Source organism: Polyangium sorediatum, from assembly GCF_029946465.1.
GTDB classification, from domain to species: Bacteria; Myxococcota_A; Polyangia; order Polyangiales; family Polyangiaceae; genus Polyangium; species Polyangium fumosum.
This window is the reverse complement of record NZ_JARZHI010000047.1, coordinates 1-57,671: the sequence shown is the minus strand read 5'-3', so window position 1 is coordinate 57,671 and position 57,671 is coordinate 1. Positions and strand designations below refer to the sequence as shown.

The window sequence follows — 57,671 nt, the reverse complement described above, 5'->3', positions numbered from 1 at the left end:
CGGCGAGCGCGGCGTGGACCTCGGCCGAGAGCTCCTGCGCGCGCGGCGTCGGTTGCATGCCGCCCTCGGCGCGCACGAAGAGCTCGTCGCCGAAGAGATCCCGCAGGCGCGCGAGGTTGTGGCTCATGGCCGATTGGCTGAGCCCGAGCCGCGCCGCCGCCCGTGTCACGTGGCGCTCCGTCAAGAGAGCATCAAAGGCCACGAGCAGGTTGAGGTCGAGCCGCGCGAGATGCGTGTGATCGATGATCGTCATGCGCTCTATCGGTTGGATTCATCCGAGCGGAGGGCCTACGTCAAGCCCCTCGACACATGTCGGAGGTGCTCTCGATGAAGAATGCAGCGGAGAGGTGGCGCCTGCGGGCCGGGGCGCTCACGTTTGGGGGGCTCGTGATGGTCGCAGGTTGTGGGGCGGCGCGGCCTCCGGAGCCGAGCGAAACGGGGGGGGACGCACAGGGAGAGCACGCCCTCCCCGAGGCGGGGCGCCTGCCGCCGGCCCGGCAGATCCACGTGAAGACGCCGGACGGGCTCTCGATCGCCGTGCAGGAATGGGGGCATCCCGAGGGGCCCGAGGTCCTTTTCGTTCACGGCCTCTCGCAGAGCCACCTCGCGTGGGCTCCGCAGATCCAGAGCCGCCTCGCGGACGATTTCCGGATCATCACGTACGACCTGCGTGGCCACGGCGTGTCGGACAAGCCGATCGAGGCGAAGTATTATGAGGAGGACCGACGTTGGGGGGACGAGCTCCGGGCCGTGATCGAGGGCGCGGGCTTGAAACGCCCTGTCGTCGTTGGATGGTCGCTCGGCGGGGTGGTGATCCTCGATTATTTGCGGGCGTATGGAGACGCGGCGCTCGGCGGCGTCGTGTTCGTGGACGCGGTGACGCGCCTCGATCGCGCGCTGCTCGGCGAGATGCCACCCCTCACGTCCGAGGACCTGCCCACGCGGCTCGGGGCCATGCGGCAATTCCTCCGCGATTGCTTCGTCGTGCCGCCGCCGCCGGCTGCATTCGAGACGATGCTCGCGTACAACGCCATGGTGCCCGCCTCTGTGCAGGCCGCCGTCGGGCACATTCCGCTCGATGGCGCCGACGAGGCGCTGCGGGCGCTCTCGGTCCCTGCGCTCGTGATTCATGGAGCGGAGGATCGGCACGCCAAGGTCGCGATGGCGACGCGCACGGCGTCACTCGTCCGCGGCGCGAGGCTCTCGCTCTACGAAGGCGTGGGGCACGCGCCTTTCTACGAGGCCCGGGAGCGGTTCAACGCCGAGCTTGCAAACTTCTTGCGGGAGGTGAATGGGGCGGCGCCGGGCCCAATGCCGCGTCCCTAGATTCCCCTTGTCATACGACCTATGGATCGATATTCCCACCTCTCCACGGGAACTGCTTGCCTGGAGAATGAGAATCGATGAAACACTCGATGGGAATCGGGATGGTGTTTGCCGCCGCGCTGCTCGCCGCGTGCGGCGAAGGAGGGAACGTCGGCACGGGCGGGGGCGGCGCGGCGTCGTCCTCGGCGACGGGGGGCGAGGGCGGGGGCGGCTCGTCCTCGTCCTCGGCGAGCGGTGGCGGCGGCCCTGTGCCCGCGCCCGGCTGGGCCACGGAGCTGCCCGCGGGCGGCGGCTGGACCGAGCTCGCGGACTCCGAGCCCTTCGAGGCGTGGGCCGCCGAAAACCTCGTGCCGAAGACCGGGTACGTCGGCTCGGGGCCCATCGGGGCCGTGCGCGACGCGTACTGCAATCCGGTGTTCGATCACGCGGGCAAGGCGTTTTACCTCTTCGGCGGGGGCCATCACGACGGCAGCGTCAACGCCGTCTTCAAGCTCGACGCGGCGACGCTGAAGTACAGCATCGTCGTGCCGCCGACGCCGCCCTCCGCGTATCCACCGGCCTACACCGCGCCGAACTCCCCCATCGTGTATCCCTCCGGCGCGACGAACGGGTTTTTCCAGACCGCGGCGACGCTGACGGACGCCGCCGACCTGCCCTACGCGGCGCCCTTCGCCGCGCCCCAGTCGAGCCATACCTATTCCGCGATGAGCTTCGCCAACGGCAAGGTGATCCTGCACTACGGCCCCGTGCGCGACGCCGACGTGGGGAGCGGGACGTGGAGCTACCTCGACAAGGACACGTACGGGCCGCAGCTCGTCAAGTTCAACCCCAACTACCACGAGGTCGTGCTCCAAGCGGGCACGCGGACGGCCAACGACCCGGCAACTGGCAAGGCGTGGACGACGCTCATCGCCGGGGATGCCGGATTGAATTGGCGCAACGGCGTGCTCGAGATCGACCCCGCCACGCACACGATCGAGAACGTGGTGGACGCGAAGTGGGGGGTGTTCGGCGACTCCTCGATCGTGATCGGCGGGCCGTACGTCTATGTCTTCAGCCCGACCAAAGCCGACGGCACCGCGACCGCCACGCGTGGCTGGCGCATCGACAAGGCGACACGCGCGGTCGAGCACCTGACGCTCGAAGGCGATCTGCCGAGCTGGCCCGAATTCGCCCAGAAGCAAGAGGGCATTCCGGTCTTCTACGACGGGGCGAAGCTGAATTTCTGGAACTACAGCGTCGACGCGGATCGTGATGCGTTCTTCCGCGTCGATCTCGAGCCCAAGAGCGGCGCCGGCACCGAGGCGGAGCCCTATGTGCTGTCGTCCACGCGAAAGGCGCTCCCGCCCTCGGGGATGCCCTCGCCCGCGCTGACGTACGAGCTGACCTACATCGCGGAATGGGGCGTCGTGTTGTTCCTGCCGCAGGCCAGCGCCAAGCTCTGGGCCATCAAGCTCTGAGAGGGCATTCCTCGGATCGTTTGCCGAGGAGCTGCGCGCGCATGTTTTCAAGCATCGTGCCGAGTCGCAAGGCCGCGGCTTCGACGGCTGCGCGATCCGGCGGCTCGGGCCTCTCGAATGCGTCGCGCACCGTGGCGGCCAGGATGTCCGCTTGCCGCTCCAGCGTGGGCCCCTCGTGCGACGGGAGCTTCGACAGCAAAAAGGAACCCGCCAGGATGGCCTCGATGGCGTGGGCCTGATCGGGGAGCGGGCGATCCACGCGGATCAGCCCGTGATCCCGAAAGACCTGCAACATCCGGGTGAGGTGGTCCGCGAGCCCGAGGACGCGGGCCAAGGACGGCGCCGATCGGTCCGGCGCGAGCGCGCCCAGGATATCGGCTTCCTCTCCGAAAATGGCCCGCGCAAGCGGGCGCCCCGTGTGGAGCAGGAACATCGAGCGAAACATCCGGTGCGGCAGCACCATCCTCGGCTCCACGCGAATCTCGTGGATCTGCGCGTCGAGCATGGCGGCGACCTCGCGGCGCAAAAGCTCCATGAAGAGCGCCTCTTTGGACTTCCAGTGGAGGTAGATGGTGCCTTTCCCTACACGAGCACGACGCGCGATGTCGTCGATCGTGACCCGCTTGTAGCCCCACCCGAGGAGGAGCTCCTGGGCCACCACGAGGATCCGCTCGCCGCGCCCTCGGTGCTGCTCGTCATCCTGCGCCGCCATCGCGCCGCACTCTACAGCGACCCAAGGCCGAGGACCAACACCGACCGGTACTGGATGACCAACTTTCCAAACCGGTCATGGGGTACTGGACAGCACGCCTGGGATCTCCTAGTCTCGCGATCGTCACGCTTCCGTAACGAGATCGTCACCGAGGAGCGAGGGCGCTCCCTCGAACGAGAACGAGCGGGCCCGGCTCCCCAGGCAATCGCTTCCATCAGGACGAGGTGAAGGCAATGAAGGTCCATCCGATGTTCGCCGACGTCAGGTTCGAACCACCCGGCCCCGGCCCGTGGGAGCTCGAAAAGTCGCATTTCTCGCGCCCTGCGACGCGGTTCGGCGCGGACGCCCTGAAGGAGGGCATGCCGATCGGGTTCGCCAAGGGAATGGAGCGATACGGGCTTCCCATGAAAGGGATGAGCCTGGTCATGGTGAATGGCTTCGCCTACGGCCAGATGCAGCCTCTCGGCGTCCCGGCGGGCGTCGCGAGCCTGGGCAGCGGGCCGCCGCCGAAGCCCGTGATGTGGCTCCTTTTCCGCCTGCATCCCCAGATTCGAGCGCGGTTCAAGCGATGCGAGCAGGTGTTCGAATCGAAGCTCTGGCGCGCGGATCTCGGGCACTGGGACAGGGTCGACAAACCACGCGCCATCGAGAAACACCTGGCCCTCCAGGCGATCGATCCGGCCTCGCTCGACCTCGGCGCGCTCCGGGAACACCTGAAGCGCACGCGGACGCACATGGCGGAGATGATCACGCTCCACCACGAATACAACTTCACGGTCATGCTGCCGACGGGCGATTACATCGCGCACGTCCGCGAATGGACGGGCGTGAGCTCGGGCGAGGCGCTCGCGCTCTTGCGAGGCACGTCGCCGCTCGCCCGCGGCATCGCCATCGACGAGCTCGAAGCGCTGGCGAAGGCGCTCCGAGCAAGCGAGGAGGGGCGCCGGGTGCTCACGCGGCAGGGCGATGCGCAGGCCACGCTCGACGCGCTCGTGGCGATGCCGGGGGAGGTCGGGACGGCGGCGCGTGCGTACCTGGATCTCGTGCGGTGCCGGTCGATCGGATACGACATCTCGGACAAGACCGCGGGCGAGCTGCCGGACATGCTCGTCCGGGCGATTCGAGCGACGGTCGAGGAGAACCGTGCGGACGACGCGCTCGCCACGCGTGACGCGAAGGAGCGGGAGATCCGCGCGCGCGTGCCGGCTGCACACCGGTCGCATTTCGACGAGCTGCTCGGCGAGGCGCGGCGCGTGAACCGGCTGCGCGACGAGCGAGGCATTTACGGCGATAGCTGGGGGACCGGGCTCGCGCGCAGGGCCGTGCTCGAAGTGGGGCGCCGGCTCGCCTCTGCCGGGAAGATCGAGGATCCCGAGCGCGCCACGGACCTCACGATCGACGAGATGGTCGCGCTCCTCGAAGGCCGCTCGGGCCCTTCTGCGGCGGAGCTCTCCAAGCGCGCGCTTTATCGAGCGACGATGACCCTCGACCACGCGCCGCCGTGGTTGAATGCGCCGCCCGGCGAACCACCGCCCCTCGACGTTTTCCCGGCCGCGGCGCGCCGCGCGATGAAGGCCATGAACGTGCTCATGGACGACATGACCGCGGAGCACACGAACACGAGCAAATCGCCCGAACCCGAAATCAAGAACGCCGCCGCGCGCGTCCAGGGCCTCACCATCAATGCGGGCGTGTACGAAGGAACGGCGCGTGTCGTCCTCGATCCTGCGGATTTCGGGCGAATCCAGAAAGGCGACGTGCTCGTGACGCGGTCGACGTCCGCCTATTTCAACGTCGTGCTCCCGCTGCTCGGCGCGATCGTGACCGATCGGGGAGGGCAGCTCTCCCATGCGGCGATCGTGGCGCGCGAATACGGCATCCCCGGGATCGTCGGCACGAAGGCGGCGACGGCGACGATCCCCGACGGCGCGCGCGTGCGCGTGGACGGGGAAACCGGCGAAGTGACCATCCTCGCCGCGGCGCCCCTGGCCTCGCTCGCGCCGGAGGTGGCGTTGTGATCGCCGCGCTCGACGCACACCTCCCGGAGGCCGAGTTCGGCGGAAAGGCCGCGCAGCTCGGGCAAGCGCATCGAAGCGGCCTGCCCGTGCCGCCGGCGTTCGCGCTCTCGTCCGACTTCGTGGATCACGTCGTCGCGGGGGACGAAGCGCGGCTCGGCCGGCTCTTCGACGCGTTCGCGACGCTCGCCGGGCCCGTGGCGGTCCGGTCCTCCGGGATCGGCGAGGACGGCGCCTCGGCGAGTTTTGCCGGGCAACACGCGACGGTCTTGAACGTGCGCAGCCCGCACCAGTTGCGAGGCGCGCTCGCGACCGTGCACGGCTCGGCACGCACGGCGTCGGCGCTCGCCTATCGACGCAAGCTCGGGCTCCCGCCGGAGCCTCGGATGGGCGTCGTCGTGCAGCGGCTCGTCCTCGCCGAATGCGCGGGCGTGCTCTTCACCCGCCACCCGACGACGGGCGCCGACGAGCGCGTCATCGAGGCGACCTGGGGCCTCGGCGAGGCGGTCGTCGCGGGGATCGTCACGCCGGACCATTATCGTGTGGCCCGCGGCGGGCGTGTCCTCGAAAAGAGGCCCGGCGAGAAGGACTGCGCGATTGTGTGGAGCGAGGACGGCGGCACGGCCGAGGTCCCCGTCCCGGCGCATCGGGTCGAAGCCTTTTGCCTTGACGACGCGCGCCTCGCGGCGCTCGACGCGCTGGCCTCGGCGTGTGAAGCGGCCTTCGGCGGGACGCAGGATCTCGAATGGGCGTTCGCCGAGGATCGCCTGTATCTGCTCCAGAGGAGAGCGATCACCCGTGGCTGAACAAGGGCCTCGTGTGCCCACACGCTTGCTCGTCGCGATTGCCTTGTCGGCCTCGCTCGCGCCGCTCAACTCCACGATGGTCGCCGTCGCGCTGCCGGAAATGTCGCGCGACCTCGGCGCCGAGTCGAGCGTGCTCCGGCAGGGGCTCGTGACGAGTTATCTGCTCACGAACATCGTCCTGCAGAGCCCGGGCGGCAAGCTCGGCGATCGGCTCGGATACCGGCGGGCGCTCGCGATGGGCCAGATCCTCTTCGCGCTCGGCGCCACGCTCGCCTACGTCTGGCCCCTCCTCCCGGGGCTCACGGCGGCGCGTATTCTCATGGCCGCGGGCGGCGCGATCCTCGCCCCGAGCGCGTTCGCCATGCTGCGCACCGAGCTTCCGCCGGAGGTGCGCGCCCGCGCGTTCGGCGCGATGGGCGCCATGATGGGGCTCTCGGCGGGCCTCGGCCCGAAGGTCGGGGCGCTGCTCGTGACGCATTTCGGGTGGACGTCCATTTTCCTCGCGAACGTCCCGGTCCTCCTCCTCTCCGCCGCGCTCGTGCATCTCGGCGCGCCCGCGGCCTCGCCGCCGAAAGAGGCCGCGCCGCGACCCCGCTTCGACGTGCTCGGCTCCGTGCTCCTCGGGGCCTCGCTGCTCGGGCTCGTGATCGGCCTCGAAAACAAGGATCTCCGGTGGGCTGCCGCGCTCGGCGTGGTCGGGCTCGTTCCTTTTGCGTGGTGGGAGCAGCGCGCCGCGGATCCCATCATCGATTTCTCGTTGTTCAAGCGCCGCAGCTTCGTCGCGGGCAGCTTGCTCATCGCCATCCAGAACTTCGCCATGTACTCGATGCTGTTCGAGCTTCCGCAGGTCGCGGGGCGGCTCTTCGGCGCGGGACCACGCGACGTCGGCAATACGCTGGTGACGATGATGGCCATGATGATCGTCGCGTCCCCCCTCGCCGGGCGCGCGTCCGAGCGCTTCGGGGCGCGCGCCGTGGCGCTCGCCGGATCTGCGCTTGCGCTCGTGGGAATGACGCTGCTCGTGTTCCTCCCTTGGAATGCCGTGACGGACGCGGTGCCTGCGCTCGGCTTGCTCGGCCTGGGCCTCGGCCTCACGTCGGCGCCCTCGCAAGCCTCCTCGATCAGCGACGTGCCCCGGGAAAAAAGCGGAATGGCGGCGGGCCTCACCTCCACCATGCGTTACCTCGGCGGCATTGCCGGCTTGACCGTGCTCGGCTTCGTCCTCACGGAGAGCCCGGTCCCCGAGATCGCCCGGCGCGAGCACGCGACCTCGATCGTGATTTTCTGCGCATCCCTCGTCGTGACCCTCGGCTGCGCGGCGCTCCTCCCGGGCCGCCTCCCGCCGCCCGTGCCCGCAGCATCGCGCTGAGCCCGCCTCGCGCGCAGAATCCCCCATACATCCCGGTGTATGCGATGCTTGCAGGACATGCGTCGCGCGCCCAAGCACCCCCCTCCGCACGTTCTCACGCTGGACGAGTTCGGTGCCGGGGGCTTGCCCTTGCGTGTCCTTCGCCTCTCCGGGCCCAAACCCACGCCGCTGCCCGGGCCGATGATCTCGACCTTCTTCACGGTGTTCGTGCTGACGGCGGGGAGGGGGCGAGGCCGTCATCTGGAGGAGGTCGATCTCCATGCCGGGGATATCCACATCGTCCCCGCGGGCGTGGCGCACCAGCCCCTCGAGGTCGTCGACCTGGATGGATGGATCTTGGGCTTTGATCCGACGCTGCTGAGCTCTCCGCATCGGCTGCCAGGACGACCCCGCATCGGGGGAGATGCGAAGGCGGCGCCGGTGCGCAGCATCTTTCTCCGGGGATTGCTCCGGCTGCGACCCGGGCCACCTCGGCGGCAACGGATCGAGCGCGTGGTGGCCGAGCTGGAGGCCGAGCTGCGAGAGGCCCAGTGGGGCGCGGAGAACGCCGCGCTCGCATGGTTTGCCCTCCTGATCACGGAGTTCATGCGCGAACTTTCGGAGCACGCGCCGCTCGCGCCGCCCATGCTCAGCGGGCTCGTGCAGGAGGCGCTCCGCTTCATCGAAGCGCACTGCCTGGAGCCTCTCTCGCTGCAGGACGTCGCGGCGGCGCTCGGGCGCACGCCTTCGCACGTGGCCAACATCATCCGCCGGGAGACCGGGCTGACCGTGGGGGACTGGCTGCGCGAGCATCGCATGGCCGAGGCCCGGCGGCGGCTCCTGGAGACGGACGCGAGCATCGAGACCATCGCGGACCAGGTGGGGTATGCCGACGTCACCCATTTCATCCGCACCTTCCGGCGCGCCCAGGGAATGACCCCCCGGGCCTTTCGCGAGCGGCGCCGCCGCGAAGACGCCTGAAGCGCACCTCCTGCCGACCCCAATCCAGGCCGATTTCCGCCCCAACCCGCGCTCTGCCGGCCGGCGCCGTCCATCGCTAATGTCAAAGAATCATGACGACATCAGCGACATCTGGGCGCCGCGTTTTGATCGTTGGACTTGGCATCGCCGGCATCGCCACGGCCCTCCGGCTGCACAGGGCCGGCTGGGAGCCCGTGATCCTCGAGCGGGCACCGGCGCGCCGCAAAGGCGGCTACTTCATTGGCCTCTTCGGCACGGGCCAGGCGTCCGCCAAGCGGCTCGGCGTGCTCGAGGCCATGGGCAGCCGCCAGCACCCGCAATCATTGACGTACGAGGTGGACCGGTCCAATCGTCGTCGCAAGGGCATGAACTTCGCCGACGTGCCCGGCGGGCCGCGCATGCTGCTGCGCGGCGACGTCGAGAATGGCTTGTTCTCCGCGCTGCCGGAGGGGGTGGAGATCCGCTTCTCGACGGTCCCCACCCGGATGGAGCAGGTCGATCGCGGCGTCGACGTCACGACGACCCACACGACGACTGGCGCGACCGTGACCGAGCGCTTCGACCTCGTGGTAGGCGCCGACGGAATGCGCTCGACCGTGCGAAAGCTCGTCTTCGGCCCGGACGAGGACTTCCTTTACCCGCTGAAGTACATGATCGGTGCGGCCATCTTGAGCAAACCCGTCAGCGGCTACCATCTGCACGACGGGCTGGTCCTGGCCGAGGCCGGGCGATCGGTATGGATCTTCCCCTTCGCAAACCACAACCCCGGCGTGCTGTTCTCCTACCGCGTGGACGACGTCGATGCGCAGTTCCGAAGGCCTCGCATCGAGTCGATTCGCAAGGCGTACGGTCCGGAGCCGGCAGGGCCCTTGCTGAACGAGCTCTTCGACGATTTCGCGGCCGCGGACGAGTATCTCTTCGACTCGGTCAACCAGGTTCGCATGAATCGCTGGCACAAGGGGCGGGTCGTGCTGGTCGGCGACGCGGCGTGGTGCTTGACGCTGTATTCAGGGATGGGCGCTTCGACCGGCCTGGCCGGAAGTGAGCTCTTGGGCAACATGCTGGAGACGTACCCCGACGACGTGGGACGCGCGCTCGTCGCCTGGGAGGAGAAGCTTCGCCCGTTCATCACGAGCCTGCAGGCCCACGGGCTGAAAATGAGGGCGTTCTTCACCCCGTCCGGGGAAGCTCAACGGATCCTGCGCGCGGCGTTCCTCCGCCTCGCCGGCTCGCCCGTCACGCGCCCGATCTTCGAAAGACTGACCCTCAAGGATCAACTGACGATGCGCGACATCGTCGTGCAGTAGGTCTAGAGATCCACCCGCTTGCGGTTGTCCGAGGACACGCGGTCGATGAGCTTGTTGTTCGGATCGAAGCCGGCTTCATAAGGCTCCGCGTCGACCACGACGGTCACCTGCTCGTGCTGCTTCGTCACGTGGTGCCGCTCCAGGTACAGCACCTCCTCGTCCGCCTCCTTGCCTGATTTGCCGCGCGCGAACACGCCGACCTCGATCCAGTCGTCGAGCTCGCCCGGCGTCTCCTTGCCCGTGCCGTCGGCGTAACGCTTGTCCGCGAACAGGTCGAGCTTCACCTCGTACTTGCCGTCGTCGCGCTTGCGTGCGGTCGCTGCCTCGACCCGGTTGTCATAGAAGCAGATCTTCTCGAACAGATCGGTGATCAGCGCCTCGTGCGCTGGGCCGGCCTCGGCGCGGATGTACGCCAGAAGCTCGGCCGACGTCGTGTACGGCGGCTGCTGGTACCCTTTGTCTTGCAAGAATTTCTTCAGCGCGCGGTTCAGCGCGGCCTCGCCGATCTCCTCGCGCAGGCGGTAGAACACCAGCGATCCCTTCTGGTAGTGGATGTATTGCTGGTTCTCCACCCGGTAGAGCGGCAGCTCCTCGACCCGCTCGCCGCCGCGGCCGGCGAGGTACTTGTCGAGCTCGTCCTTGAGGAAACGGCGCATCTTGGGGCGGCCGTATTCCTGCTCCATCACCATCAACGCCGAGTACTGCGAAAGCGACTCCGACAGCACGGTCGCCCCTTGCACGTTGGCGCCGATCACCTGGTGCGCCCACCACTGGTGCGCGATCTCGTGCGCGGTCACGTAAAACACGTAATCGACGGCGTTCGCGTCGCGCAGGTCGGCGATGAAGCCGATCGACTCCGAATAGGGGATGGTGTTGGCGAAGCTCTGGGCGAAGCTCGCGTACCCCGGAAACTCGATGATCCGCACCTGGCGGTGCTGGTAGGGCGTGAAGTTGGCCTCGTAATAGGCCAGCGACTTCTGCACCGCCTCGATCATGCGATCGACGTTGTACGGATGCTTCGGGTCGTAATAGATCTCGATCGGGATCTGCCCGGGCGTGCCTTCCTTGTAGAACGCCTTCTTCACCTGCCAGCGCGCCGACAGGAAGGCGTAGAAGTTCAGCATCGGCCGGTCCATGGCGTAGCTGAAGCAGCGACGGCCGTCGCGCTGGAACTCCTCCTTCAGGTAGCCCGGCGCGAGCGCGGTCTGATCCGGCGCGGTGCAAATGGTGGTCTTGAAGTCGAGCCAATCGGCGTCGTCGTCGACATAGGTGCTCGCGCGCGCCGCCTGGTCTTCGAGCTTCGGCATGCGGGTGGGCTCGCCGAGCCCGCGCTTGCGGCGGTCGTTCCGGTCGTCGATCTGCACGCGCTCGTCGTAGCCGAGCTGCGGGAACATGCGGTTGTTGAAGAAGCTCCCGTTCTCGACGATCTGCGTCTGCGCGAGCTCGTTCGTGATGCCTCTCGGGTGGTAATCGAGCTGGAAGCGCACCTCGCGCTCCTCGCCCGGCTGCATCGGCCGCGCGAGACGATAGATGCGGTAGCCCAGCGGGGCATCGTGTTTCACGAGCTCGGCGCCGCCGAAATCGATGGATACGAGCGCCTTGTCGTTGGTGACGTTGATGTGCACCTCCTCGATCGGCGCGGCGTGGGGGTTGTGCACGCGGTAGATCCCGTCGATGCGCACCACCTGCGTCTCGGGACGTAGGTCGATCTGCGTGGACGAGGCCCGGATCCTCGGCTGCGGCAGATGCTTGTAGCGGCCGTATTCGTTTTCGTACCGCGCCGCGAGGTCGAGGTTCTGCTCCGGCGAGCGATAATCGTTGCGGATGTTCGTGTTCCAGAACAGGAAGCCGCCCACGGCCACGAACGAGAGCAGGCCGAGCCCGAAGGCCACGCCGAGCCGGCCGCGCAGCCGCTGCCGCGCCACCACGAAGCGCTCGCGCCGGCTGTTGATGCTGCCGCGCACCCAGAATGCCACCGACAGGAGCAGCAGCGAGAGCAGGAGCAGGCCCCAGTACCCCTGGAACCAGAGCTGCGCCGACAGGAAATGGCCATAGCCGTTCATGTCCGAGTACGGCGCGTTCGGCCAGCTCCCGAAGTTGTAGAGGTGATGGGTGAAGTCCAGCAGGCCGAGCGCGGTCTGCAGGGCGAGCACCAGGATCAGCAGCGCATACCCGACGAACTTGTTGTTGCAGAACACCTGCAGCGTCAATGCCAGGCCGCCCATCAGCACGTACACGCCGGCGTCGAGCGTGAGCGTCTTCAGGTACAGGAGCGGTTCGAGCTGCGTATACCCCTTGGCGAGCTGGATCAGCATCGCGGCGATCGCGCCGATCGCCTGGAAGGTGGCGATCACCGCCAGGAGCGCCCCGAACTTCGCGAGGAGCGGCACCCAGCTCGGCACGGGCATCGCGTCGGTGACCTCGTGCATCTTGGCGCCGCGCTCCTTCCACACGAGCTCGCCGGCGTAAAACAGCACGATGATCACCAGCAGGAAGCTGTAGCTGCCCTGCAGCGCGGACAGCATCTGCGAGGTCACCGGGTGAATCGGCGTCTCGTACATGGTGTGGCGGAGCAGCGCGCTCGGGATGAAATTGGCGATTCCGAACGCGAGCATCACCAGGAACGGCACGCTTCGAAACACGCCCACGGTGTCGAAGCGCAATTGACGCAGAAACTGCCGCCCCACCGTGGAGGTCGTGAAGACGGGCTCGGGCCTGTGCACGGCCGCGACGGCGGGCCGGGCCGCGCGCTCCGGCGCGGCGAGCGCCTCTCCCTTTGCCTTTCGGCCCCAGCGCCTGCGGCCGGTGCCGCTGCGCTCGGTCTTGAACAGCGCGAAGGTCGCCGCGAACAACGCCGCGGCGATGGCCGTCCAGAGCACGCGGTTGGCGAGGAGGTAGCCCCCGATCGCCGGCAGGCCAGTATTGCGCTCCTCGGCCGACCAGTAGCGGATGGTGCGTTCGAGGGCGCGCGCGCCGAGCGGCTCCATCAGCGTGGCGATCCAGACGTTGTCGAGGTCGCGCAAGAGCGCCGAGCTCGTGCCGTACAGCACGAAGAACGCGATCACGCCGATGTAGACCCACAGAATGCTGCGTGTCACCACCGCCATCAGCGAGAGCAGCGCGCCGGTGAAGAGCAGATTCGGAACGACGAAGACCACGAACGCCCAGAGGTAGGGCTTCAGCGAGACCGGCCCGAGGCGCGCAGGATCGATCCACGGCATGAACTGGGCGATGAACATGCCCAGGCCAATCGCGATGTACACGACCAAACTCGCCGTGAGCGCCGCGCCGAGCCGCCCGAGGAGGTAATCGCGTTTGCGGATGGGGCTCGCGAAGAAGAGCTCCGCGGTGCCCTGTTCGAAGTCGCGCAAAAGGGCGCTGTTGATGAAGATCGTGATGACCAGCATCCCGAACAGCGTGAAGAGCGCGAACCAGGTGGCGAGGACCGTCGGCGCATTCCGGTAGACGTTGCCGATGCTCCCGCCCATCCGGACGGCCTCGCTGCTGGCCGCCCCGAAGGCCAGGAGCCCGAACAAGCCGGTGATGAGCCAGAGCAGTGGCGAACGGAGCTGCTCGCGCAGCTCGAAGCGGAAGAGTTCACGGATCATGGCGGCGCTCAGGCGGCCTGCGCGCGCAGGAGCTGGAAGTAAACGTCTTCGAGGTTCGGCGCGACCTGCTCGAAGCCGTCGCCCGGGTCCTCGCCGCTGAACACGTGGATCACCGGCCGACCGGCGACGAGCCGCGTCGAGAGCACGGTATGGCGCGCCTCGTGGTCGGAGAGCGTCGCTTTCGTCACCTGCTTGCGCCAGACCTGGTTTTCGAGCGCGGCAATCGCGTCACTCGGCTTTCCGGTCAAGAGCACCTTGCCCTTGTTCAGGATGGCCATCGTCGGGCACAGGTCGGTGACGTCTTCCACGATGTGCGTGGAGAGGATCACGGCGACGTTTTCGCCGATCTCGGCGAGCAGGTTGAGGAACCGATTGCGCTCCTCGGGATCGAGGCCGGCCGTGGGCTCGTCGACGATCACGAGGCGCGGGCGTCCGAGGAGCGCCTGCGCGACGCCGAAGCGCTGCCGCATGCCGCCCGAGTACGTGCCGAGCTTGCGCTTGCGCACGTCCCACAGGTTCACCTGCTGGAGCAGGCCCTCCACGACCTCGCGGCGCTGCTTGCGCTCGGCGAGCCCCTTCAGCACGGCGAAATGCTCGAGCAGGTCCTCCGCGCTCACCTTGGGATACACCCCGAAATCCTGCGGCAGATAGCCGAGCTGGCGCCGCACGGCGTCCTTGTCGCGCAGCACGTCGATGGTCTTGCCGTCGACGCCTTCCAGGGTGGCGGTGCCGCTGTCGGCCTCTTGCAAGGTCGCGAGCGTGCGCATCAGCGACGATTTGCCGGCGCCGTTCGGGCCGAGCAAGCCGAACATGCCGCGCGGGATGTCGAGGGTGACGTCGTTCAGCGCGTGGACGCCGTTTTCGTAGGTCTTGCTGAGGTTGCGGATGGCGAGCATGGCTCCCTGCACGAGAAAGCCCATGGACAGCGCGCCGTCCTGGGGCGATTGAACCGGGAATTGCCGTGTTCGCGTACCACGCTCCTCGCGCGGCGGTCAACGGGGCTCGGGGCGCCGAGCAAAGGAGCGTCGAGCACGGAGAGGGCGGGTGATTTCCGTATTCTCAGCGGAGGGCGGTGATCTCGTGGAGCGCGTGCTCCGCCGGGCCTCGTTTGGCCGCGATGCGCGCCGTCCGCCCGACCGAGACCTTGTCCGCCACGGCGCGGTAGACGGGCTCCGAGACGAGGAGCCGGCTGCCGACCTCCGCATTCGTGGCCTCGACGCGGCAGGCGAAGTCGACCGCGCCGCCCATCGCCGCGACGAGCTTCGTGTCGCTCGCGCCCGCGGGCCCCACGACGACCTCGTCGAGATGCATGCCGATGCCGATGTCGAAGGCCCGGCCATGGCTCGTCACGAGGTACGGTTCGAGCTGCTTCACGGCCTCGAACATGCCGAGGGCCGCCCGCACCGCGCGCAAGGGCGCCTCCGGTTGCCCGTCCGCGCCGAAGAGCGCGGTCAGGCCATCGCCCATGTAATTGTTGATGAAGCCTCCCTCGGCGGCGACGACGCGCCCCATGGCCTCGAAATAACGATTCAGCACGTAGATCACGTCGTAGGGCTGGAGCGCCTCGGAGAACGCCGTGAAGCCGCGGATATCGGCGACGAGGATCACGACGGGGAGCTTGGTGCCGAGCGCGGCTGCTTTTCCCGCGCGTAGACGGCTGATGATCTGCACGTCCTCTTGATCGAGCGCGAGCCTGCGGACGCGGACGGGGCCGTGCACGGTCGTCTGGCAGGCCATGCGGACGCTCGGCGGCAGCCCAAACCATTCGGCGAGCGATTGCTCCCGCTCATTGCGCGGGTCGACGTTGTCGAGGCCTTCGAGCACGACCACGCGGCACGTGGAGCAGCGCGAATTGCCGCCGCAAGCGCGAATGTGCGGGACGCCGGCGGCGAGCGCGGCGGCGAGGAGCGTCTGTCCTTCCGGGGCGTCGATGGAGATGCCGTCGGGCGCGTAGTGGATCGTGGGCATTGCTGCGTGACTCTACACCGGTCGCCCGCGGCGCGACGCGAGAATTTCGCATGCCGGGCGAGCCACGGGCGGGGAGGGGAGGTCCGGACGTGTTGTGGACGGCGTCGCATCCCTCGACATCCGTCCCACCCTGCGCTCTCATGGGTTCGTCGCGAGGGTGGATACGATGAGCACATACAAGGTTCGGGTTCTGCACATCTCCGATCTCCACGTCCTCGGCTCGTCAGCAGGGGACTGGCGCAGGCGTCGTGTGCTCGGAGATGCGTGGACGAAGAACCTCGACGATCTCGTCGCGGACGGCGTTCCGGTGGACCTCGTTTGCTTCACGGGCGACGTCGCGCAGTCGGGTCTCGAAGCGGAGTACGCGGAGGCCGGCAAGTTCGTCGAGGAGATGGTCGCTCGTCTTCGCCTCTCCACGGACCGATTCTTCGTGGTTCCCGGCAACCACGACGTGGACCGAGACGTGAACAAGGCGCGCTGGGAGGAGCTTCGACCTCTCCTCCTCAAGATGCCCAACAAACAACGCTCGGAGTGGATCGCGCGCGGGAAACCTCCGCCTCGATATACGGACACAGAGCTCGATGAGCTGCTCGCACGCGAGGGCGCGTATTGGCGGTGGGTGGCGACGCTCGGCAACCCCGGCCTCGTGCCGGAGAAGTCTCCCCATGGCCGCCTCGGTTACAGGGCGACCGTCCGTCTTCCCGATCATCCTTTCGACATTCACATCATCGGCCTGGATTCCGCATGGCTCTGCGGCAAAGGCGACAGCAACAACCTGCTGTTGACCGAGGACCAAGTCGCGCGGCTCGCGACCGAAGGCGGTGCTTCCCTCCCAGGTTTTCGCCTCGCCCTCGTGCATCATCCGCTCTCGGATCTGCGCGATGGTGACGCGTGTCGTTCGCTGCTCGCAGAGCACGTGGATCTCCTGCTGCGCGGTCATCTGCACCATGAGGAGCTCTCGGAGTGGGTCGGGCCTGGCGAGACTTTGCGACAGGTCGCGGCGGGATCCCTCTACGAGGGGGACCACGGAAATATGTGGCCAAACGCGTGCCACGTCTTCGACATCACGCTCGACGAGCGAGGGCGGCCTCAGCGGTACGAGGTGCGTCTGCGAGGCTTCTCCGACCGGCAACGCGGCTTCTGGTTCGACGACGGGAGCCTGTATCGCGAGGCGCCGAACGGCCGGCTGACATGGGGGGTGCGAAGCGCTTCCTCGCCCCCGCCGTCTTCAGCACCGCCCGAGCGGACGCGTATCTTCGTTGGCCGGGACGACGAACTGCGAAAGCTCGCGGAGACGCTTCTGCCCGCATCGGGCGACCCCAAGGTCGCGGCTGTCTGCGCCGTGCAAGGCATGCCCGGCGTGGGCAAGTCGTACCTGGCGGACAAGTTCGCGCACGATCACGTGGCTGACTTCCCAGGCGGCACGTACAGGCTCGCGCTTACGCCGGACGAGCAAAAAACGGGGAGGGACCTCGCAGATTCGTGGATCCGGGACCTTGCCGAGCGGCTGCGTGTCGTTGGCTCACCGAACGAGCAAGCGGCACGCGTGCGGCATGCGCTGCGTGCGTCGCGGGCGCTCGTGCATCTGGAGAACGTCGACGGGAAGGATGCGGCGGACGCTGCCGTGGTCTTTGCACACGATCTGCGCGGCTGCGCCTTGATCGTGACCGGGCGGTATCAAGGGCTCGGCGTCACGCCTGGCTGGGTGGCGATTCCCATCAACACGTTCGACGAGAAGACGGCGATCACCCTGCTTGACGCGGAGCTCGGGCTGGCACGGACGAAGGCCGAACAGGAAGCACGTCGGCGTCTGGTGCGGGAACTCGGGGGTTTGCCGCTCGCCTTGCATCTCGCGGCCGGGTACTTGCGCGTCGGGGGGTACGACGTGGATACATTTCTCGCAGAGCTTTGGCGGCGTGGGCTCGATATGAACCCGGGTGATCCGGGGTATGCGTTCTTTCAGGGGGATTCACGCCGGGCGAACCTGCATCACACGTTCGGGATCTCGATGGACTTGCTCGGACGGCAGCTCGGTGCAGGGGCGGAGCCGCTCGTCGCGGGGCTGTGTGCGCTCGGGTATGCGCCGCCGGTGGGGGTGGGGCGGAGCCTGGGGGCGGCGATGGCGGAGCTCGAAGCGGTTGACTTCAGTCGGCTCGTGGATGCGGCCGTGAGACTTTCGCTGCTCACACGGGGGCCGGCCGAGGAGCGAGAGGACGGGGCGTGGCGGATGCACCCGCTCCTGGCCGATTGGATGCGGCGTGGGGTGGATGAGGAGGTGGTGGCCGCCCGGATGACGGCGTGGTTCGTGAGGCGGCTCCCCGAGGGAAAGCAGGGTGAGGCATGGGTGGAAGTCGGTCAGGAGATGGGGGCGCTTGCGGCTTGGTTGCCGCGGGTGCGGGGGGAGGATGCAGGGGTCATCATCGAGCAAGCGATGTTTTTTGCGATCCAGAACGGACCGTTCCACCTGTGGATGGAGTTCTGCGAGCGGGGGCTGCGGGAGCGGGATGATGCTGAGGAGCGATCGAACCTGCTCTGGACGCTCGCGAAGGTGGCGCAAAGCGCGGGAGAGTTGGATCGGGCGCTGGCGGCCGCGAAGCAGCAGGAGCAGCACGACAAGAAACGTGGAGCCGAGAGAGATGCTGCCCTCGCCGCAAGCTGCCAAGCCGACATCCTGGAGGCGCGGGGCGAGCTCGACGAGGCGCTGCGCATCCGCCAACAAGAACTGCTCCCCGTCTTTGAGCGGCTCGGCGATGTGCGCGAGCGCGCGGTCACCCTTGGCAAAATCGCCGACATCCTGCAGAGGCGGGGCGAGCTCGACGAGGTCCTGCGCATCCGTCAACAAGAAGAGCTCCCCGTCTACGAGCAGCTCGGCGACGTGCGCTCGCGCGCGGTCACCCTCGGCAAAGTCGCCGACATCTTGCAGGCGCGGGGCGAGCTCGACGAGGCCTTGCGCATCCGCCAACAAGAACAACTGCCCGTTTGCGAGCAGCTCGGCGATGTGCGCGAGCGCGCGGTCACCCTCGGCAAAGTCGCCGACATCTTGCAGGCGCGGGGCGAGTTCGACGAGGCCCTGCGCATCCGCCAACAAGAACTGCTCCCCGTTTTCGAGCAGCTCGGCGATGTGCGCTCGCGCGCGGTCACCCTAGGCAAAATCACCGACATCCTTGCGGCGCGCGGTGAACTCGACGAGGCCCTGCGCATCCGCCAACAAGAACAACTGCCCGTTTACGAGCGCCTCGGCGATGTGCGCGAACGCGCGGTCACCCTAGGCAAAATCGCCAACATTCTTGCGGCGCGCGATGAACTCGACGAGGCCCTGCGCATCCGCCAACAAGAAGAGCTCCCCGTCTACGAGCGTCTTGGTGCAGCGCGCGAGCGGCTCGTCTGCCGCGCGAAGATCGCCATGAACCTCCTCACCCGCAACGCCCCCGGCGACCGCGACGAAGCCGGCCGCCTTCTCCGCCTCGCGCACGTGGACGCCGAGCGGCTCCGGCTGCCGGAAGCGCAGCAGATCCGCGACGCCCAGCAGGAGCACGACCTCCCCACAGAGGACCCGCCCCCCCACCCATAGCTGCCCCCGCGTCTCCAAACGCCCGACCCCCCACACGTCACGGTGACGCGCGCCCGTTCGACCCTTCGAACACCCGCGCGTCACCGTCTCCTCTGCGTCTCCCAACGCCCGACCCCCCACACGTCACGGTGACGCGCGCCCGTTCGCGTCTTCGAACCCCCACGCGTCACCGTCTCCTGCGCGTCTCCAAACGCCCGAGCCCCCACGCGTCACGGTGACGCGCGCCCGTTCGAGTCTTCGAACACCCACGCGTCACGTTCTCCCGGCCCGGTCCCACCGTTCCGAGACCCTCGAGCGCCCAAAACCTGCTCCCCCTGAATGGCCGTTTCCCACAAACGTTCAACGACAACCCCGACGTTGCATCGTTCGCGTCGAGGTTGATCACCCACCACCACCGGGCCATCGGCCCAGGGAGCCCCTCATGCGCAAGTATCGCAGCAATGCCTCGTCCGACGTCCGTGTCGAATATGGCGTCGAGCTCGAAACCGGCCTCGCTCAATTCCCCGAGACCACCGCCGTCGCCCTCGACATCAAGACCATCAACGACGCGCTCGACGACCAGCACGAGAAGCGCCGGGCCCTCCGCACCCCCGTCGTCAAGACACGTGCTGTCGCGCGGTTCGCCGAACACAACGCGGAACGCGTCATCCGCTCCGCCCTCCGCGCCGCCGAAATCGAAGACGGCGGGCGCCGCGGGAGGATCTGCGCGGCCGTGTTCCCGAAGGGCTCGACCCCGATCCTCACGCCCGTAGGCAGAGCGCAGGTCAAGCCGATGCAAGACCTCCTCGACCGGATCGAGCACGCCAAGGTCGCCGGCATCGAGGGATTTCGCAATGCCTGGGCGCCCAAGCTCGGCGCCGCGCTCGCGGGCCTGGAGGTCGCCCTCGCCGCGCACGCAGAGGCCCTCGCCGCCTACGACGACGCCTTCAAGACGGAGCTTGCGCTGCGCGACGCGCACCACGACGCGATCGACCGCGCGATGGGCGTGGTTCGAGCGGCCTTCCCGCGGGATCGCGAGCGGCAGGACGTGATCTTCCCGGTGCTGGAGACTGCGGCCAAGAAGGGCGGGGTCGTGCCTGCCGAGGATGCGGACGCGCGCGGGGCGTCTGCCGTGGCGGCGCAGGGCTGAACGAGAGGCGCTTACGATTCGACCGGCAGTGCCCGTCGATGCGTGAACCGCCCCCTGTGGTCTTGCCACCGTCCCGTGGGAAGAACTGCGCATTGCGCAGTTCTTCCCCCTTCGGTCCAGGCCGTGCCTGGTCCGGGTCGAGGGGCGGACAGCCCCCGCGGGGTCCGGGGCAGCGCCCCGGCGCGACGCCTTCGCGAGCAGGCCCTAGCTCAGCCTCGCCCCGGAATCCGCGCTGAAATCCACGCGACGATATCGCCGAGCACGCCTTCCTTGCCGACGTCGTTCAAGAGGTCGTGGAAGTGCCCCTCGTAGAGCTTCAGCGTCTTGTCCGTCGAGCCGGCCTTCTCGTGGAAGAGCTGGCTGCCGTGCGGCAACGTCACCTTGTCCAGCGTGCCGTGCAGGATGAACACCGGCCGCGTGATCTGCGGGAACTCTCGCTTCAGCCGCTCGTCGGCGCGCACCATTTCGGCCACCGTCTGCGTCGGGTAACCCTCGCGCGGGATGAGCGGGTCCGACTTCATCTTCTCGACGAAGCTCGTGTCGCGTGAGAAGTCGTCGTCTTCGAGCTTCAGCACGTGCGCGTGCGGCACGATGTGGCTGAGGCCCTTCAGGATCGCCAGCGCGAAGTCCGGCGCCGGCACCTCGTGCGCGAAGCTCTCGCAGATGAAGCCTGCGAGCTCCTCGCCGTGCTCGAGCGTGTAGATCGACGAGATCACGCCGCCCGCGCTGTGCCCGAGCAGGAACACCGAGAGCCCGGGCTCCCGCGACTTCGCAAGCGTCACGAACGTGTGCAGGTCGTCCACGTAGTCGCTGAACTTCTCGGTGTAGAGCCGCTCGCCCTCCGATTGCCCATGCCCGCGGTGGTCGAGCGCGTAGACCGAAAACCCTTGCGCGACGAGCTGCTCCGCCGCCCACACGTACAGCCCGCTGTGGGCCTTGAAGCCGTGGACCAGCAACACCACGGCGCGCGGCTTCGTCTCCGGACGCCACGAGCGCACGAAAATCTTCAGCCCACCTTTGCCCTCGAACGTCTCTTCCTTCATCTCGACCAACCCTTTCGTTGCCCCGCGCACACGGAGGCGCCGTCGGCGCGTGTATGGACGGGATCTCCGGCGGACGGAACCCGACCAAAGGTGGGTGTTCTGGCGTCCGTCCCACCAACTCCCGTACAGCTCGGGAGGAAAACGAGGTAGGGTAGCGGGCGGTGATGAGCCGCGTTTCGGTAGCCTCAGAACCTCGCCCGCAGGCCGAAGGCGAGCTGCGAGGCATCCTCGACATGCTGCCGGGCCTCGTTTGGAGCGCCGGCGCTGACGGCTCGATCGAGTTTTTGAGCCGGCGGTGGCGCGACTACACCGGCAAGGACGAGGCGGAGCTCGTCGGCTGGGCGTGGACGACGTCGGACGTGATCCACCCCGACGATCTCGCGACGGTCGTCGAGATCTGGGCCGCGCTCCGCGCCGCCGGCAAGGAGGGGCGCATGGAGGCGCGCTTTCGGCGCGCCGACGGCGTCTACCGGTGGTTCCAGATCCATGCCGGGCCCGTGCGCGACGACCAGGGCGAGGTCGCGCGGTGGTGGGGCCTGAACAGCGACATCGACGACGAGAAGCAGGCCCGGGCGCGGGTCGTCGACGAGCGGCGCCTCCTCGAGATGATCGCCCGCGGCGAGCCGAGCTCCGCCATCCTCGAAGGCGTCGTCCGCCTCGTGGAGAGCGCTTCGAATGGGCAACGCGCCTCGATCCTCTTGCTCGACGAGGACAAGCTGACGTTGCGGCATGTCGCCGCGTTGACGCTGCCGCGCAGCTACACCGAGGTCATCGACGGCTCCCCCATCGGGCCCCAGGCGTTTTCGTGTGGCACGGCGGCGTGGCGGCGGGAGCTCGTGATCCTCGCCGACATCGAGACGGATCCGCTCGGCGCTCCCTTTCGCGCGAGCGCGCTGGCCCACGGCCTGCGTGCTTGCTGGTCGCTGCCCATGCTCTCGTCGGACGGCAGGGTGCTCGGCGCGTTCGGCATCTACGCCGCGGAGCCACGAACGCCGGCGAAGGCCGACCTCGAGCTGCTCGAACGGTGCTCCCACATCACGAGCATTGCCATCGAGCGCAGCCAATCCGAAGAGGCGCTGCGGCGCAGCGAGGCCTACCGCGTCGAGGCCGAGCGCCTCAGCGGCACCGGGAGCTTCGGCTGCGACCTCCTGCGCCGCGATTTCAGCATGTCCGACGGCATCGGCGAGATCATCGGGTTGCCGATCCATCCCCGGCCCACGATCGAGCAAATCCTGAGCCGCATCCACGAAGGCGACCGCGAGCGGGTCGGGGACCTCGTGCGGCAGGCGCTCTCCGACGGCAGGACCTTCGACTACGAGCACCGCCTCGTGATGGAGGACGGAGCGGTGAAGCTCGTCCGCGTCGTCGGCCGATTCCGCGTCAACGCCGCGGGGCACCCCGAGATCGTCGGCGCCGCGACGGACATCACCGCGACGCGGCGCGCCGCCGACGAGCTCGAGCGCGCGCAGGCGACCCTTACGCACGTCGCGCGCGTCACGACCCTCGGCGAGCTCGTGGCGTCCATCGCCCACGAGGTCAACCAGCCGCTCGCGGCGATCGTTGCGGACGCGAACGCCGCGCTGAACTGGCTCGCTGCCGATCCGCCCGACCTCGGCCGGGTGCGGGAGTCGCTCACCGCGATCCTCGGCGACGGCGAGCGCGCCGCCCAGGTGCTCCACCGGATCCGCTCGCTCCTGTCCCGATCGACGCCGCGTCATTGGCCGTGTTGCCTCAACGACGTCGTCCGCGACGTCGTCCGGCTCGTCGCGCCCGCGCTCGCGCGCCAGGGCATCGTCGTGCAGCAGGCGTTGCTCGCCGATCTGCCGCATGTGCTGGGGGATCCGGTGCAGCTTCAGCAGGTGGTGCTGAACCTGATGCTCAACGCCGCCGAGGCCTCGAAGGACGTGCCGCCGGAGCGGCGCCGTGTCCGGATCAGCACCTTCGTCACGCGGCGATCGAGCGGGGCCTTCGTGCACCTCGCGGTCGAGGACGCCGGCGTCGGGCTCGACGCCATCGACAGCGCGCGCCTGTTCGACGCGTTTTACACGACCAAGGAGAACGGGCTCGGCATGGGCCTGCCCATCAGCCGCTCCATCCTCGAGCGCCACGGCGGCAAGCTGTGGGCCCGCCCGAACGAGGGCTTCGGCGCGACCTTCGAGTTTTCGATCGAGGTGCCCGCGTGAGCCCGACGGCGCCCGTGGTCTTCATCGTCGACGACGACGCGTCCGTGCGCGAGGGGCTCGCGCGCCTGCTCGGATCGATCGGGCTCGCGGTCGAGGCCTTTCCGACGGCGCGGGCGTTCCTCGACGCCCAGCGGGACGATCTCCCCGGCTGCCTCGTGCTCGACGTCCGGCTGCCGGATCTGAATGGGCTCGAGCTCCAGCAGCGGTTGCTCGAAGCCGACGTCCCTCGGCCCATCGTGTTCCTCACGGGGCACGGCGATATCCCCATGTCGGTCCGCGCGATGAAGGCCGGCGCGGTCGAGTTCCTGACGAAGCCCTTCCGCGCCGAGGAGCTCGTCCACGCCATTCGCGAGGCGCTCGCGCAGGATCGGGTCGCGCGCGAGGAGGCCGAGCGGCTCGCGGAGCTGCGGCGCCGTTACGAGAGCCTCTCGGCGCGCGAGCGCGACGTGATGGCGGGGGTCGTCGCGGGACGATTGAACAAGCAGATCGCCGCGGAGTTCGGGACACGCGAGGCGACGGTGAAGGAGCAACGCGCGCAGGTCATGCAGAAGATGCAGGCCTCTTCGGTCGCCGAGCTCGTGCGACTCGCCGAGAAGCTCGCGGAGGATCCGCGCAGGTCCACGGCGTCGCGGCGCCTGTAGCCTTTTCCCGACACCCGACCTTGGTCGGGTTCACGGGCCCGGTCGGGCTGCGATACACGAGCGGCGCTGTCCGACACGGAGCGAGCGCACGCGTCATGGCGCCACGCTCGCCGTCGCGGATGGGACGCAGATTGACGAACGAGGAGGGGCGCCGGCGGGCCGTCCTGATCGGTCCTTTTCCCACGCGCGCCCCACCTGAACCTTTCAAGGAGCCCTCGATGAACACCCCCGCGATCCCCGGCTACACCCTCGGCACCTCGAACGTCGCGCGCTCGCCGCTCAGCGACGAGGAGTTCGCCCTGCTCAAGCAAACCGTGCTGCTCGGCGAGGACGACGTGCGTTATCTGCGTTTGGCGGGCGAGGTGCTCGACGACCAGATCGAGGCCGTGCTCGACGTCTGGTACGGCTTCGTCGGGTCGCATCCGCACCTCGTGTATTACTTCAGCGGCGCCGACGGCAAGCCGAACATGGACTACCTGGGCGGCGTGCGTCGCCGCTTCGGGCAGTGGATCCGCGACACCTGCGCCGCGAACTACGACCGCGCCTGGCTCGACTACCAGTACGAGATCGGCCTGCGCCACACGAGCGCGAAGAAGGGCAAGACGGATGGCATCGCCTCCGCCGCGCAGTCGATCAACCTGCGCTACCTGATCGCGTTCATCGTGCCGATCACGGCGACGATCAAGCCCTTCCTCGCGAAGAAGGGGCACAGCGCCGCCGAGGTGGAGGCCATGCACACGGCCTGGTTCAAGTCGATCACGCTGCAGATCACGCTCTGGAGCGAGCCCTACGTCGCGCCCTCGACGTTCTGAGTTCCCCAGGACCTCACCCTTCGCTGGGGCTTTGCCCCAGGCCCCAGGAGGGGGCTCTCCGCCCCCTCCACCCCGGACCAGCCAGGGGCTGGACCCAAGCTCGATGAACTGCGCGATGCGCAGTTCATCGAACAGGCCCGGTCAAGACCAGCAGCGACGTTGCCCACCAAGACAGCCGCGCTGCGGGTTCTGCTGGCAACCTGGGTTCTTCGTCGGCCCGTTTGAAAAACTGCGCGGAGCGCAGTTTTTCAACCCTCGGTCCAGGCTGTGCCTGGTCCGGGGTCGAGGGGGCGGACAGCCCCCCGCGGGGTCCGGGGCAGCGCCCCGGGCACGGCGCTTCCAGATGAGACCCATGCTCAGCCGCCGTGCGGAGAGGGGGAAGGGGGGTGTTCGCGCGTGTCGCCTCCCCTCGGCACCCGACCTTGGTCGGGTTCCTGGCTTGGTCTGGCTGCGATACACGAGCGGCTCCGCTGTCCGAAATGGAGGGAGCGCAAGCACCATGGCCACGATCACGGTCAAGGATGGGACGCAGATTTATTACAAGGACTGGGGCGCCGGCCGGCCGGTGGTCTTCAGCCACGGTTGGCCGCTGACCGCCGACGCGTGGGAGGACCAGATGGTCTTCCTCGCGGCGCGCGGGTATCGGTGCATCGCCCACGATCGCCGCGGACACGGCCGCTCGAGCCAGCCTTATGGCGGCAACGAGATGGACACGTACGCCGATGATCTCGCGGAGCTCTTGAACCACCTCGACCTGCGCGAGGCCACGCTCGTGGGGCACTCGACGGGCGGCGGCGAGGTCACGCGGTACCTCGGCCGGCACGGCAGCGCGCGGGTCGCGAAGCTCGTCCTCGTCGGTGCTGTGCCGCCGCTGATGCTGAAGACCGAGGCGAATCCGGGCGGCCTGCCGATCGATGTGTTCGACGGCATTCGCAAGGCCGTCACGGAGGATCGCTCGCAGTTCTTCAAGGACCTGCCGACGCCGTTTTACGGCGCGAATCGCCCGGGCGGCCGGCTCTCGGAGGGCCTGCGCGATAGCTTCTGGCGGCAGGGTATGCAGGCGGGGCTGAAGAACGCGCTCGATTGCATCAAGGCGTTCTCCGAGACCGACTTCACCGAGGATCTGAAGAAGATCGACGTCCCGACGTTGCTGCTCCACGGCGACGACGACCAGATCGTGCCGTTCGCCGCGAGCGCGCAGGCGGCGGCGAAGCTTTTGAAGGGCGCGGAGCTTCGGGTGTACGCGGGCGGCGACCACGGTCTGCCGTCGACGCACAAGGATCGCATCAACGCTGACCTCCTCGCCTTCATCGGCGGGAAATGATTGTACCGGAAAGGAGCCACATCATGAGCACGACGGAGCATACTGCCATCACCGCGCCGAATCAGTTCGTCGAATCCAAGGGCCGGCGCCTCGCGTACCGCTCCATCGGGACCGGCAAGCCGATCGTCTTGTGCGCGCGGTTCCGTGGGAACATGGACGTCTGGGATCCGGCGTTCCTCGACGCCCTCGCGGCGCGCGGCTTCCAGGTCATCACGTTCGATTACAGCGGCCTCGGGCTCTCGACGGGCGAAAAGGACTATTCGCCCGTCGCGCTCGCCAAGGACGCGAACGATCTGATCGAGGCGCTCGATCTGAAGGGTGTGGTGATCAGCGGCTGGTCGCTCGGCGGGCTCGCCGCCCAGGTGGTGGTGGCCATGTTCCCCCAGCGCCTGAGCCACGCCGTCCTGATCGGCACCTCGCCGCCCGGCCCGAACGTCAAGCCTGCCGAGCAGCTCTTTTACGATACGGCGTCGATCCCCGATTACGGCTTCGAGCACGAGGTCATCCTGTTCTTCGAGCCGCGCTCCCAGGCGAGCCGGGAGGCCGCGCGGCGCTCGGTTGATCGGATCGCGCAACGAACGGAGGGGCGCAGCGTGCCCGTCCCCGTCGACTGGGCCGTGGCCTACCTCGGCGACAAGCCGAAGAGCCCGCTTTTCCCGGCCGATCCCATCCTGCAGGCCTTGAAGGTGACGACCTTGCCGATCCTGCATGTCGCCGGGGATCACGACATCATCTTCCCGGTCGAGAACTGGTACGCGCTGAACCAGGAGCTGCCGACGGTCCAGCTCTTGACCTACCCGCGCGCCGGCCACGGGCCGCACCACGAGTACCCGGAAGCCACGGCCGAGCACATCGCGACGTTCGTGCGCAGCACGTCCTGAAAAGGAGGCCCGCCGTGACCACGAAGCTTTATGCACCCGAATCGACGGGGCTGCTCTTCATCGACCCGTACAACGACTTCCTCAGCGAAGGCGGGAAGCTCTTTCCGCGCTTGAAGGGCACGATCGAGGCGAACAACGTCCTCGACCACCTTCGGCAGATCGTCGCCGCCGCGCGGGGCGCTGGCATTCGCCTGTTCGTCGTCCCGCACCACAAGTCCGAGCCGAATGATTTCGCGACCTGGAAGCACCCGACGCCGTATCAGCTCGGGGCGGCCAAGCTGCAAATCTTCGAGAAGGGCTCGTGGGGGGCCGAATGGCACCCGGACTTCGCGCCCAAGGACGGCGACGTCGTCATCAAGGAGCACTGGGCGCAGAACGGGTTCGCCAACACCGACCTCGACCATCAGCTCAAGCAGCACGGGATTGCGCGGGTGATCCTCATCGGCATGGTGGCGAATACGTGCGTCGAATCCACCGGGCGCTACGCGATGGAGCTTGGGTATCACGTCACGCTGGTGACGGATGCCACGGCCGCCTTCGAGCCCGCCATGTTGCACGCCGCCCACGTGTTCAATGCGCCGACGTTCGCCCACGCGATCGTGACCACGGCGGAGCTCCTGGCCGCGCTGTAGGACGGGCGGGAAGGCGTCCATGGTGGTGCGCCGCCATGGACGCCTGCCCGCCTCCCGCCGATACTGCCGTGATGCGACACGGCGCACGAAGCAAATCGGACAGGCGAATCACGGACGCGAACGTCGCGCGGCGCAGCGGGAGGCGCGCGTGAGCCGTTTTGTGGAGGCCGAGGCGTTCGTCGTCGTCGTCGACGAGGGCAGCTTCACGGGCGCGGCGAAGCGGCTCGGCGTGACGAAGTCGTATGCGAGCAAGCTCGTGTCACGGCTCGAGGACCGGCTCGGCGTGCGCCTCCTGCATCGGAGCACGCGCGCGCTTTCGCTCACGGACCCGGGCCGGACGTACTTCGAGCGCTGCACCGAGGTGATGCGCGCGCTCGAAGAGGCGGAGGACGTCACCACGGAGCTCCAGACGAAGCTCGTCGGGAAGATCCGGATCACGCTGCCGACGACGCTGGGGGCCTACCATTTCATGGGGCCGCTCGCCGAGCTGAAGGCGCGGCATCCGGGGCTCCTCCTGGACGCGGTGTTCCTGGATCGGCACGTGGACCTCTTGGCCGAGGGGTTCGACCTCGCGATTCGTGTCGGCGATCTGCCGGAGACGAGCCTCGTCGCGCAGCGGCTCGCGACCGCCGAGATGGTGCTTTGCGCGGCCCCCGCGTACCTCGAACGGCGGGGCGCCCCGCGCGAGCCGGAGGATCTCGCCGCGCACGAATGTCTGAGTTATGCGTACCATGCGCTGCCGACCTCGTGGGAGCTCGCGAGCGGGGCGCGGCAGGCGCAGATCAAGGTCTCCGGCTCGCTCACCACGAACAGCGGGCAAATGCTCGTGGAGGCGGCTTGTCGGGGCGTCGGCATCATCTTCGTGCCCGTGTTCCACGCGGCGAGCCAGCTCCGCGATGGCCGGCTCGTCCGGGTCCTGCCGGGGTGGCGGCGCCCTTCACCCGTCCCGATCCACGCGCTTTATCCCGCGGCGCGGCACGTGTCGGCCAAAGCGCGCGTCGTCGTGGAGTTCTTCAAGGATCTCCTGCGGACGCCGCCGTGGGCGGGCTGGGAGACGCCCGCGGCGAATCAGGGCGAGAGATCGTCGTAGGTGCTCGGCACGTTCACGGTCGTATGGATCCAGTCCCAGATCGCGTAGCCCTTGAACGACTCCATCGTGACGGACATGACGGCCTCGTCCTTGGTTTTGCCGCTGGATACGGCGGCGCCGACCTCGGTGACGAGGGTGCCGAGGTAATCGATCGCGAAATCGAAGCCGTCGACGGTCACCGGCCTTCCGTGCCCCGGGACGACGATGGCGTCGGCGGGGAGCGAGGCCTTTACGTCGGCGAGCGTCATCCCCGTCTCGGCCGCGTGGCCGGCGAGCAGCCAGGGGACCGCGGGTTTTTCGGCGACGAGCGCATTGCCCGTCCAGAGGACCTTCGCGCTCGGGACACGCACGAAGAGATCCCCGCCGGTCTGCGCGAACCCGTGGTACCGGGCCTCGACGGTCAGCCCGCCCAGATCGATCGTCCACGGTTCGCCGTCCTTCACGAGGATATCGGCGGCCACCGCTTTGAGCTCGTCGAGCCCCTGATCCGCGCCGAAGTTCGCCTCCATGAAGGCGACGTCCTCCTCGAAGTGCTCCGCGATCTCTTTGGCTGTGCGCTCGTGCTGCACGATGTGCACGCCGCTCGGGAGGAACGTGTTGCCGAAGCTGTGATCGCCGTGGCTGCTCGTGTTGACGACGTATCGAATGGGCTTGTTGGTCTCTTTCCGGACGAGGTCCACGACCTGGCAGAAGAGCTGCCGGTTGATCATGCTCTCGACGAGGAGCACCGAATCCGCGCCGACGACGAACCCGCCGCTCGTCGCGAGAGGGATGCCCATCGGGGCATGGGCGTCCGCGTTCTCGTCGTAAATCACGAAGACGCCCGGCGCGAGTTCTTGCGAGGCGAGGCGAATGGCCTTCGGCGTCCAGACGTACATCGGGTTGGGCTCCGTGAGGGTGAATTCTTGCCCCTCACAAGCCGCGAAGGCCTGGGGCACCTCGGCGGGCGGCGTGCCCTCCGAGGGCGAGGCGTCGCTGCAGCCGGCAGCGGCGAGACCCACGACGAACCATGCCATCATCGAGCGCTTCTTCATGGCGTTTCCTTCCACGCGAGAACGACCGGGTACAGGGCCATGGATAGATCGCCTCGCGCGGCACGAGAAGCTCGCCCCGAGGACAAGGACCGTTGCCTGACGATGCACAATCGGGGGGCGCCGCGGGCCGCGGGCGAGGCCACGAGGGCCGCGCTTCAGTAGGCCTTTTCGGAGAGCTCCGATTCGGGATATCCCACGCCGGCCCGGTGGTAGAGGGCCGGGCCCGTATTCTCCAGCAGGCACTCCCGCGTCCAGCCGACCTCGATCAGGAAGCTGCCCCAGAGCTTGCGGCTCTTCTCGTCCGCGAGCAGATCCGAGCGCTGGAAATGCCACCACTCCATTCCGATCGGCTGCCCCGGCGCCGGCACCGTGACCGCGTCGCCCGGCAGGATCAGCACACTCGCCGTCCCGCTCGCCGTGTCCGCGGGCGGCGCGTATCCAATCTCGAAGATCGGGCTGAGCGTCACCGTCCAGCTCGACGTTTTCGGCTTGGCCGAAGGAACCGTCGCCCCCGTGGCTTGCGTGACGTTCTGGTTCGTGGGCGCCTGCTGCTCCAGCGCTTGGGGCCGCTCCTCGATGTACTTCGCCCACGCCTCGCCCGATTGCACCGGCGGCTGCGATTCGTCGGAGACGACCCCGTAAAACAGCTTGTCTCCGTAGTCGCGGAGCTTTGCCGCCACCTTCTTGGCGTCCTCGATCTTCGCGGCCGACCAGGAGAGCGTCACCGTGACCTGCGGCGTATTCGTCTTGACGCTCTTGGCGATCTCCTTTTTCGCGTCCTTCAGCGTGCCGGCCCATCGGCGCATGAAATCGGCGTCGAGCGCGGGCACCGTCGTCTTCAGCTTCGTCGATTTTCCGCGCGAGACCGTCACGACGTCGTCGTCCGTTTTGCTCGTCTTCGCCTTGTCGAGCGCGTCAGCGAGCGTGACGAGCTCGGTCGCCTTGACCGTCTTCGTCGTCTGGCCCCAGCCCGATTTGAACGAGCTGATGCGGCCGAGGCGCAGGAGTTCGCCGACCGCGGAGAGGTCGAGGTACGCCCCGTAGTCGCCCGCGGACGCCGCGCTGCCCGGCTCGTGCTCGGCGAAGAACTCGGACGCCGTCATCGTGGCGCCCTTGATCCCGCCTTCCGGGTGCCACGCGTCGTACATCCACCGCTCGATCGAGGCCCGGTAATACTTCGTGAAAAAGCCTGTGGGGTTCGACTGGATGTCGGCGAGGAGCTTGTCGATCGCCGGCAGGAGCATCGCCGCCGCGATGGGCGTCTTCGCTTGCGTGTCCCGCAGCGCCGCGAGCCGCTCCACGATCGGCGCCGCGTGCGCCGCCGCGTCGGCCGCGCCGGGGAGGGATTGCTTGGCCGAGCCGTGGAGCCGCCATCGGACGCGGCCGTCCGCGACTTCGCGTGTATAGGCGACGGGCCAGCCGGAGACCGTGTCCACGAAGCCACTCGCGATGCCGAGATCCATGGCGAGGCCCGTCTTGTGGATGGAGCGCGCGCTGCGGCCATACCCGGCCTTGCCGATGTCGACCTGCGCGCTGCGGAACGTGTGGTTCACGCAGATCCCGTGCTCGAAGCCGAGCGCCTTCACGAGCTCGCTCCAGCCGTGCAGCGATTGCGCCGCCTCGGGCCGCATCCAGTTGAGCCAGCCGCGTGGATCGATCATCGAGACGAGGATCGCCCCCGGCTTGCGCAGGCCTTGCGTGAGCCAGGTCTTGAGCGCCTTGCCCGTCGCCTCCGTGACCACGCCGTCGGCCGCGTCGGGCTTGTCGGCCGGCGCCGCGATTTCGCTGCCGTCGAGGTAGGCCCACGCATTCGCGATGTTCGTGGCGGTCTTCACGTCGGCCTGCTCGGCCTTGATCTTGCCGTCGAGCGTGATCTTTTGTTGTTTCTGGTCCTCGGTCAGCGCCTTCTGCTTCTTCAGCGCCTTGACCTCCGCCTGCATCGCGGAGAGCGCGCCGCGATCGACCTTCGGCGCGAAGTTCGCCCCGTAATCGACGTACGCCGCGTGCGGGCCGGAGGCGCCGCCGCCATTCACCTTGAACGCCTGCGACCGGGCGTCCTGCTGATAACGGTAGACCGCGTTCATCGTACGGACGTCGAAGATCCCGTCGTTCACGCCGCCGGATTTGTCGGAGTCCGTGCCCGCGTCGGGCAGGTAGGGGAAGTTCGACGTGCCCACCATGTACCGGAGCGCGCCGAGGTGCGCTTGCAATCGCTGCACCTGCTTTTTCACGGGCTCGCATGCCGCAAAAGGCATGTCGCGGAAGAGGACCCACCCTTCGTAGAGATCCGCGCCGGCGGGCAAGAGGCCCTTCGCTTCCTCGGGCACCTCCAGCGTCGGCGCGTCCGCGCGCACGGTGAGCGCCTTGGGCTCTCCGAACGCCGCCGAGCCCGCGTTGATCTCGGCCTCGATCCGCTGCGCGAGCGCGAGGCTCGGGTGCTGGATCAAATACACGTCGTACGATTGCCCTTGCTGGAGCTTGTACGCGTCGGCCACTTGATCAAAGCACGCGGGCGTCGCGTGATCGATCGGCGGGCCGAGGTACCCCGTCGCGTCCGTCATGCCGAGCACGTAGGGCGGCACGGGGCCGGACGGCGTCTCCTCGCTCCGGAACATCGCGGAGAGCTTGGCCCCGATCGTGGGATCGGCGGGTTTGGGCGGCGTTTTGCGAAAAAGGACGAAGAGGTTCGGCAGGACGTGCCCGGCGGCGCAAGCGACCTTCGTGATCTTCAGCGTCGGGACGCAATACGTCGTCACGCCGCCGCCCGAGGTTCCGCCGTCGCCGCTCATCGCTCACCCTCTTCGAAATAGCCGTCGTTGACGTCCACGAACTCGCCGAGCTCTTCCTCGTCCGGCGCCTCCTCGGGCGGATCCTCCGCGGGATCCTCGGCCTTCTCCTCGGCGACGCTCTCGGGCTCGCTGCCGAGTTTTTGGTCGCCGAGGAACGCCCCCTCTTTCGAGACGACGAGCCCCGTCACGACGTCGAGCCATTTCTCGGCCCCGATCCGCACCGAGATGCGATACACGCCCGGCGGCACCAGGCGGAACGTGTAAAGGACGATCCGCTTGTCGGGATCGGGCTTCGCGTCCGCGTCGCTCGCGAGGAGGATCTTCTCGAAATGGCCGTCCTCGCTTTGCAGACGGACTTCGTCGTCCTGGAGCGGATCCCCATCGAGATCCATCTCCAGGGGGACCGTCAGATCCACGCCGGACAGGACGATCGTATTGAAATCCTTGCCCCGGGGGTTGCCGAGCGCGACGTCGTGGGTTCGCTCCATCGTGCGTGCCTTTGGCCTCCGTCAGGAGCCGTGTTTTTCTTCGAGCTTCTTTTTCGTCGTGTCGTCGAGCTTGCCCGTGACGTCGAGCTTCTCGTCGTGCTGGAAGAGCGCGAGCGCCATGCGCGTGCGTTTGCCGAGGACGCCGTCCGCCGGGCCGGGATTGTATCCGAGGTTCGAAAGCCGCCCCTGCGCCCCGGAGAGGCCTCCGTCCGCCGCGTCGAGCGGGTTCAGGTGCCCGAGCCGGAGGTGGATCACGCGCCCCGCGATCGTGAGCGTTCCCGTGGTCTCGGAGACGGGGACCTTTTGTTCGAGCAAGCCGTCGCCATCGGTCTTGCCCTCGTGTTTTTCGCCGCCGACGTCGAGCACGTACGCCTCGCCCGCGAGCGGCTTGCCGTCGTGGCCTTCGAGCTTGAGGCGCAGCTCCTTCTTCGGCCGGCGCAGGCGGAATCGATGGAGCTTGCCCGTCGCGAGGCCCTCCTCGACCTTGAGGCCCTTGTCGGGGATCACGATGCGATCGCCGGGCTCGAGCACGTTCGGGTTCACGCGCTTCTTCTTCAGCTCGGCGTTGTCGGGGTGATCGTAGAGGACCCGATAATCACCGAAGCCATACCGCGCGGCGATCTTCGAAAAACACTCGCCTTGCTGGACGACGTGGATCGGCATGGTTTTCAAGCTCGCAAGCGGACGGGCGAGGCGTTCCACGGTATCATGCCCCCGTCTTCGTCGTAAACGTCCGGGGGATGTAATCCGCCCCGCGTGGACGCACGCTATCGTCGGGCGGGGCGGAAGGCGTGTGTCAGGAGACCTCTGGTGCGAACGGCCCGTCGCACCGCTTGTACAGGACGGGGAAAACATTGTAAGGGATGTTGAGGCATGCAGACCTTGCCGGTGATGCACGACGCGGACACCGAGCCGCTCGACGACGCGGTAACGCGTCGTGTGCAGGCGCGCGTCGGCACGGTGCTGCGAGCCAAGTGGCGCATCGATCGCGTGCTCGGGATCGGCGGCATGGCCGCGGTCTACGAGGGCACCCACCGCAACGGCAAGCGCGGCGCCATCAAGATGCTCCACCTCGAGCTCTCGGTGGATCCCGAGGCGCGCGCGCGCTTCCTCCGGGAAGGCTACGTCGCGAACAACGTGGGCCATCCGGGCGCCGTGAGCGTGCTCGACGACGACGTGGCCGAAGACGGCTCGGTCTTCGTCGTGATGGAGCTGCTCGAAGGCAAGACCGTGGACGCGCTCGCCGAGCAGAGGCCCACGGGGCGCCTCGGGATCACCGAGGCGCTGCGCCTCGCCGATCAGCTCCTCGATACGCTCGCCGCTGCGCACGACAAGGGGATCGTGCACCGCGACCTGAAGCCCGAGAACCTGTTTTTGACGAAGGACGGCGCGCTGAAGGTGCTCGACTTCGGGCTCGCGCGGATGCGCGAGATGCAGTCCAACGCGAAGATGACGAAGACGGGCAACGCCATGGGCACGCCCGCGTTCATGCCGCCGGAGCAGGCCCTCGGCGAGTGGAACCGCGTCGACGCGCGCTCGGATCTGTGGGCCGTGGGCGCGTCGCTCTTCACGTTGATGACGGGCCGCCTCGTGCACGACGCGCCCACGCTGAACCAGCTCCTGCTGAAGGCGATGACGCAGGCGCCCGCGCCGATCCGCACGGTTTTGCCGGGTTTGCCCGCGGAGGTGGCGGAGGTCGTCGACAAGTCGCTCGCCTTCGACATGAACGCGCGTTTTCAGGATGCGCGCGGCATGCAAGCCGGCGTGCGCAAGGCGATCGCGTGGCTCGACAAGCACGGCGAGCCGCAGAACCTCGTGCCCGTCGCGTCGCTCGGCACGACGAGCCCCGGCGCGGTCGACAGCCAGATGGTCACGCTGAAGCGGGATCCCACGGCGCCGATGGCCGCGCCCGCGCGCCCCTCACGCTTGGCCATGATCGCGCTCTCGCTCGGCACGCTGGTGCTCGGCGGCGTGGTCGCATTTTTCGTGTTCGGGGGTTCGTCCGGGGAGACGCCGGAGCCTGGGCCGGTGGCGTCGTCGAGCGCGGGCAGCGCGCGCGTGGGGGCCCCAGCGCCGAGCGCGACGCCGTCGGTGGCGCCGATCGCGCCGATCGAGCCGGCGCGCGTGGCGATCGAGGACGCGGGCGCTCCGCCGCCCGTCCCGTCGGTGACGGCGAGCGCCGTCAAGAAGGGGCCGAGCGTGAAGAGCGGGGCGGATTTCGGCGAGTGGGGGAAATGATCTCCTCGGTGCGGCGCCTCCGGGGCGCGTGTCTCGTCGTCGCGCCGCTCGGGCTTGGGCTCGTGGTCGGCGGCGCCGCGTACGCAGACGAGAAGGACGACAAGGCGCGCGCGCAGCAGCTCTTCGTCGAGGGGCGCAAGGCGATCGAGGCCGGCGACAAGGCCACGGGCTGCGCGAAGATGCGCGAGAGCATGGGCCTGTTCGCGGTCGCGAACACGCTCTTCAACGTGGCGCAGTGTGACGAGGGCGAGGGCAAGATCGCCGCGGCGCTGGAGCACTGGGAGCGCGGGCTCGCGCTGATCGACGCCAAGGATGCGCGCGCCAAGGTGGCGAAGGAGCGCATCAACACGCTCTCGCCGCGCGTGCCGCGGCTGCGCATCGTGGTGCCGCCGGGGCAACCCGTGTCGGCCGTCGTCCTCGACGGGACGGAACTCGCGCCGTCGACGCTCTCGGCGCCGCTCTACGTGGAGCCCGGGAGCCACGTGATCGTGGTGCGCGCGCAGGGGCGGCCGGATCGCAAGCACGAACTCACGCTGGCCGAGAAGGAGCGCACAGAGTTCGTGGCGACGCCGGCCGCGCCGGCACCGGCGGGCGCGCCGTCCGCGACCGTGGTGCCGACGGCGACGGCGACGGCGTCGGCGACGGGGGGCGGGCCGCCGCCACCTCCCACGAGTTTTCGGCGCACGGCGGGGTTCCTCGTGGGCGGCGTGGGTGTGGCGGGGCTCGTCGCGGCGGGGGTGACGGGCGGCATCATCATGGCGAAGGTGTCGAGCTTCGATGCCTGCCGCGAAAAGCGGGACGCGACGCCGCCCGAGCGGTGTGAGATCAAGGAGTCGGACGTCCGTACGTACGACGCGCTGCTCGTGCCGAACGCGATCGCGTGGGGCGTGGGGCTCGCCGGGGTGGGCGTGGGGCTCGTGCTCGTCTTGACGGCGCCTTCGGCGAAGGGTGGGGAGGCAGGGAAGGCGTCGTTCGTGCCCGTGCCGATCGTGCTTCCGGGCGGGGGAGGAATGGGGCTGTCCGGGAGGTTCTGATGCGAAATGGTTTTTTTCTTGCGGCCCCTGTGAGCCTCGTGGCGCTTGGTGGATGTCTTCTTTCTTATAGCAGTGGTGATTACGACGAATACATAGGCTGGGGCGAGGACGGGGGCGGCGCGCCGGCCAGCAGCAGCGGGGCGGGGGCCATGACCGGGTCGGGCGGCGCGGGCGGCGCGGGCGGCGCGGGCACCTGCCATCCGGCGATTTGTGAGGGGGACTCATCGACGACCTGTTCCCTCAATCCGGCGTGCCCGCCGGTCGTGTGGTCGGCGCGGTGGGGGACGGTCGATCAGCAACGCGTGTTCGCGGTCGCCAGCGACGGGGAGCAGGTCGCGCTGGCCGGGGAGTACAACGGGCAGAGCTTCGCGATTGGCGAAAAATCGCCGAAGACGTTGCCGCTCGACTCCCCCAACTTCGGGACCGAGGCCTTCGTCACGCTGCTCGATGGCAATGGGGGCGCGACGTGGGCGGCGCCGGTCGCCCTCGGCGTCGGGTATCAACCACGAACCGCGTATGCCGTCGCGTTCGCCGGGAAGGACATCGTGGTCGCAGGGTCGCGCGCTTCGACGGAAGGCGGGGGCTCGGATCTCGACGTGTTCATCCGGAAGTTCACGCCCAACATGGATAACAACACCCTCACCGACAAAGGCACGTTCCAGTTCGGGGGGGATGGTCTGGACAAGGCCGTCGCCGTGGCCGCCACCGCATCAGGTGCGTTTTATGTGGCAGGCACGATCACCGCGTCGGGCAGCAAAATTGTCACCTGCAACATGGCGGAGCATGCGCTCAAGAACGGCATGTTCGTGGTGAACTATGATTCGGCGGGCGCCTGCAAATGGTTCGTCCAGGCGGATGGCGATGTCCAGCCGACGGCCTTGGTCTACAACGCGGAGAATCAGCTCCGCGTCGTGGGTCATTTCAAGGGCGCGCTGACGCTTCCGAACGGAACCGTGTTCACGACGCAGCCGAACGCGACGGATTCGTTCGTCGTCGGGCTCGTGCCGCTCTCCGGCGTCGTCGAGTCGTCGATGCAGATCTCGGCGCATACGGAGGGGGCCGTGCGGGCCCTGGCGGCGACCATCAGCGCCAACGGGACGGTGTACATCGCCGGGCAGCTCGAAGGAAAAACCTTGATCGCGCCCGATCTCTTCGGCGATGATCAAATGGCGGCGTTCGTCATGCCCGTCGGGGTGGAGAACTCCTGGATGCACGTGTTTCCCGCAGGGAAGGTGCCGAAACTGGAATCCGCCGCCGGCACGAGCCTCACGCTGGCGGCGGACGGCGCACTTTATGTCGGCGGCACGTTCATGGACGTCATCGATATCGAACCGACGTCGGCGTTGGGGACGTTCGAACGTGCCGGGGTGAACCCGTTCCTCGCGAGGATCGACACCTTCAGCGGCGAGCTTTCGTGGTTCGACGCCTATGACGGGGAGGGGCAGACGGCGTTCACGAAGTCGTTCTTCGTGACGATGCTCGCGAACGATGTCGTGCTGGCCGGGAACTGGATCACCGATTTCAGCTTCGCCGCGGATGGGGGCAAGCCGCTGATCGCCAAGGGCGATGGCATGAGCGACGATGACATCATCGCCGCGAAGATCTCCCCCAAACCCTGACGCAAGCCACGTGCGCGCAGGCGGCCGTGTCAGAGGGCCGACGGCATTCGGACGGGGGGGCAAGATGGAGGTTCCGATGCAAAAGGTTCTCTCGGTCCTGGCGGGTTGTGGCCTCGCGATGCTCGCCGGCTGCATCCTCGTGTACGACGCCGGCGAGTACGAGGATGCCATCGGGGACACCGGCGGGGGGGGTCGGGGCGGCGCTGGCGGGGCGGGGGGGAGCGGCGGCGAGGGCGGCGTCGCACCGTGCCTGGTCGAGTGGTGTCACACAGGCGAGGCGGAGACGACGTGCAGCGAGGTCACCTGTCCGACCTTTTCGAGCCGCCGGATCCCGCTCGCCAACAACCAGGACACGCGGGCGATTGGGGTCGGCTCGGCCGCGGGGGGCGAGCAGATCTTCGTCGCCGGACAATATACGGGCAACATGACCCTCGGGGATACGACGATTCCCGGTGAACTGGGGAAAGGCGACGCCTTCGTGGCGGCGTTCGGGCCCGCACCCAGCTTCATGGCCACGAGGGGGCTGGCGATCGGCTCCGCGCTCGGGGGCTCGCCGGCGATCGGTTACACGCCCCGTATCGCCCACGCGGTCGCGTTTGGCGCGGCGAACACCGTGATCGTCGGAGGACGCTACCGGGAGGACGACCCGTTCATGATGGTCGAAGAGAACCACAATGCGTTCCTTCGTTCGGTCACCCCGGACCTGAAATCGATTTCATGGACGGCCACGTTTGGCGGCGGAGGGGTCGACGAGGTCGTGGCCGTGGCGGCCTCACCCCAATGGGCCTATGCCCTCGCATCCATCGCGCCGTCGCCGGGGGACAACCCGTCCGAGGTGGTGTTGCCGTGCGGGAGCTCCCAGCTCATTCAGCCCAAACAGCACCACATGGCGCTGTTCCAGTACGATTCCAGCGGCGCATGTCAGTGGGTCGTTCGTCCGACGGGGGGATTGCACACGCCGACGGCCCTCGTGGCGAGCTCGAACAATGACATCTACGTCGCGGGCACGTATTCCGGGAAGTTCGAGGGGCTCGGAAAGGTCGTCCCCGAGATCACCGAAGGCACGGCCATGTTCGTCATGAAGGTGGGCGTCGACGGGAAGGTCGCGTGGGTCAATACCTATCACGCCCTGATGAGCAACGCGACGCCCACGGCCCTGGCCGTCTCGGGCAGCGACCTCTTCGTGACGGGATCGGTCCGGGGCTCGCTCGATTTCGGGGACAAGGTCCGCATCGCCGACCAAGAATCGCCTTTCCTCCTCGTGCTCGATTCCGCCGGCGCCAAGCCCCGGAGCGTCGTCATGCCAGGGGCCTTCGCGGAGGGGGTTGGCTTGGCGGCGACCTCGGCAGGCGAAGTGATCATGACAGGAACCTTTTTCCCAACCCTGGATTTTGATCCTCATCGAGAGGGGGTGGAGATGGACGAACAGAACCTGATGAGCGCGTTCCTCGCGAAGTTCGACGCGCAAGCGAAGCTCCAGACGTTCGACTTGATCGGGACCCAAGAGGCGCCCACGCAGCGCTGGCTCCCGCTCGCCTCGAACGGCGCGCGCGTGTACCTCGCCGGGGGCTGGTCGACGCATCTGCGGTTCGAGGATACGAGCGTGATGCCGCTGGAGCTCGACGTCCTCCTGGCGCACGTTCAGCCTTGACCGACCTCCTGTCCGTCGCGTCGCGCGTGATCCATTCATGGTAGCCTGCCTCTCCGTCGAGGAGGTGGCAGATGCGCGTGGATGCGACTCGTGTGGCGTTTGGCCTGGCATTGGGGGGTTGGCTGCTCGGGGGCTGCCTCGGAGAGCTGCAGGCCACGGGCGGTCAAGGCGGGGCGGGCGGGCAGGGGGGCGGCGGAGGGCCGGGGGGCTCGGTCGGCGCGGGGGGCGTGGGTGGTGCGGGCAGCCCCCCTCCTTCGTGCGGCGTCGAGATTTGCGACACGGAAGGCACGGAGTCCTGCGGCGCCATTTCGTGCTCGTCGCTCGCGTGGGCGGAGCGGTGGGGAGCCCTCGACCAGCAACAGGTGAACGCGCTCGCCACGAATGACACGAACATCGTGCTTGCAGGGCATTACACCGCGAATGCGTTCGACCTCGGGGGGACCACGCTGCCGGATCCTGGGGGCACGGGGAGCAGCGCCTTCGTCGCGGTCCTGAACAAGGACGGGACAAGTCTCGCAGCCTTCCCGATCATGGGCAGCATCGGGTACCCGCCGCGATCCGCGCTTGGACTCGGGGTCTCGGGGGGAACCGAGATCCTCGTCACGGGATACTACAACACGCTCGCTGGCAGCTTGGATTCCGACGTATTCATCAACAAGATGAGCTTTGCGGCCGGTTCCCCGCAACTGACGTTCTCCATCCAGTTTGGGGGCGACGGCGAAGACAAGGGCGTCGCAGCGGCGCTCGACACGAGCGGGGGGATCGTCGTCCTCGGCAAGGTGAGCGCGAAGGCTGCCATGAGCGTGAAGCCCGATGTGGATTGCAAGGGTACGAAAACGGTCTTGAAGGACGGCATGTTCGTCGTCAACTACGACGCGAGCGGCAATTGCAAGTGGTATGCTCAATTCGAAGGGAGCGAAATCGAGCCGACGGCCATGGCGGTGGACCCGTCCAACAACATCCACATCACCGGACATTTCTCCGGAACGTTGCGGCAGCCTTCGGGGACCGTGCTCACCGCGACCGCGACGGACATGTTCCTGTTCGAGCTCAACGGGAATGGGACGGTCCTCTCGACGCTGGCGCCGCTCGGACCGGAGCCCGGGAACGATCTCGCGAAGGTGCGCCCGAGGGCCCTGGCCTTCGAAAAGACCGGTCGCATGTTCGTGGCCGGCGACGTCCTGGGGAAGACGGAGATCGCGCCGGAGCTCGGCTCCCTCCAGAAGGCAGCGTTCGTGCTGGCCTTCGAGGACAACGGGCTCCTGGCGTGGAAGCAGGTGTACGCCAGCGACAGCCCGTCCAATAGGCCGATGGCCACGGGCCTCGCGGCCGCGGACGGCAAGCTGTATTTGGCAGGCGTCTTCTCCGAATCGATGGACATCGACCCCATGGGGCCGGCCGGCTTCGTGCAGCGAGCGGGGTACAACCCGTTCCTCGCCCAGCTCGACATCGCAGGCGCGAGGGCAGATTGGCTTCATGCGTTCGACGGAGGGGGCCAGCCGGATTCGGTGAGCCCGTTTTACGTACGAATGCTGGGCAACGAGGTCGTCGTGGCGGGGAGCTGGATCAAGCAGCTCGGGGTTTCCCAGGATTCGGCGAACGGCATCCTGTCCCCGAAAGGGGATGGCGTGACCGACACGGACATCGTCGCCGCGAAATTCAAGTGATCACGCCGTAATTCGACGTCCTCCTGGCGCACGTTCAGCCCGGGCCGACCTTCCGTCCGGTGCCGGGGTGAACCCGTTCCTCGCGAGGTTCAGCACCTTCCCCGGCGCGCTTTCGTGGTTCGACGTCTACGATGGGAAGGGGCAATCGCAGCTCACGAAGTCCTTCTACGTGACAGCGCTCCAGGACGAAGTCGTGCTGGTCGGGAACTGGATCACCCATTTCAGCTTCACCGAAGACGCAAGCAAAGTCCTGTCTGCCAAGGGGAACGGTATCGACGACGAGAACATCATCGCCGCGAAGATCACCCCCAAACCCTGACGCAAACCACGCCCTCGCATCAGGTGCGATCCCGCCCACGCGGCCTCGTGCCGCTTGAAGGTTGCATCTTACGAACCCGGAAAGTACGATGCCGCCGTCGCGATCACCGGGGTGGGTGCTTCCCGGCGGTGTCGGCGGCGCAGGCAGGGCAGAGTCGTGTTGGGGCCGAGCGTCGAGCGCGGGCTCTTTGGCGAATGGGAATCATGACCACACCCGTGCGGAGCCTCTTGCAAACCACGACCCTCGTCGCCGCGCCGCTCCTCGCGGCGCTCGTGATCGGCGGCGTCGCGCACGCGGACGAGAAGGACGACAAGGCGCGCGCGCAAAAGCTCTTCGTCGAGGGGCGCAAAGCGATCGAGGCCGGCGACAAGGCGAACGGCTGCGCGAAGATGCGCGAGAGCATGGGCCTGTTCGCGGTCGCGAACACGCTCTTCAACGTGGCGCAGTGTGACGAGGGCGAGGGCAAGATCGCCGCGGCGCTCGAGCACTGGGAGCGCGGGCTCGCGCTGATCGAAACCCAGGATCCGCGCGCCAAGGTGGCGAAGGAGCGCATCGGCGCGCTCGCGCCGCGCGTGCCGCGGCTGCGCATCGTCGTGCCGATCGGGCAGCCGGTGTCGGCCGTCGTCGTCGACGGTACGGAGTTCGCGCCGTCGTCGCTCTCGGCGCCGCTCCACGTGGAGCCCGGGGAGCACGTGATCGTGGTCCGCGCGGAGGGCCGGCCGGATCGCAAGCACGAGCTCACGCTGGCCGAAAAGGAGCGCACGGAGTTCGTGGCGACGCCGGCAGCGCCGTCGGCGGCAGGCGCGCCGCCTCCGGCCGTGGTGCCGACGGCGTCGGCGTCGGCGTCGGCGACGGAGATCGTTCCGCCCCCGCCCCCGCCTCCTTCTTCGTCGAGCTTCCGTCGCACGGCGGGGTTCGTTATCGGCGGAGTGGGCGTGGCGGGCCTCCTTGCGGCAGGCGTGACAGGCGGGGTGCTCGCGTCACGGGACGCGACGATCCAGGCGGCGTGCGAGGAGACGGGCGACAAGAAGCAGACCTGCACCCAGAGTGCGATGGATCTGATCAACGGCAGCGGCCCCCTCTTCGTGGCGAACGGGATCGCGTGGGGCGTCGGCGCCGTGGGCGTGGGCTTGGGGCTCGCGCTCGTGATCACGGCGCCTTCGGGCAAGGCGAAGGACGAGGCGCAAAGCACGGCGATCGTGCCGTTCTTCGTCCCCGGGGGCGGCGGCGCCAGCATCTCCGGGCGATTCTGAGGCGAGGCGCGCCCGCGCGCGCCGGCCCCTCGTGGCCCCTCGCCCAACGAAAAGCATTGGTCCCCCTTCCGGAATCGAGCAGCGGGAATGGGGATCGGCTCGACCGGTTCGCATCGATATCGTAGATCCTTTGACGCGCTCGTTCGATAGCGCGTGCGTTACCTGCGTGGTGTCTTTCCCCCGCTTGGGAGGTCTCGATGCGTAACCTTACGATCCTTCTTTCGGTCACGGGTCTCGTTGCGTTGAGCAGCTGTGCGCTGGTGTACGATTACGAAGGATATGGCGGTCCAGGCGGCACGGGCGCGTCGGGGAGCACGAGCAGCAGCGGCTCGGCCGGCGGGAACGACGGGATCGGAGGGGGCGGCGGAATCGGAGGGGAGGGGGGCGTGGGCGGCACGGGCGGCGCTCCGCCGTGTGGTGTCGAGATCTGCGACACGGAAGGCACGGAGTCCTGCGGCGCCATTTCGTGCTCGTCGCTCGGGTGGGCGGCTCGGTGGGGAGCCTTGGATCAGCAACAGGTGAACGCGCTCGCCACGAATGACACGAACATCGTGCTTGCAGGGCATTACACCGCGAATGCGTTCGACCTCGGGGGGACCACGCTGCCGGATCCTGGGGGCACGGGGAGCAGCGCCTTCGTCGCGGTCCTGAACAAGGACGGGAAAAGTCTCGCAGCCTTCCCGATCATGGGCAACATCGGGTACCCGCCGCGATCCGCGCTTGGACTCGCGGTCTCGGGGGGAACCGAGATCCTCGTCACGGGATACTACGGCGCGCTCGCTGGCGGTTTGGATCCCGATGTATTCATCAACAAGATGAGCTTTGCGGCCGGTTCCCCGCAACTGGCGTTCTCCATCCAGTTTGGGGGCGACGGCGAAGACAAGGGCGTCGCAGCGGCGCTCGACACGAGCGGGGGGATCGTCGTCCTCGGCAAGGTGAGCGCGAAGGCTGCCATGAGCGTGAAGCCCGATGTGGATTGCAAGGGTACGAAAACGGTCTTGAAGGACGGCATGTTCGTCGTCAACTACGACGCGAGCGGCAATTGCAAGTGGTACGCTCAGTTCGAAGGGAGCGAGATCGAGCCGACGGCCATGGCGGTGGACACGGACAATAACATCCACATTACCGGACATTTCTCCGGAACGCTGCGGCAGCCTTCGGGGGCCATGCTGACCGCGACCGCGACGGACATGTTCCTGTTCGAGCTCGACGGGAATGGGACGGTCCTCTCGACGCTAGCGCCGCTCGGACCGAAGCCCGGGAACGATCTCGCGAAGGTGCGCCCGAGGGCCCTGGCCTTCGACAAGACCGGCCACATGTTCGTGGCCGGCGACGTCCTGGGGAAGACGGAGATCGCGCCGGAGCTCGGCTCCCTCCAGAAGGCAGCGTTCGTGCTGGCCTTCGAGGACAACGGGGTCATGGCGTGGAAGCAGGTGTACGCGGGGGACAGCCAGTCCGGTGGGCCGCTCGCCACGGGCCTCACGGTCGGGGACGGCAAGCTCTATCTGGCAGGTGTCTTCTCCGAATCGATCGACATCGACCCCTCGAAGCCGGACGGCGGCCTCGTCCAGCGGGCGGGGTACAACCCGTTCCTCGCCCGGCTCGACATCGCAGGCGAGAGGGCGGATTGGCTTCGTACGTTCGACGGAGGGGGCCAGCAGGGTACGGCGAGCCCGTTTTACGTACGAATGATCGACAAGGAGGTCGTCGTGGCTGGGAGCTGGATCAAGCAGATCGGGTTTTCCCAGGATTCGGCCAACGGCATCCTGGCCCCGAAAGGGGATGGCGTGTCCGATACGGACATCATCGCCGCGAAATTCAAGTGAACACGCCTCGGGCGGGCCACGTGCGCGTGGCCCGGCTCGGCATCCATCCCTGCATCAGCGCGCGGCGAACGTCATGTTGAAGACGGGCAATTCCTTGTCGCCGCCCTCCAGCTTCACCGTGCGCTTCGTCGCGTACAGCGCGTCGAGCACCGCGACGACCTCCCGGAACGGCGTGCGGTTGTCCGTGTGCAAAATCGCCTGATCGAGCTTCTTGTCGCTCGGATCACGGTGATTCGCGTTCGCCTGCCACTCCGCCTCGAGCTTCTTCGCGAGGTCGGGGTATTTCACGAGCTCGCCGGCTTCCTGCGAGGTCTTCGGGATGCGGACCTCGCTCACCACGGTCGCGCCCTGCTTCCACACGAGCGCGAAATCGCTCTCGCCGATGTGCACGTTCAGCACCTTCTCCGGCGCGACGACGGTGATCGGATCCGGGCTCGCGGGCCCGGGGACCTGCGCATCCGCATTGATGCGCGAGTTCGTCACCCAGACGGCCGTGATGAGCAGGAACGCGATCGTGCACATCAAGAGGTCGATGAACGGGACCATGTTGATTTCGGCATTGGTCGCCTTCTTCTTGCCGCCCTCGCTGCCAACGTCGACGCCGCCCATGGGAATCTCCTTCTCCTCCGTCGTGCGCGAAACTCGGGGTCGCGCTCGGGGAATGGCGAGAAGACACCGACCTCGGCGCCAGGTTCCGCGTTTTTTCGACATCGGCAGGCGGCGCGATGTTTCCGGTCCGGCTACGATTTTCCGCTCGGTCAGGATCGATGCATGTTGGCCATGATCCGGGCGCCATCCATGTCGAAGCGGAACCGGAGCGGGCGCAGGCCCCGGGCGATCATCGCTTCGAGCATGCGGCGTCGGTCCTGGGGGCGGACGTAGAACATGAAGAAGCCGCCGCCGCCCGCGCCCATGAGCTTGCCGCCGATCGCGCCGGCCTTCCGCGCCGCCTCGTAATGCTCGTCGATGACCGAGTCCGTCATCTTCGAGGCGAGCTTGCGCTTGTGGGACCAGTGCACGTGGAGCAGCTCGCCGTATTGATCGATGTCGCCGCTCGTGAGGATCCGGTAGGTCTCGTGGCCCATCTCCTTGATCCGGTGCATCGACTCGACCACGGGCGCCTCGAGCTCGCGGAGCCTCTGCCCCTGCTCGCTGAGGACGATACGCGCCGGCCGCTCGATGCCGGACCAGATGATGACGAGGTTCGATTCGAGCTCGTCGAGCACCTCGTCCCGGACGGGCACGGGCTCGACGTGCACCGAGCCGTCGGGCTCGAAGCGGAAGGCCGTGACGTTGCCAAAGGCCGAGATGTACTGGTCCTGCTTGCCGATGGGCTCGCCGAGCCGCTCGATCTCCAGCGTGCACGCTTCCTCGGCGAGCTTTTTCGAGGAGACGAACTCGCGCTTGTACGTGTGGAGCGCGTTCAGGAGCGCGACCGTGAAGGCGCTCGACGAGCCGAGGCCCGAGTTCGCCGGGAGATCGGCCACGCTCGTGAGTTCGATCGAATGGTCGATGCCCGTCATCCGCAAGGCCTCGCGGAAGATCGGGTGCTCGACCTGATCGACGCTGGAGACGATCTCGGTCTTCGAATACGCCAGGCGAATGTCGCGGTGGAACCGCTTGTTCGCCGTGACGTAGATGTATTTGTCGATGGCCGCGGAGACCAGGTATCCCCCGAAGCGCGTCGAATACGCCGGGAGATCGGTGCCTCCGCCGCCGAGCGAGAAACGCACGGGCGCGCGGGAAATGATCACGTAAAGACCTCCGCCCGGGCGCCGAGATGCGCTTCGAGCTCGTGAAAACCGGCCTCGGAGCCGATCTCGTAAAACCTCTGCGTCACGACGAGCGCCCGGAGCGCGCCCTCCGCGGCGAGCGCGGTGAGCACGGGGGCGAGGTCGCCCGGGCCCTCGGGGAGCACCGCGACGACCTCGCGCCGGAGCGCGATCGCGCCGTAGTCGATGTGATCGAGCCGGGGTTTGGGGCGTAGGGCGCCGTCAGGCGACCCGGAGCCCCAAGCGTCAACCCCATCGCGGGGCTCGCCGGGCTTTCGTTTCTGGTAGCGGATCACGCGGCTCGCCTCGATCTCGCAGTTCGAGTCGTCCCAGCGGTCCTCGTTCCGGTAGACGCTCATCGTGCCGCGCGCCTCGGGGTGCGCTTCGAGATCGGCGAGCGGCGCGGCGTAATCGAAGGGCAAGTACGAGTCGCCGTACGTCAGGAGGAACGCTTCGCCGAGATACGGGAGCGCGCGCCGGAGCGCGCCCGCCGTGCCGAGCCGGGTTTCGCCCTCGTCGGCCACCACGACGCGGAGCCCGAAGGCCGCGCCGTCCCCGATGGCCTCGCGGATCGCGTCGCCGAGGTGGCCGATGCAGAGCACGACCTCCTCGTAGCTCGCCTCGGCGAGCCGCGCGAGCAGGTGGTGGCCGAACGGACGGCCCGCGATCGGCAGGAGGAACTTCGGCACGTCCCGCGTGCGCGGGTACATGCGCGTGGCGAGGCCTCCGCAGAGGACCACGGCTTGCCGGCGCAGCGGCGGCGCGAGGGGGTCGGTCGAAGGGACGTTCGGCACGGCGCGGGCGGAGCTTAGTCGGGTTTGGCCGCCGAGGAAAAAACACGCGGGCGTGCCCGGAGCGGCCAACCCCGTCCGGGCCACCTTCCCGGAGATTTTTCGCTTCGGAGGTCCTCTGCGCGGCGCGGCAAACCGGGAGGGTCGGGCATCGAACGAGAGCACAGAGGGGGAGAGCCCCGGGGGGACGGGAGCGCGGTTCGGCTCTCCGAGCAAACCCCCCGAGGGACGAGAGGGGGGACGTGTGCATGAACGAGCCGTCGTTCGCGCGTGTATCGGTGGGAGACGTGCTCTTTGGAAAGTACCGGGTCGAGCGCGTCCTCGGCGTCGGCGGCATGGGGATCGTGGTCGCGGCGAGGCACACGCAGCTCGACGCGCTCTACGCCTTGAAGCTGATGCACCCCGCCGAGATCGGGAACAGGCAAGCGCTCGCGCGTTTCTTCCGGGAAGCGCGGGCGGCCGCGAAGTTACGCAGCGAGCACGTGGCGCGTGTCTTCGACGCGGGAAGGACGCCGCGGGGCATCCCGTACATCCTGCTCGAATACCTCGAAGGCTGCGATCTGCAGCAGCTCGGCAAGAAGCGCGAGTGCCTGCCCGTGGTCGAGGCCGTGCTCTACGTGCTGCACGCCTGCACCGCGCTCGTCGAGGCCCACGCGGCCGGCATCATCCACCGCGATCTGAAGCCCGCGAACCTCTTCCTCACCCACAGACCCGACGGATCGCCCTGCGTCAAGGTGCTCGATTTCGGCATCTCGAAGCGCTGCGACGCCCGCGCGCCCTCGGGGATGACCCGGACGACCGACATCCTCGGATCGCCGCTCTACATGTCGCCCGAGCAGATGCGCTCGACCCGCGACGTCGACGCGCGGACGGACCTGTGGGCGCTCGGCGCCATCCTGTACAGGCTGCTCGCGGGGGAGGCGCCGTTCGCGGCGCGGAGCCTGTCCGACGTGTACGAGGGGATCCTGGAGCGCGAGCCACGGCCGCTCTCGGTGCGTCGGCCCGACGTGCCCCCGGCCCTCGACGCGGTGGTGCGCCGCTGCCTGCGGAAAAAACCGGACGATCGTTTCCCCTCGGCGCTCACGCTCGCCGCCGCGCTCGCGCCGTTCGCGCCCGAGGAGGAGGCGCCACGCAGCCTGCGCAAGCCGAGCCGCGCGTCGCTGCCGTCGACGCCCGCCGTGCGCGTGTTGCCCGCGGTTCCCCCGATGGATCCGGCGCCGGACGACGTGCCGACGTCACGCGACTGCCGGGCCGCGATGAACAGCGCGCCGACGCTCCGCTCCGTGCAGGAGCCGACGCTGCCGCTCTCGACGTCCGAGCCGACGGGGGCTGCGTGGGGCGGGACGTGGTCGGTCTCCGCGCGGGCGCGGGAGCACGGGTCGCGCGTGGTGGCCGCGGCGGTGCTCGTCGCGGCCGTGGTGGGCGGCGGGACGGGCATCTGGGCGTCGCGGGAGGAGCGGATCTTCGCCGCGCGCGCCCGCCCCGCGAGCGCCGCGGCCGAGGCGGCGAAGGTGGCCCCGACGAACGTCACGCCCCTCGCCGAGGTGCTCGCCGGGCCCGCCGTCCCGGCCGAATCCACGAAGGTGCCCGCGCCGCCCGTGATCACGGGCCTCGCGCGACGTGCGGACGAGGCGGAGGCGCCCTCGGGCGACGACGCGCGGCCCCGCAAGAAAGAGCCGCAGAAACGAGCGGCGGATCCTTTTGGTCGTTCACGCAAATAAATGAAACCTCATCTCCAGAAGAGCTCGATCCTCCTCGTCTCCGTCGTCGCGGTGATCTCGTCGTTCGGGCCGCCCGCGGCCGCCGAGGGGACACGGGAGCCGTTCGCCGAGCAGCGGGCGGAGGCCTTGTTCCGCCGCGCCCTCGAGCTCATGGACGAAGGCAGGCACGCGCGGGCCTGCCCGATGCTGGAGGAGAGCCGTCGGCTCGATCCGGCGATGGGGACGGCGTTCCGCCTGGCCGAGTGTTACGAGCACACCGAGCGGCTCGGCGAGGCGTTCATGTTGTACCAGGACGTGGCCGCCCAGGCGCGTCGGCGGCGCGCCGAGGACCGGGCCGAGGTCGCCCGCGCCCGGCTCGCCGCGCTCGGCCCGCGGGTCGCGGTGGTGAACCTGATCGTCCCCGACGAGGCCCTGAAAGAGCCCGATCTCTCCATCACCTGGGATGAGCGCGAGATCGAGCGCACCCTCTGGAACGCGGGGATCGTCGTCACGACGGGGGCGCACGTGCTCGAAGCGGCGGCGCCGGGAAAGCGGCCGTTCCGGCGTGAGGTCGTGGTGGGCGAGGTGGGGACCTTGGTCGACGTCGAGGTGCCTCCGCTCGCGGACGAGCGCACGCGGCAGCTCATCGTGCTCCACCCCGAGCCGCTCCCGCGGCCGATGACGCTCGAGGATCGGCGCTGGCTCGCGCTCGGGGCGCTCGTGGTGGGCCTCGGCGGCTTGACGATGGCCTCGATCGCGGGGCTCTCGACGTCGCTCGAGACGAGCGGGACGGCCGGCGATCTGGATCCGGGGGGCGCTTCCATGACGAACGCGACGGCGATCGCGGGGATGAGCCTCGCGGGGGTGGGGCTGTTCGTGGCGGGATCCCTGTGGACCCCGGCTCCGGCGGGGGACGTGCGGTTCGCGATCACGCCCGGGCCGGGCGGCGGGGCAGGGGTGGTTCAGGTCTCGTTCTGAGGGCCCTCAGGGCGCGGCGAACCTCGCGAGGAAGATGTCGCACTCGCCCGCGCTCTCGAGCGGACCCTGGCCGACGTCGATCGTCCCGTAAAACGATCCCGTGACCGCCGCGGCCCCGACCCGGTCCACGGCGACGCCGCCCGCGAGCTCATAACCGGAGCTCCCGATCGCGCGGCTCTGGACGTGTTTGCCCGTGGCGTCGTAACGCGCGAAGTAGACGTCGGTCTGTCCGGCGGCTTCGAGCGCCGCGCCGCCGAGGTTCACCGCCTCGGTGAACGTCCCCGTCACGACGAGCCCGCCCTTGGGATCGACCGTGATTCGCGGGGCCGCGTCATCCCACTCCGCCGGCGTGAGCCGGAACGTCCGGGTCCACAATTCGGTGCCCTTCGAATCGAGCTTTCCGAGGAAAAGATCACGGCCCTGGCTGGCGAGCTCGCCGCTGCCGAAATCGAGCCGACCCTCGAAGAGCCCGCCGAAGAGGATGCTGCCGTCCGCGTCGGCGGCCACGGCCTGGATCACCTGGTCCGAGACGTCGCCGAAGGTCTTCGTGAAGACGTGGTTGCCGTCCGGGTCGAGCTTCACGAGCACGGCGTCCACGCCGCCCGTGATCGTGGTCGGTCCGCCGCCGAAATCGACCGGCGCGAGCAGGCCGCCGCCGAGGAGGACATTTCCGCTCCCGTCCACGGCGACATCCATGCCGGATTCGAGGCCCGCGCTGCCGAAGGATCGGGCCCAGAGCGGCGCCCCGCTCCCGTCGAGCTTGGCGACGAACACGTCCGTCGCGCCCGCGCTCGTGAGCGTCGCGCCGCCGAGGACGAGCGTGCCGTTGTAGCTGCCCGTGACGACCAGCGTGTCGTCCCCGCCGGCGGCCATCCCGGACACGGTCGCGCCGAGCATGGTGCTGAAGATGGGCTTGCCGTCCGCGTCGAGCTTCCCGATTGCGGCGCCGGCCGCGCCGGGGGGCGTGAGCGGACCGCCGCCGAAATCCAGCTCCGATTGCGTGTTCACCGCGATCACCCACGCGCCCCCGCCGGCCGCGACGATCCGCGGGGCGCCCTCCTGCGAGGCCGATCCGAAGCGCACGCTCTTGCCGGGTTTGCCCTCGGCGTCCCACGTGGCGAATGCGATGTCGGTGCCGCCGGCCGAGACGAGCGGGCCGCCGCCGAAATCGATCGTCCCCTCGAACGTGCCGACGAGGGCGATGTCACCGCCTTCGCTCGTGGCCACCTCGAAACCGCGGTCGCAGCTCGAGCCGCCGGCGCGGATGCTGAAGGCATTTCCTGCGGGCGGCGGGGCCTCGGTCGTGGTGCAGCCGGCGGCGATCGCCGCGCAGGCGAGAAGCAAGGTCTTCGTGTTCATCACGTGGTTCCTTTCGGAAGAAGGGGGCCTCGGGGGCCCCGCGACCGGGAGGATACGCGTTTCTCGATGCCCCTCAGGGCGCTGGGAAGCCCTGGGCCAGGTCTGCCGGCGTGACCGGCGTTCCCCAGATGTCGCTCACGAGGGCGCTCGCGAGCGTGGGCCCGGGGGTCGCCTGCGTCGTCCCGAGATCGTAGGCGGCGACGCGTGGATCGAGCAGGTCGGCGAGCGCGGGCGCGGCGTACGTGATGTCCTTGCCGTCGACCTGGGCATCGTGGACCGTCTGGAAAAAGACGCGGAGCGCGGCATCCTCGTAGTAGGCGAACACCGTGTCGGATTCGTCCGCGAGCGCGCGGTGCAGGTGCAAAAACCCGAGGGTCCGCGACGACGGGAATCCGGGCTCTTGCTCCAGCGCACCGTGGGCCAGGTGAATCGCCGCGTACTCCACGGGCGTGCGGCGGCGCCAGAAGAGCCCCCGCGCTTGTTCGCTGCACGTGGCCAGGAACGACTCCGTCTGCGTGACGGGCACCAGCGTGTCCCAGTCGTCCTGGGGGATCACCACGTCGCCGTCGAGCCCCGCGCAGAGGGCGTCGCGCCGCCATGCCGCAAACGCCGCCTCGTCCTTCGCCGGTGGGCCGCCCGTGGCCGCCTCGATGCGCCGCCTGTATCCCTCGAGGAAGCCGAGCTCGTCCTTGTACGGATACACGGCGGGGAGGGACTTCATCCAGTACTCGTAGAGGTCGACGAAATCGGTCGGCGGATTCGCGGCGGTCACGGCGCGGATCGACTGCCCCGCCGGGCGCCCGCCGACGCCCGCGAGCGCCATGAACCCGCCCCAGGAGTTCCCGTGCACGCCGATGCGCGAGGTATCGAAATCGGCCGCGTGCGCCTCGATGTAATGGAACGGCGCGGCGGCGTCGGCGGCGTCGTCCGCGAGGGAGCCGCCTGCATAAAATCGGCCGAACGCGACGATCACGGCGTGGCCATTCAGGAGGTGATAGGCCTCGCCCTGGATCTGCGTCTCGGCGGATACGAAGCCGTACGCGCACGCCTCGGTCGACGGCGGGTCGAGCGGCGCGTCCGTGTCCGGATAGAGGCCAAACGGCCCGGGGTGTTCGGTCGCGTGGCGGGTGTCGACCTCCTCGCCGGTCCAATCGATCCCCGTGTACGGCGCCATGTCGACGACGACCGAGGCCGGCGATTTCGCGGCGGGGATCACCATCAGATAACTCGTCCCCCCGTCGGAGCGACGCGCGGCGACGAGCGTGGCCTCGTAGGTCGTGGTGTCGATCGCCGCGCTCCGCGTGCCGATCGTCTCGAACGTGTACGTGATCCCGCCCGCGCCGCCGGCCCCGCCCGCGCCGCCGGCCCCGCCCGATCCCGCCGTGCCGCCGGCGCCCGAGGAGGGATCCTCGCCCCCGCACGCCACGAGGAGCCCGAAACACACGGCCGACAAAAGGAAACGCATGGAGGGACCCTACCGCGAGCCGGGCGAAGGTGGAACGACGCCGACCCCCTCGACGTCACGGCTGGATGATTCCGTTGACACAAATGAACGTTCGTTCAAAAACTTGAGCCCATGAGCTCCCTCCGGGCTTCACGTCTGCGTGCTGCGACGGCCACCCTCCCGTCGTCCTCCGTGCCCGAGGGCACACGGCGGCGCATCCTGGAGGTGGCCTTGCAGCTCTTCGCCAGCGAGGGCTTTCACGGCACCTCGGTCCGCGACATCGCGAAGCCGCTGGAGCTACAGCCGAGCGCGCTGTACGCGCACTTCCCCTCGAAGGAGCACGTACTCGCGGAGCTCGTCCGCGTGGGCCACGAGGCGCACGCCGCCACCTTGCAGGCGGCGCTCCGCGACGTGGGCGACGATCCGCTCGAGCAGATCTGCGCCCTCGTCCGGGCCCACACCCTCCTGCACGCGACCTACCCGCACCTCTCGGTGGTGGTCAACGAAGAGATCTACGCCCTCCCGACCGATCTCGCCGCCCCGGCGCTCGCCCTTCGCGCGCAATCGATGACGCTCGTCCGCGAGGTCCTCGTGCGCGGGGTGGCGATGGGACGGTTTTCCGTGCCCGACGAGGCGGCGACCGCCGCGGCGCTCTCCGCGATCGGCGTGCGCCTCCCGTACTGGTACGAGCCTTCCGAGGCGCTCTCCCTCGACGAGCTCGCCGACGTCCATGTCGAGCTCTCCCTTCGAATGCTGCGCGCCTACAGGAGCCCGAGCGGCCGGCGCGCCTGAGCGCTAGCCCCCGTCTTCCCCCTGCGCGAATCGCTCGATCGCCCGCACCTCGTCCTCCGGCAGAAACGGCAGCACCTCCTCCACCGCGCCCGGCTGCATCGGCGCCGCGCCGAGCCGGAGCGCCGCGGCCTTGCCCACGGCCGCCACGAGCGGACTCGGGCTCATGCACAACGTGAGCACCTCCGGGAGGAGCTCCCGCGTCCCCAGCATGGCCGCGAGCATTGCGGCGAGTGGCCCCTCGTCCACGGCGCGCCGATGCCCCGTCAGCGCGCCCCGCAGGATCGCCGCCGTCTCGTGCCCCGCCGTCCGCGACGCCACCCCTCGATACCCCGCCGCCGGCATCCCGAGCTGCGTCGCGCCGTCGGGCGACTCCAGCGTGCGCCGCGCCTGGGTCAAGAGCTCCGCGAAGGTCGCCCGTGTCCCTTCGATCGACATCGCGCCGTCGAGATCGAGCGCCACGGGCCGCTTCGCCGCCGCGACATACCCGGGGAATGCCACGGGCAACACCGCGAGCGGCGCCGACACCGGACAAACCGCGCGATGGGTCTCGCCGTCGACCTCCACGAAAAACATGTCCACGGTGTTCTGCTCGCTCAGGAGGACCGTGCGGTGCCGGAGGTTCGTGATCTGCGGCCAGGGCAGGACGTCCTCCGTGCCCTCGGGATCGAGCACGAATCCCCAGGGCTCGATCCGCATGGCCACGCGGCGGCCGCGCGGGCTCTGCTCCCTGGCCTGGAGAACCCCCCGGATCCCCATGAAAATCGGGGCGGCGAACACGTACCAGAGATCGCCGTGGCTCGCGGCGGTGAACGCCGTGCTCGCGCCCGCGAGGGCCGCCGTGGTCAGGCCCGCCCGGATCCACGGTCCCTTCCCGGGCCCCGGTTCGAGATCCACGTGGCGCAGCACGTCGACGACGACCACGCGGGCCTCGGGACGGGCATAAGGCCCGCTCATTGGCAATCGTATTTCTGGTAGCTCACGCCCTGCTCGGTCCGCACCGAATACACGACGCCGCCCTCGTCGAGCACCGCCATGTCGCGGAACGTCTCCTCCGGCATCGTATTCACGGGCAGGACGGCCGTGCCCGTCGGAATGCCCTTGAGCGGCTCGTGGCACGAGAGGATCACCGTCTCCTGGCCGTTTTGCACGAGCAACGTGGCCAGGTAAATCGTCCCGGTCTTGTCCGTGTCGAGGAGCAAGATCCCGCGGATCTCGCTCCCTTGCCGGTACTCGCGCGTGAATCGATGTTGCATCGTCGTTCGATCCACCGACGAGATGTACATCCGCCCCACCTCGGGCTCGATGATCCCGGCTTTGATGTAGCTCAGCCCGTCGCGCGTCGGGCGCCCCGGGACCTCGACGCGATCGGCCGGCTGCCCGTCGGTCGTCCCGATCCGCAAGAGCGGGCCGTGTTCCTTTTCGACATACACGTCCTTTCCGTCGACGAACACCCCCGTGACGAACCCGAGCTCGTCGAGACCCTCGCCTTCGAGCGGCATCTCGCCGAGCACGCCGCCCTTGTCGTCGTACATGACGATCGATTTGCTGTTGTATCGATCCAGCACCGCGACCTTGCCGTCGTCGGTCACGGCCATGTCCTGCGCCGCCTCCTGCTCCTTCAACGGGATCACGGCCTCGGGTTTGCCGTCCGGCCCGATACGCACGACCCGGCCATTGACCTGATCGAGCACGAACATGTTGCCTTTCGGGTCCATGGCGAGGCTCATCGGCGCCTCGGGGTTCGCCTCGTCGGGGCGCGACCGGCCGAGCTCGTTCAAACGCGTCCCGCCCCACGTCGCCGAAAACACGACTTCCGCCCCTTTTTCCGGCCGCGCCGACGTCTCCGCCACGATGGCCACGGCCGAGCCCGCAGGCCGCGGCGCGTCGTCGCGCGAGGTCCCCGCCGCGATCTTTTCGTGGCCCGGCTTGACCGGCCCGGTCTCCTTCGACGTCCCGTCGCCGGAGCACCCGCGCGCGACCACCACGCCCGCGGCGAGCGCACCGAGAACGGCCACGAGCGCCACCACCTTCTTGCGCATGCGCCCATTCTACCAGAGCCGCACACGCAAGGAAAAGCCCGCGCCAAACGCTGCCCTGGATAAGAAAAGATCCACCCTGTGGGGGACGATCGATCCATCCCCAGAGCACGCGATTCGCCCGACGAGACCCCAAGTCGGCTCACGCCCCCGCATCCCGTTCCATCGACGCCGCAGTTTTCGCTCGTGCTTGTGGATGTCGGGCGCGTCGAAACCCTGCGCATGGCGATGGACGCGTCTGGCACGCGGCTTGTACTATCGGTTTTCCACGTCCAGGAGCCAAAGCCCCATGAAGACCCACGCCCGCCGCCTGTCGCTGTCGATTGCAGCCGCCGCCATCGCCCTCGGAATGGGCATGCTCCCCGCATGCTCCGGAGACGACTCGTCCGAAGAGCTCATCGGCGCCAACGAAGACCTCGGCTCGACCAGCGAAGGCGTGGCCGGCACCATCGCCGTCGGCACGACCCTCAAATCAACAACCGACGTGAACCTCCGCAACGGCCCCGGGACAACCTACTCGGTCCTGCACGTCGTCCCCACGGGCGCCAAGGTCACCGTCGAAGCCGCCGACCCGAAGAACGGGTTTTACAAGATCAAGCACGACGGCACCGTCGGCTGGAGCTCCGGCAAGTACTACACGACAATCTCCGCAGGCGGCGGCAGCACGAGCGACCTCAGCACCGCGCAACAAGGCGCCATCAACCGCGGCAAGTCCGTGAAAGGTTTCTCGTACTGGTGGGGCCACGGCCGCTGGAAGGCCGACGGCCCGACCTCGTCGACGAAGGGCTCCTGCTCCGGAAGCTGCCCAAGCTGCTCGCACAGCGGCTCCTACGGCGCCGACTGCTCAGGCTTCGTCGCCAAAGCCTGGAAGGTCCCCTCGTCAAACGACGACATCGCCGTGGACTCGCACCCCTACGGCACAATCCACTTCGTGAAGGACTCCTCGAACTGGTCAACCGTCTCCCGCTCGAACGTGAAGCCCGCCGACGCCCTGGTCTACAACTCGGGCGGCGCCGGTCACATCATCCTCTTCGAGAAGGGCGACGGCTGGGGCTCGATGTACGCCTACGAATGCAAAGGCTGCTCCGCCGGCTGCGTCTACGGTCTGCGCACCGCCTCCTCGTCCTACAAAGCCATCCGCCGCGCCGGCTGGTGATATCCCTCGGGGGGCGTCGCGCCGGGGCGCCGCCCCGGACCCCGCGGGGGGCTGTCCGCCCCCTCGACCCCGGACCAGCGAGGCGCTGGACCCAGGGTTGAAAAACTGCGCGGTGCGCAGTTTTTCAAACAGGCCGACGAAGAAGCCGGGGGGACAGCAGAAGCCGCAGCGCGGCTGTCTTGGTGGGGGAACGCCGCCGCCGGTCAAGGCCAGGGATGAGCCTGCCTACCAAAGGCCGCAGCGCTGATAGGTCGGCGGCCAACGCCTCGTCGCATGACGTCGTGGCGTGACGTCGTGGCCTCACGTTCCAAACAGCACGGCTCCGTCCCTCCACGTGATGGGGCCGTAGGTGTTCGGGCGATGAGCCGATGGTCTCCTGCATCGTGCCCATCTCTCGACGCCACGAGCCCGTCGCCCCTTCCATCGCCCCCGTTCCTCCAAGGCACGGCCTCGTACCTCCGGAGGCTCGACCGCACGCCCCAGAGACACGTCCCCGTTCCTCCAAGGCACGGCCTCGTGTCTCCGGAGGGTCGACGGCACGCCCCAGAGACACGTCCCCGTTCCTCCAAGGCACGACCTCGTGTCTCCGGAGACTCGACGTCGTCTCTTCGGACACATGCCCCCATCCCTCGCACACACGTCCCCGTCGCCTTTTGGCTCGGCCCCCAAGCTTTGAAGACACGGCCTCATCGATGAACGGCGCATCGCGCAGCTCCTCGAACCGATGCCAGCGAACCTCCCCATGGTCTTGCCACCGGCCCGCTGGAAGGCCGCGCGCCTGTCTCGGTTGGCAACGTCGCTACCGGTCTTGACCGGGCCTGTTCGATGAACTGCGCATCGCGCAGTTCATCGACCTCGGGTCCAGCCCCTGGCTGGTCCGGGTGCAGG

45 protein-coding genes (1 of these 45 running past the window's edge) are annotated in these 57,671 nt (G+C 68.4%); 28 read left to right on the top strand and 17 right to left on the bottom strand.

The window, feature by feature from the left end; translation table 11 throughout:
• Positions 1-253, bottom strand: partial view of a LysR family transcriptional regulator gene (locus tag QHF89_RS35230; RefSeq protein WP_136971698.1) — the 5' end (the start) only. Its footprint begins 674 nt before the window's first position; the window shows 253 of its 927 coding nt (coding positions 1-253); it begins with the start codon at positions 251-253; its stop codon lies off the left edge, out of view.
• A gap of 74 nt (positions 254-327) precedes the next feature.
• Between QHF89_RS35230 and QHF89_RS35225 the strand changes: the two genes are divergently transcribed.
• Both QHF89_RS35225 and QHF89_RS35220 read left to right on the top strand, forming a co-directional pair.
• Positions 328-1,326, top strand: a complete 999-nt coding sequence (locus QHF89_RS35225) for an alpha/beta fold hydrolase (RefSeq protein WP_284721329.1) — start codon at positions 328-330, stop codon at positions 1,324-1,326.
• A gap of 77 nt (positions 1,327-1,403) precedes the next feature.
• Positions 1,404-2,786 carry a hypothetical protein gene (locus QHF89_RS35220; protein ID WP_136971696.1) on the top strand — a complete coding sequence of 461 codons (1,383 nt, stop codon included), beginning with the start codon at positions 1,404-1,406 and terminating at the stop codon, positions 2,784-2,786.
• Here QHF89_RS35220 and QHF89_RS35215 read toward each other — a convergent pair.
• Positions 2,776-3,498, bottom strand: coding sequence for a TetR/AcrR family transcriptional regulator (locus tag QHF89_RS35215; protein ID WP_136971695.1), 723 nt, complete (start codon positions 3,496-3,498; stop codon positions 2,776-2,778). The genes QHF89_RS35220 and QHF89_RS35215 overlap by 11 nt on opposite strands.
• 233 nt (positions 3,499-3,731) lie before the next feature.
• Between QHF89_RS35215 and QHF89_RS35210 the strand changes: the two genes are divergently transcribed.
• The 5 genes from QHF89_RS35210 (at position 3,732) to QHF89_RS35190 (ending at position 9,955) form a co-directional block, all read left to right on the top strand.
• Positions 3,732-5,516 carry a PEP-utilizing enzyme gene (locus tag QHF89_RS35210; RefSeq protein WP_284721328.1) on the top strand — a complete coding sequence of 595 codons (1,785 nt, stop codon included), beginning with the start codon at positions 3,732-3,734 and terminating at the stop codon, positions 5,514-5,516.
• On the top strand, positions 5,513-6,319 hold the full coding sequence (locus tag QHF89_RS35205) for a PEP/pyruvate-binding domain-containing protein (RefSeq protein WP_284721327.1): 807 nt from the start codon (positions 5,513-5,515) through the stop codon (positions 6,317-6,319). Before QHF89_RS35210 ends, QHF89_RS35205 begins: the two co-directional genes overlap by 4 nt.
• A 13-nt stretch (positions 6,320-6,332) precedes the next feature.
• On the top strand, positions 6,333-7,688 hold the full coding sequence (locus tag QHF89_RS35200; RefSeq protein ID WP_284721326.1) for an MFS transporter: 1,356 nt from the start codon (positions 6,333-6,335) through the stop codon (positions 7,686-7,688).
• Between the two features lie 57 nt (positions 7,689-7,745).
• Positions 7,746-8,648 carry a helix-turn-helix transcriptional regulator gene (locus QHF89_RS35195; RefSeq protein WP_284721325.1) on the top strand — a complete coding sequence of 301 codons (903 nt, stop codon included), beginning with the start codon at positions 7,746-7,748 and terminating at the stop codon, positions 8,646-8,648.
• Positions 8,649-8,740: 92 nt separating this feature from the next.
• On the top strand, positions 8,741-9,955 hold the full coding sequence (locus tag QHF89_RS35190; protein ID WP_136971691.1) for an FAD-dependent monooxygenase: 1,215 nt from the start codon (positions 8,741-8,743) through the stop codon (positions 9,953-9,955).
• Between the two features lie 2 nt (positions 9,956-9,957).
• Here QHF89_RS35190 and QHF89_RS35185 read toward each other — a convergent pair whose 3' ends face one another.
• From QHF89_RS35185 to QHF89_RS35175, 3 genes are all read right to left on the bottom strand, one after another.
• Positions 9,958-13,563, bottom strand: coding sequence for an ABC transporter permease/M1 family aminopeptidase (locus QHF89_RS35185; RefSeq protein ID WP_136971690.1), 3,606 nt, complete (start codon positions 13,561-13,563; stop codon positions 9,958-9,960).
• Between the two features lie 8 nt (positions 13,564-13,571).
• Positions 13,572-14,459, bottom strand: a complete 888-nt coding sequence (locus tag QHF89_RS35180; RefSeq protein ID WP_136971717.1) for an ATP-binding cassette domain-containing protein — start codon at positions 14,457-14,459, stop codon at positions 13,572-13,574.
• A 163-nt stretch (positions 14,460-14,622) separates the two neighbouring features.
• Positions 14,623-15,531: an adenylate/guanylate cyclase domain-containing protein gene (locus QHF89_RS35175; RefSeq protein ID WP_136971689.1), complete on the bottom strand. Its 909-nt coding sequence runs from the start codon at positions 15,529-15,531 to the stop codon at positions 14,623-14,625.
• A gap of 166 nt (positions 15,532-15,697) precedes the next feature.
• On the opposite strand from QHF89_RS35175, the gene QHF89_RS35165 reads away from it, so the two are divergent.
• Together QHF89_RS35165 and QHF89_RS35160 are read left to right on the top strand one after the other, a co-directional pair.
• The gene (locus tag QHF89_RS35165; RefSeq protein ID WP_136971688.1) at positions 15,698-19,102 is read left to right on the top strand and encodes a metallophosphoesterase; all 3,405 of its coding nucleotides are present in this window, start codon (positions 15,698-15,700) and stop codon (positions 19,100-19,102) included.
• A 421-nt stretch (positions 19,103-19,523) separates the two neighbouring features.
• The gene (locus QHF89_RS35160) at positions 19,524-20,231 is read left to right on the top strand and encodes a hypothetical protein (RefSeq protein WP_136971687.1); all 708 of its coding nucleotides are present in this window, start codon (positions 19,524-19,526) and stop codon (positions 20,229-20,231) included.
• Positions 20,232-20,440: 209 nt separating this feature from the next.
• Here QHF89_RS35160 and QHF89_RS35155 read toward each other — a convergent pair whose 3' ends face one another.
• A complete protein-coding gene (locus tag QHF89_RS35155; RefSeq protein WP_136971686.1) occupies positions 20,441-21,274 on the bottom strand; it encodes an alpha/beta hydrolase in 834 nt (277 codons plus the stop codon).
• Between the two features lie 164 nt (positions 21,275-21,438).
• Here QHF89_RS35155 and QHF89_RS35150 point away from each other — a divergent pair, with 164 nt between their 5' ends.
• From QHF89_RS35150 to QHF89_RS35120, 7 genes are all read left to right on the top strand, one after another.
• Entirely contained in the window at positions 21,439-23,457 is a 2,019-nt protein-coding gene (locus QHF89_RS35150; protein ID WP_136971685.1) for a PAS domain-containing protein, read from the top strand.
• Positions 23,454-24,098: a response regulator transcription factor gene (locus QHF89_RS35145; RefSeq protein ID WP_136971684.1), complete on the top strand. Its 645-nt coding sequence runs from the start codon at positions 23,454-23,456 to the stop codon at positions 24,096-24,098. The genes QHF89_RS35150 and QHF89_RS35145 overlap by 4 nt, the downstream gene beginning before the upstream one ends.
• A gap of 218 nt (positions 24,099-24,316) precedes the next feature.
• Positions 24,317-24,910 (top strand): protoglobin domain-containing protein, encoded by a 594-nt coding sequence (locus QHF89_RS35140; RefSeq protein ID WP_136971683.1) that lies wholly within the window; start codon positions 24,317-24,319, stop codon positions 24,908-24,910.
• A gap of 499 nt (positions 24,911-25,409) precedes the next feature.
• Positions 25,410-26,234, top strand: a complete 825-nt coding sequence (locus QHF89_RS35135) for an alpha/beta fold hydrolase (RefSeq protein ID WP_136971682.1) — start codon at positions 25,410-25,412, stop codon at positions 26,232-26,234.
• A gap of 23 nt (positions 26,235-26,257) precedes the next feature.
• Positions 26,258-27,115: an alpha/beta fold hydrolase gene (locus tag QHF89_RS35130; protein WP_136971681.1), complete on the top strand. Its 858-nt coding sequence runs from the start codon at positions 26,258-26,260 to the stop codon at positions 27,113-27,115.
• 14 nt (positions 27,116-27,129) lie between these two features.
• Positions 27,130-27,747, top strand: coding sequence for a cysteine hydrolase family protein (locus QHF89_RS35125; RefSeq protein ID WP_136971680.1), 618 nt, complete (start codon positions 27,130-27,132; stop codon positions 27,745-27,747).
• A 148-nt stretch (positions 27,748-27,895) separates the two neighbouring features.
• Positions 27,896-28,837 carry a LysR family transcriptional regulator gene (locus tag QHF89_RS35120; protein ID WP_284721323.1) on the top strand — a complete coding sequence of 314 codons (942 nt, stop codon included), beginning with the start codon at positions 27,896-27,898 and terminating at the stop codon, positions 28,835-28,837.
• Here the strand turns inward: QHF89_RS35120 and QHF89_RS35115 are convergent.
• The 4 genes from QHF89_RS35115 to QHF89_RS35100 form a co-directional block, all read right to left on the bottom strand.
• Complete coding sequence (locus tag QHF89_RS35115; RefSeq protein ID WP_284721322.1) at positions 28,816-29,871, bottom strand: MBL fold metallo-hydrolase; 1,056 nt, start codon at positions 29,869-29,871, stop codon at positions 28,816-28,818. The two genes, QHF89_RS35120 and QHF89_RS35115, sit on opposite strands and share 22 nt — an antisense overlap.
• 155 nt (positions 29,872-30,026) lie before the next feature.
• Positions 30,027-32,660, bottom strand: coding sequence for a hypothetical protein (locus QHF89_RS35110; RefSeq protein WP_284721321.1), 2,634 nt, complete (start codon positions 32,658-32,660; stop codon positions 30,027-30,029).
• Positions 32,657-33,148: a hypothetical protein gene (locus QHF89_RS35105; protein WP_136971678.1), complete on the bottom strand. Its 492-nt coding sequence runs from the start codon at positions 33,146-33,148 to the stop codon at positions 32,657-32,659. The genes QHF89_RS35110 and QHF89_RS35105 overlap by 4 nt, the downstream gene beginning before the upstream one ends.
• 21 nt (positions 33,149-33,169) lie before the next feature.
• Entirely contained in the window at positions 33,170-33,811 is a 642-nt protein-coding gene (locus tag QHF89_RS35100) for a peptidoglycan-binding protein (protein ID WP_284721320.1), read from the bottom strand.
• A 210-nt stretch (positions 33,812-34,021) separates the two neighbouring features.
• Between QHF89_RS35100 and QHF89_RS35095 the strand changes: the two genes are divergently transcribed.
• The 8 genes from QHF89_RS35095 (at position 34,022) to QHF89_RS35060 (ending at position 44,755) form a co-directional block, all read left to right on the top strand.
• A complete protein-coding gene (locus QHF89_RS35095) occupies positions 34,022-35,386 on the top strand; it encodes a serine/threonine-protein kinase (RefSeq protein WP_136971676.1) in 1,365 nt (454 codons plus the stop codon).
• Complete coding sequence (locus tag QHF89_RS35090; protein ID WP_284721319.1) at positions 35,383-36,420, top strand: hypothetical protein; 1,038 nt, start codon at positions 35,383-35,385, stop codon at positions 36,418-36,420. Before QHF89_RS35095 ends, QHF89_RS35090 begins: the two co-directional genes overlap by 4 nt.
• On the top strand, positions 36,420-38,039 hold the full coding sequence (locus tag QHF89_RS35085) for a hypothetical protein (RefSeq protein WP_136971675.1): 1,620 nt from the start codon (positions 36,420-36,422) through the stop codon (positions 38,037-38,039). The genes QHF89_RS35090 and QHF89_RS35085 overlap by 1 nt, the downstream gene beginning before the upstream one ends.
• Before the next feature lie 76 nt (positions 38,040-38,115).
• Complete coding sequence (locus QHF89_RS35080; protein ID WP_284721318.1) at positions 38,116-39,690, top strand: hypothetical protein; 1,575 nt, start codon at positions 38,116-38,118, stop codon at positions 39,688-39,690.
• A 77-nt stretch (positions 39,691-39,767) separates the two neighbouring features.
• Positions 39,768-41,357 carry a hypothetical protein gene (locus QHF89_RS35075; RefSeq protein ID WP_284721317.1) on the top strand — a complete coding sequence of 530 codons (1,590 nt, stop codon included), beginning with the start codon at positions 39,768-39,770 and terminating at the stop codon, positions 41,355-41,357.
• A 67-nt stretch (positions 41,358-41,424) separates the two neighbouring features.
• The gene (locus tag QHF89_RS35070; RefSeq protein ID WP_136971673.1) at positions 41,425-41,676 is read left to right on the top strand and encodes a hypothetical protein; all 252 of its coding nucleotides are present in this window, start codon (positions 41,425-41,427) and stop codon (positions 41,674-41,676) included.
• Positions 41,677-41,879: 203 nt separating this feature from the next.
• A complete protein-coding gene (locus QHF89_RS35065; protein ID WP_136971672.1) occupies positions 41,880-42,929 on the top strand; it encodes a hypothetical protein in 1,050 nt (349 codons plus the stop codon).
• A gap of 197 nt (positions 42,930-43,126) precedes the next feature.
• Entirely contained in the window at positions 43,127-44,755 is a 1,629-nt protein-coding gene (locus QHF89_RS35060; protein ID WP_284721316.1) for a hypothetical protein, read from the top strand.
• Between the two features lie 54 nt (positions 44,756-44,809).
• Here the strand turns inward: QHF89_RS35060 and QHF89_RS35055 are convergent, their stop codons facing one another.
• The 3 genes from QHF89_RS35055 to QHF89_RS35045 all read right to left on the bottom strand — a co-directional run bounded on the left by QHF89_RS35055 (position 44,810) and on the right by QHF89_RS35045 (position 47,321).
• Positions 44,810-45,364 carry an ExbD/TolR family protein gene (locus QHF89_RS35055; protein WP_136933445.1) on the bottom strand — a complete coding sequence of 185 codons (555 nt, stop codon included), beginning with the start codon at positions 45,362-45,364 and terminating at the stop codon, positions 44,810-44,812.
• A gap of 149 nt (positions 45,365-45,513) precedes the next feature.
• Complete coding sequence (locus QHF89_RS35050; RefSeq protein WP_136971670.1) at positions 45,514-46,509, bottom strand: GHMP family kinase ATP-binding protein; 996 nt, start codon at positions 46,507-46,509, stop codon at positions 45,514-45,516.
• Positions 46,506-47,321, bottom strand: a complete 816-nt coding sequence (locus QHF89_RS35045; RefSeq protein ID WP_284721315.1) for a sugar phosphate nucleotidyltransferase — start codon at positions 47,319-47,321, stop codon at positions 46,506-46,508. Before QHF89_RS35045 ends, QHF89_RS35050 begins: the two co-directional genes overlap by 4 nt.
• A gap of 245 nt (positions 47,322-47,566) precedes the next feature.
• Between QHF89_RS35045 and QHF89_RS35040 the strand changes: the two genes are divergently transcribed.
• Positions 47,567-49,039 (top strand): serine/threonine-protein kinase, encoded by a 1,473-nt coding sequence (locus QHF89_RS35040; RefSeq protein WP_136971669.1) that lies wholly within the window; start codon positions 47,567-47,569, stop codon positions 49,037-49,039.
• Positions 49,040-49,996, top strand: a complete 957-nt coding sequence (locus QHF89_RS35035) for a bacterial transcriptional activator domain-containing protein (RefSeq protein ID WP_136971668.1) — start codon at positions 49,040-49,042, stop codon at positions 49,994-49,996.
• 6 nt (positions 49,997-50,002) lie between these two features.
• Here the strand turns inward: QHF89_RS35035 and QHF89_RS35030 are convergent, their stop codons facing one another.
• Both QHF89_RS35030 and QHF89_RS35025 read right to left on the bottom strand, forming a co-directional pair.
• Positions 50,003-51,355 carry a hypothetical protein gene (locus QHF89_RS35030; protein WP_136971667.1) on the bottom strand — a complete coding sequence of 451 codons (1,353 nt, stop codon included), beginning with the start codon at positions 51,353-51,355 and terminating at the stop codon, positions 50,003-50,005.
• Positions 51,356-51,428: 73 nt separating this feature from the next.
• Positions 51,429-52,820 (bottom strand): alpha/beta hydrolase family protein, encoded by a 1,392-nt coding sequence (locus tag QHF89_RS35025; RefSeq protein ID WP_136971666.1) that lies wholly within the window; start codon positions 52,818-52,820, stop codon positions 51,429-51,431.
• A gap of 111 nt (positions 52,821-52,931) precedes the next feature.
• Between QHF89_RS35025 and QHF89_RS35020 the strand changes: the two genes are divergently transcribed.
• The gene (locus QHF89_RS35020; protein WP_136971665.1) at positions 52,932-53,591 is read left to right on the top strand and encodes a TetR/AcrR family transcriptional regulator; all 660 of its coding nucleotides are present in this window, start codon (positions 52,932-52,934) and stop codon (positions 53,589-53,591) included.
• 3 nt (positions 53,592-53,594) lie between these two features.
• On the opposite strand, the gene QHF89_RS35015 is transcribed toward QHF89_RS35020, so the two are convergent.
• Positions 53,595-54,545: a hypothetical protein gene (locus tag QHF89_RS35015; RefSeq protein WP_136971664.1), complete on the bottom strand. Its 951-nt coding sequence runs from the start codon at positions 54,543-54,545 to the stop codon at positions 53,595-53,597.
• The gene (locus QHF89_RS35010; protein ID WP_284721314.1) at positions 54,542-55,630 is read right to left on the bottom strand and encodes an NHL repeat-containing protein; all 1,089 of its coding nucleotides are present in this window, start codon (positions 55,628-55,630) and stop codon (positions 54,542-54,544) included. The genes QHF89_RS35015 and QHF89_RS35010 overlap by 4 nt, the downstream gene beginning before the upstream one ends.
• 286 nt (positions 55,631-55,916) lie before the next feature.
• Between QHF89_RS35010 and QHF89_RS35005 the strand changes: the two genes are divergently transcribed.
• Positions 55,917-56,783, top strand: a complete 867-nt coding sequence (locus tag QHF89_RS35005; RefSeq protein ID WP_284721313.1) for an SH3 domain-containing protein — start codon at positions 55,917-55,919, stop codon at positions 56,781-56,783.
• The last annotated feature ends 888 nt before the right edge of the window (positions 56,784-57,671 follow it).

Excerpts from the sequence above, each read along its gene's own strand:
- QHF89_RS35225 (WP_284721329.1), top strand. The coding sequence starts at position 328 with ATGAAGAATGCAGCGGAGAGGTGGCGCCTGCGGGCCGGGGCGCTCACG.
- QHF89_RS35220 (WP_136971696.1), top strand. The coding sequence starts at position 1,404 with ATGAAACACTCGATGGGAATCGGGATGGTGTTTGCCGCCGCGCTGCTC.
- QHF89_RS35215 (WP_136971695.1), bottom strand. The coding sequence starts at position 3,498 with ATGGCGGCGCAGGATGACGAGCAGCACCGAGGGCGCGGCGAGCGGATC.
- QHF89_RS35210 (WP_284721328.1), top strand. The coding sequence starts at position 3,732 with ATGAAGGTCCATCCGATGTTCGCCGACGTCAGGTTCGAACCACCCGGC.
- QHF89_RS35195 (WP_284721325.1), top strand. The coding sequence starts at position 7,746 with ATGCGTCGCGCGCCCAAGCACCCCCCTCCGCACGTTCTCACGCTGGAC.
- QHF89_RS35190 (WP_136971691.1), top strand. The coding sequence starts at position 8,741 with ATGACGACATCAGCGACATCTGGGCGCCGCGTTTTGATCGTTGGACTT.
- QHF89_RS35185 (WP_136971690.1), bottom strand. The coding sequence starts at position 13,563 with ATGATCCGTGAACTCTTCCGCTTCGAGCTGCGCGAGCAGCTCCGTTCG.
- QHF89_RS35180 (WP_136971717.1), bottom strand. The coding sequence starts at position 14,459 with ATGCTCGCCATCCGCAACCTCAGCAAGACCTACGAAAACGGCGTCCAC.
- QHF89_RS35175 (WP_136971689.1), bottom strand. The coding sequence starts at position 15,531 with ATGCCCACGATCCACTACGCGCCCGACGGCATCTCCATCGACGCCCCG.
- QHF89_RS35165 (WP_136971688.1), top strand. The coding sequence starts at position 15,698 with ATGAGCACATACAAGGTTCGGGTTCTGCACATCTCCGATCTCCACGTC.
- QHF89_RS35160 (WP_136971687.1), top strand. The coding sequence starts at position 19,524 with ATGCGCAAGTATCGCAGCAATGCCTCGTCCGACGTCCGTGTCGAATAT.
- QHF89_RS35155 (WP_136971686.1), bottom strand. The coding sequence starts at position 21,274 with ATGAAGGAAGAGACGTTCGAGGGCAAAGGTGGGCTGAAGATTTTCGTG.
- QHF89_RS35150 (WP_136971685.1), top strand. The coding sequence starts at position 21,439 with ATGAGCCGCGTTTCGGTAGCCTCAGAACCTCGCCCGCAGGCCGAAGGC.
- QHF89_RS35140 (WP_136971683.1), top strand. The coding sequence starts at position 24,317 with ATGAACACCCCCGCGATCCCCGGCTACACCCTCGGCACCTCGAACGTC.
- QHF89_RS35135 (WP_136971682.1), top strand. The coding sequence starts at position 25,410 with ATGGCCACGATCACGGTCAAGGATGGGACGCAGATTTATTACAAGGAC.
- QHF89_RS35130 (WP_136971681.1), top strand. The coding sequence starts at position 26,258 with ATGAGCACGACGGAGCATACTGCCATCACCGCGCCGAATCAGTTCGTC.
- QHF89_RS35115 (WP_284721322.1), bottom strand. The coding sequence starts at position 29,871 with ATGAAGAAGCGCTCGATGATGGCATGGTTCGTCGTGGGTCTCGCCGCT.
- QHF89_RS35110 (WP_284721321.1), bottom strand. The coding sequence starts at position 32,660 with ATGAGCGGCGACGGCGGAACCTCGGGCGGCGGCGTGACGACGTATTGC.
- QHF89_RS35105 (WP_136971678.1), bottom strand. The coding sequence starts at position 33,148 with ATGGAGCGAACCCACGACGTCGCGCTCGGCAACCCCCGGGGCAAGGAT.
- QHF89_RS35100 (WP_284721320.1), bottom strand. The coding sequence starts at position 33,811 with ATGCCGATCCACGTCGTCCAGCAAGGCGAGTGTTTTTCGAAGATCGCC.
- QHF89_RS35095 (WP_136971676.1), top strand. The coding sequence starts at position 34,022 with ATGCAGACCTTGCCGGTGATGCACGACGCGGACACCGAGCCGCTCGAC.
- QHF89_RS35090 (WP_284721319.1), top strand. The coding sequence starts at position 35,383 with ATGATCTCCTCGGTGCGGCGCCTCCGGGGCGCGTGTCTCGTCGTCGCG.
- QHF89_RS35085 (WP_136971675.1), top strand. The coding sequence starts at position 36,420 with ATGCGAAATGGTTTTTTTCTTGCGGCCCCTGTGAGCCTCGTGGCGCTT.
- QHF89_RS35080 (WP_284721318.1), top strand. The coding sequence starts at position 38,116 with ATGCAAAAGGTTCTCTCGGTCCTGGCGGGTTGTGGCCTCGCGATGCTC.
- QHF89_RS35065 (WP_136971672.1), top strand. The coding sequence starts at position 41,880 with ATGACCACACCCGTGCGGAGCCTCTTGCAAACCACGACCCTCGTCGCC.
- QHF89_RS35060 (WP_284721316.1), top strand. The coding sequence starts at position 43,127 with ATGCGTAACCTTACGATCCTTCTTTCGGTCACGGGTCTCGTTGCGTTG.
- QHF89_RS35055 (WP_136933445.1), bottom strand. The coding sequence starts at position 45,364 with ATGGGCGGCGTCGACGTTGGCAGCGAGGGCGGCAAGAAGAAGGCGACC.
- QHF89_RS35040 (WP_136971669.1), top strand. The coding sequence starts at position 47,567 with ATGAACGAGCCGTCGTTCGCGCGTGTATCGGTGGGAGACGTGCTCTTT.
- QHF89_RS35035 (WP_136971668.1), top strand. The coding sequence starts at position 49,040 with ATGAAACCTCATCTCCAGAAGAGCTCGATCCTCCTCGTCTCCGTCGTC.
- QHF89_RS35030 (WP_136971667.1), bottom strand. The coding sequence starts at position 51,355 with ATGAACACGAAGACCTTGCTTCTCGCCTGCGCGGCGATCGCCGCCGGC.
- QHF89_RS35025 (WP_136971666.1), bottom strand. The coding sequence starts at position 52,820 with ATGCGTTTCCTTTTGTCGGCCGTGTGTTTCGGGCTCCTCGTGGCGTGC.
- QHF89_RS35020 (WP_136971665.1), top strand. The coding sequence starts at position 52,932 with ATGAGCTCCCTCCGGGCTTCACGTCTGCGTGCTGCGACGGCCACCCTC.
- QHF89_RS35015 (WP_136971664.1), bottom strand. The coding sequence starts at position 54,545 with ATGAGCGGGCCTTATGCCCGTCCCGAGGCCCGCGTGGTCGTCGTCGAC.
- QHF89_RS35010 (WP_284721314.1), bottom strand. The coding sequence starts at position 55,630 with ATGCGCAAGAAGGTGGTGGCGCTCGTGGCCGTTCTCGGTGCGCTCGCC.
- QHF89_RS35005 (WP_284721313.1), top strand. The coding sequence starts at position 55,917 with ATGAAGACCCACGCCCGCCGCCTGTCGCTGTCGATTGCAGCCGCCGCC.